Origin of the sequence: Nocardia sp. NPDC059195, from assembly GCF_042754695.1 — a bacterium.
GTDB lineage: Bacteria > Actinomycetota > Actinomycetes > Mycobacteriales > Mycobacteriaceae > Nocardia.
This window is the reverse complement of sequence record NZ_JBHZBG010000023.1, coordinates 1-57,012: the sequence shown is the minus strand read 5'-3', so window position 1 is coordinate 57,012 and position 57,012 is coordinate 1. Positions and strand designations below refer to the sequence as shown.

Here is a 57,012-nt window from a genome sequence, read left to right as displayed (position 1 = left end):
TGGCCGTGGCTGACATCGGTGAACCCGTTCTCGCGCGCCCAGCGACGATTGCCGTCGCACATCACGGCGACATGGCGAGGGTGCTGCTTGTCTGCCAGCTGCTGCGACAGCCTGGCTTCGTAGATGCGGTACGGCAATCCACGCACCCGACCAAGAAACGACTCCACAGCCGCACCCTACGCCTGGAACTGCCTCACTCCCCCGCCTCCCCGGTGTTGCCGTAACCTCGAGCCGGTAACCTACGGTACCGTAGGTTTTGGCTTGGGAGGTTTCGTGGAGGCGGTTCGGACTGAGGCCGATGGGCACTCGAAGCCGCGGTTTCGCGGATGGATTCACACCTGGGCAGTGGGCGTAGCCGCTGTCGCGGTGACAGTGCTCGCGGTCTTCGGGTTCCTGACGTCATTGACCGCGGGCTGGTCGACGCTGCTCTACGGGGTTTCGGTGTGCGCGCTGTTCGGGGTGAGCGCGGTGTATCACCGGATCACCTGGGCGAGCGTGCGGACCAGGGTGCGGATGAAGCGGGCCGATCATTCGATGATCTTCCTGTTCATCGCGGGCAGTTACACGCCGTTCGCGCTGCTCGGGTTGCCCGGGCGGACCGGGCAGATCCTGCTGGTCGTGGTGTGGGCGGGGGCCATCGCGGGGGTCGCGTTGAAGGTGTTGTGGCCGACCGCGCCCGCCTGGGTGGGGGTGCCGCTGTACCTGCTGCTCGGGTGGGCGATCGTGCCGGTGGTTCCCGAGCTACTGCACAACGTCGGAGTGGCGCCGCTGGTGCTGCTCGCGGTCGGTGGGGTGATCTACAGCGTGGGCGCTGTTCTCTACGCGACCAAGTGGCCCAATCCTTGGCCCGACTTCGGGCATCACGAGATCTTCCATGCGGCGACGGTGGTCGCGGCGCTGTGTCACTACGTCGCGATCTGGCTCGTCGTGCTCGGCTGAACGGCGCGTGCGCGTGGCGTGAACCCGCGTGCCTTCTATGCTCAATAGTTGTGTCACCGGTCAGCGCAGCTCGTGATGCCCGGGCGTCCTCGGGCGCCGGGGCCGGGCGTGCGCGGTGAACCGGCTGGTCCGGTGGGCGCTGCAGTCCTACTGGGGACTGGCGCTGGTGGTCACCTCCGCCAATGTGGTCGGGGCCGCGGCCATCTTCCTGGTCAGCTTGGCGGGCGGGGTGTTCAGCCGGGTCGGCACCGATTGGAGTGACGCGGCGGCGCTGATCCTGATCTATCCGGTTGTCGGCTTCCTCGCAGGCATCGGGATCTCGCTCTACGACCGGCGCCGGTACATGCGCTGGCTCGACGACAACCGCAAACCGACACCCGAGGAAGCGTTGGTCCTGATCCGGCTGCCCGCCGCGATCACCGCGCGCGTGATCGCGCTGTGGGCACCGGGTGTCGTGTTGACCGTGTGGCTGATCGACCGATTCACCGAATATCACAACGTCACCGTGCTGCTGGCGGCATTCGCCCTCGGCGGACTCGAAGCGGCGGGCGCGACCTATCTGATCCTGGACCGGCTGATCCGACCGGCCGTGCCCATTGTCGCCTCGGTGCTCGGGCCCACCGTGGATCCCAGCTCGACTGTGCTGGTCAAAGTGCTCGTCACCTGGGCGGTATCCAGTGCGCTGCCGGGACTGATCATCATCGTCGTGTTGAGCGATTCCACCACCTCCGCGTCGGACCGGGTGCGCGCCGCCTGGCTGTTCTCGATCGTCGCGCTCGGTGTCGGCACGTTCGCGACCGCGCTGCTCGCGCGCTCGGTGGCCACCCCGATGCGCACGATGTACCGGGCGCTGGACCGGATCACCCGCGGCGAACTCGATGTGCGGGTGCCGGTGGGCAGCGCGAGCGAGATCGGGCGGCTCGAACACTCCGTCAACGAACTCGCCGCCACACTGCGCGACCAGATGCGCACCGAGGACGTCTTCGGCAGGCACGTGGGCTCCACCGTGGCCGAACGCGCGCTGGCGGGCAGCACCGACCTCACCGGCGATGTGCGCATCGTCTCGGCGCTGTTCGTCGACGTCACCGGCTCGGTGCGGCTCTCCGCCGAAATGGCGCCGGAGGATTTCGTGCACAAGCTCAACCGGCTGCTCGCCACCGTCGTAGCGGCCACCGAGGACAACGGCGGCCTCGTGAACAAATTCGCGGGCGACGCCGCCCTGTGCATCTTCGGCGCCCCCTCCACCCTGGCCGACAACGCCACCCCCGCCCTCCGCGCGGCCCGGCGCATCCGCGACGAAGTAGTCGCCACCGGCGAACTCGACGTCGGCATCGGCGTGGCCCGCGGCCAGGTGTTCGCCGGCGACATCGGCGCCGACACCCGCCTCGAATTCACGGTCATCGGCGACGCGGTCAACGAGGCGTCCCGGCTCACCGACGTGGCGAAGGAAGTGCCGCGCCGCGTGCTGGTGAGCGATTCGATCTGGCAGGCCGCCACACCGGCCGAGCGGTCCAAGTGGAAGCGCCACAAGGACTTACGCCTGCGCGGAATCCCCGGCCGAACCCGGACCTGGACGGACATCTCGCCGGGTAAGTGAGTCCGAGGCGCACGCATCACATGGGCGTGCCCCACCCTGACGCCTCGGCATACACCGCGATCGGCGAAGCAGCGGAGTGTCGGCACGAAGACCCGTCACGATCACGGTCGGCGGTCACCGACGAATTCCGGCCCGGCACATACGCCGTGCCGGTCGGCCGATGGATCAGGCGTGGCGATGCACGGATCGGCTCACCGTCGAAGTGATGCGGTCAGGGCGGCCGGATCGGTGACCGGGAGGTCGCAGACCGCGCCTCGGCAGACGTAGGCGGCGGGGGCGCCGTCGACCAGGGGGCGGTCGGCGAGGAGGGGGGCGGCGTTCGGTGGGGCGGCGAGGATGATCGAGCCGCCGGGGGCCGCGGCGCGGGCCGCGGCGAGGAGTTCCATTGTGGTGGATGACTTTTCGGTGGCGGCGATGGCTATCTGGTAGGGGCCGCGGACCGACGCTTCGGCGACCGAGAGCCAGTTACCCGCGGTGCGGGGGGCACGGGCCAGCAGGAGCGCGCCGCGGGTGAGGGTGTGGTCGGCGAGTTCGCGGTAGCGGGTGGCGCGGTCGGGGTCGGCGACCGCGGAGGCGGTGAGGAGGGCTTCGGCCAGGGCGGAGGCGCCGGAGGGGGTGGCGCCGTCGACGGGGTCGCGTGGGCGGGCTACCAGGGTTTCGGCGTCGTCGGCGGTGTCGAACCAGTTACCGGGTCGTTCGGAGTCGGCGAAGTGGTCGATCGTGTTGTCCAGCAACAACTGTGCGGCGGCGAGCCAGTCCGGTTCGCCGGTGGCCTGGTAGAGGGCGAGCAGGCCGGTGACGAACCAGGCGTAGTCCTCCAGGACGCCGGGCGGGGTGCCCGCGACACCGTCGAGGGAGGCGCGGCGCAGTCTGCCGTCGACGAGGTGGACATCGAGCAGGTAGCGGGCGCAGCGCACGGCGGCGGCGATCCACGACGGTTCTTCCAGCGCCGCACCGGATTCCGCGAGCGCGGTGATGGCCATGCCGTTCCAGGCGGTGACCACCTTGTCGTCGCGGGCGGGCTGCGGGCGCAGCGTGCGGGCCTCGAACAGCCGCGCGCGCAGTCGATCGAAGCGCGACGCCTGTTCGGCGTCGACGGGGTCGCTGTGGCGGGTGAGCACCGAGGTGCCCTGTTCGAAATTGCCCCCGGTGGTGACGCCGAAAGCGTCTGCCGCCCAAATCCCTTCGAGCGGGCCGAGTTCGCCGATCAGCTCGGCGGGCGTCCACACATAGGTGGCGCCCTCGACACCGGGACCGCCCGGTTCGAGATGGGTGTCGGCATCGAGGGCCGACGCGAAACCACCGCCCGTGGTCCCGAGATCACCGAGCAGGAATTCGACTGTCTCGCGAGTCACCCTGTGCGGCAACGACTCCAGTGGGGTGACGGGCGCGCGGCGCGCGAGATGGGCGTAGGCGCGCAGCAGCAGGGCGTTGTCGTAGAGCATCTTCTCGAAGTGCGGTACGAGCCACCCGGCATCGACCGAATAGCGCGCGAACCCACCGCGCAACTGGTCGTAGATCCCGCCGCGCGCCATCGATTCCGCCGTGCGCTCGACCAGATCGAACACCGCCTGGTCGCCGGTCCGCTCCCAGTGCCGCAGCAGTCCTTCCAGCAGCGCCGACGGCGGAAACTTCGGTGCCCCACCGAATCCGCCGTGTGTCGAGTCTTCGTCGGCGGCGATCGCCAGCACAGCCTGGTCGAGAAGCTCAGGGACAACGGTGAATTCGGCGTCGGGAAGCCCCGATGCCTGCGCCTGGAGCGCATCGGTCACCTGCCGCGCGGCCTTGTCCACGTCATCGCGCCGGTTGAGCCAGGTCTCGGCCACCGCGGTGAGCAACTGTGTGAACGACGGCATCCCCCCGCGCGGCTGCTTCGGGTAGTAGGTGCCGCAGTAGAACGGCGCACCGTCGGGTGTGAGGAAGCACGTCATGGGCCAGCCGCCCTGCCCGGTCATGGCCACGGTGGCATTCATGTACACCGCGTCCAGATCGGGGCGCTCCTCCCGATCGACCTTCACACAGACGAAATCGGCGTTCATCTGTTCTGCGGTCGCCACATCCTCGAACGACTCGTGCGCCATCACATGACACCATGATTGGTAAGTAGCGCAGCTACCAGTGGCAAGACGCATACCCTACTGAAAGTAAAATGGGCACGTCTCGCCTGGTCGCTTCGCTACTTGCCTCCTCTCCCCACTCGTGCCAGTGCACGGGGTTAGCCGCGTGCTGGCGCAGGTAGGGCGATGTGGCTTCGCCTAACCGATTCATCTGTTCACCGTACCCCGGGTTCGACCCACAGTGCGGCAGCAGCAGCGCCAAGCCGCTCCTACACTACGATCCTGCATGTCCGGCCATTGTCGTGATCATGCGAATACTGCTGTGGGGACGCTTCTGAGTCCCCTTCCCCACTGGGTAGACCAGTACGGCGGAAACTTCCGCGAGGATGATCGATCGTTTCCGGTCCAGGTCGTAGCCGCCTGCACTGACCGGTTCAGACCAGCGCTCGCGGCAATCCGTCACAAAATCGACCGACAAAGCATGTGCGCGTTCGTACTCCGCCTTCGCCTTTCGCAAGGCGTCCACATTCTGATCGAGGAGGGGCGACAGTCGATAGAACCGATCGTCGGACTCCTCGCCACTGCTCCATCGCACTTCGAAGGCATCTCGCCGACGAATGGCATCAGAGAGTTCCGCCTCACCAGCCCATGTTTCCCGCTCAATAACCGGTCGGGATTCGAGCATCCCGAGAACTGCATCAGAGACTGCCTTATCGATCCATTCCCCGGCAACACTTACGCCGCCGCAACCTCCATCAGCAGAAGACCTGCACGAATATCGATATTTCGATTTACTACGACTGTCTTTCTCCGTAGAAAATCCAATCATGACCCCATTGCACAGTCTTCCGTCGACAGTCTTGCCGCACCGCAGCAGCCCCGAACAAAGGTACTTGCGAGCACTGCCCGCTTTAGCATCTGGCGGCGCGTCCGTACGCGCGCGTCGGTTCCGTGGCGGGTACCGTGCAGCAACCGATTCCCAGTCACCAGTGGAAATAATTGCCTCCCACTCACCAATTACCGGATGACCGTTGTCGTCACGAAGCAAGTCGAGCTCCTCGCCGAGAATCCGCAGTCCTGCGTTGCGAGGGCTGGATATGATCTGCTTGACAGTCTGGCGCCGCCACGGACCACCCTTCTCAGTCTTCAGACCGGACGCCTGGAATAGCCGGACGATACTTGCCAGGGATTGCCCTTCAACGCACGCACCTACGGCCAGGCGGATCACATCTGCTTCCCGTGGGACTACTTCAATCTTCCCGGGCTGCGCTATTACCGGACGATAGCCAAATACCCGACCACCGGTGTGAGCGATACCCCGGCGCGCCTGCTCTTCATGCCAGCGCCGAACTCGCGCTTTGCATTTCCGGTTCTCACCCATCGAAATTGCCACACTGCGCAATCCGACATCCTCAGCATCCTCCTCGTACAGATCTCGCATACCAGAGTAGTCAGCGAAAACCCGATCGGGAAACGAACGGAACGCCGCAATGAATCGATCCCATTGTTCCGGAGTTTTGTAAATTCGATCCTCGTCAACCGCAATAACACCATGAACTCGGTAGCCTTCGCGAGTGCATCCTCGATGTAGGTCCGTCAGCATGGATTCAAAATCTGGCCGGTAATCACCCTTACTGGCGGAGCGATCATTGTCGGTATACCGCTTGACAACCATCAGATTCTCCCGGCGGGCAATTCGACGCCCCGCGGCATGCTGGTTGGTGATGCCGTCGAGGCGCTTCTCAGGATCCCCCCGCTTTCCTGAAAGGTCACTGATCCGAGCATAGACAAGGACACACAACACCTCGTCCTCGATCAGGTTTGCCGGACTCGGAATTCCCGACGGTACGCCCCGCTCCGCTACGTCGATTCGGGCGACTGCACCCGAGTCCAGTGCATCCGAATCATCAAGTGCCACATCAACCCCCCAGGTGTCGGACATAACAGCACCGATCATACTTTCAACTCACGGCGTGTACCAGCGGGTATCCTTAGTTGCCGGTGTCCGATTCACTGCCGTCTACCGAGCCGAAGCGCCGCAACAGGAGTCGCCACTGCCAACCGACCCGTCGTCCGATTGGCCGCAGCCGACAGTGGCTGCTGATGCACCGCCTCGGTCCCCGGCTCCCTGCGGCCGCCGATCGCGGATGACTGTCACGGTTCGCGATCAGCGAACACGCATACCGAGTCCGGTGAGCATCGCGGCCATCTCGTCGGCGACTGGCAGATCTACCGGGCAACGGGCAAGTGAGGCCCGCAGCACCGCCGCCGCGAGATCCGGACGCGCGCCTACCTGATGAAGCTGGGCACAGAACAGTGTTGTCTCGCCGGCCTCCCGGTGGCAACCAGTAGCGATCAGCGCCTCCTGTACCGCGCCGTATCAGCCCCGGCCACTACCGGCCGGGTTGCTGTCCCGAGTTCGACGAATCCCTCGGGACAGCAACCACACTCATCAGAACGAACAGTCGCCGGGCCGACCTGCCCAGCCGCCCTTCAGGAAAATAATGACGGCACAGAACACATCCGCCGACGAGGAGCCCACCGGTGCGGGAGCCGAGGTCGGAGCGGCAGGTGCGGCGACAGATTCCGCGGCGGCCACACCGGCTGGTGCGACGAGCCCGGCGATCACAGCGGCGACAACGACAAGCTTCTTCATCACATGTCCTGTTCTGTAGTTGTGGATGGCGGGACGAAGTTTGGCATATTTGACCGATCGGTCGCAATAGACCTAGCATCGTGGAATATGGCACGCACCAAGGAATTCGACCCCGACGTCGTCCTCGATCGCGCATTGGACCTGTTCTGGCAGCGCGGCTACGAGACGACATCGATCGCGGATCTGGTCGAGCACCTCGGCATCGCCAGGGCGAGCCTGTTCGCGACCTTCGGCTGCAAACACGAGCTCTTCATGAAGGCGCTGCAACGTCACCTCGAGCTCGTCGACGCGCGGATCACCGCGGAATTGGCCCGCCCCGGCCCGGCGCTACCCGCGGTCAAGGGCCTGATCGATCGGTTCGTGAACGAGTCGTGCGCGGAGAACAGATTCCTCGGCTGCCTGGTCACCACCGCCGCGGTCGAACTGGCTGCCCGCGACCCCGATGTCGCCCGGCTGGTCGAATCCAACTGGGCGCGTACCGAAACCGCACTGGCCTCCGCCCTGTCGCGCGCCCACGCCCAGAACGAACTGGCCCCCGACGCCGACCCGCGCGCGCTTGCCCGCTTCCTCCTGGTCTTCTTCCAGGGAATCTGGGTCCTCGAACGCACCCCCAACGCCGCCACCCGCCTGCGCGACGCGGGCCGGGTAGCCGCGTCGATCCTGGGCTGAGAAACCCGGCAGCCTCACCGCGTTCATACAAGAACGAACGATCTAGTATTCGCGTCAGCGCGCATCGTGTTCTTGACTGCTCGCTGCTGCCCGACCTGCTCGCACTTCCCCTGCGATCAGAGCAGTTTCGCACTGGCCACGCTCGTATTTCTCCGCCTCCGGTTCGGGGGTGAGCTGGTTGTAGAACACGTCGTCATCACCCCACCGACAACGGTTCGCGTTGCTGTTGCGGCGGACCCGGCGACACGTCGATACCCTGGTGAGGGTGAGCATCGATACCCGTTCGGAGATCCGCAGATCGGTGCGGACGCCGACCGCGTGGGTCCGGCCGGGGCACATCGGGTACATCGGGCCGGATCTGCTGCCCGACACGCATTCGCCGCCGGTCGCGATGCTCACCGTAGGGCTGGACGGGCCGCTGATCGTGCACACCTCCCGCGGTCCGATTCGCACCGGCAGCTCCTTCGCGCCTGCCCGCACCGCGCACCGCGTCGTTGCCACGCAGGGGTGGATTCTGGTGCTGTTCATCGACCCGTCGAGTGCGCCCGCGACCATGATCGCCGACGAGATGACTGCCGCCGCAGGCACTTTCGGCCTGAGCCACCGCCGCGAGCGCGAACTCGTCGAGCTGTGCGGCGAACCCGTCGCCGACCCGGATCTCCTCTACAGCCGCGCCATCGCGGGCCCGAACCTCGGCACCGACGCACGGATCTCCAGGCTCGCCGCCGCGATCCGCGACCAGCCCGCCAACACCCTGCGCGCCGACCAGATCGCCGCGAACCTAGGCCTGTCCACGGGCCACTTCTTGCACCTGTTCACCCAGCACTGCGGCACCACCTTCCGCGGCTACCAACGCTGGAATCGCATGGTCTGCGCGGTGAGCAGCGCCGTCAACGGCCACGACCTCACCCGCTCCGCCATCGACGCGGGCTTCGCCACCCCCTCCCACTTCAGCGAATCCTTCCGCGCCATGATCGGCTTACCCGCCACTAAAATGCTCGGAGCCGGCATCCACTTCGACCTCGGAACCCGCATCATCCAGCCCGGCTGAGCGTCATAGCCGCGACGGCTTCAGCGGCTCGATAGAAGCTAAATTTGCCGTACCAGCCGATTTAGCAGATCGCGCATCGGTCCGTTGTCACCACGCAGCGATGCCATCGACATCTGCACGTTCTCCTCCGGCTCGAGGCCGGACCAGTCGATCACCCAGTCGGCCTCACGAGCGAGCTGATGAAAGAACGCCCGCTGAGTACGACCGTTCCCCTCACGGAACGGATGGATCGCGTTGACCTCGCCGAAGTAATGGGTCAGCTTCGCGATGAAGTCGGTTCGGCTCAACCCGCGCAAGTGCCCGTCTGCCGCGAGAGCGGCGAAAACCTCCGATGCGTAACCCGCGATGTGGCGCGGCAGACAGAACGGATCCGATTTGGCGATACCGACCGTTCGAACCTCCCCTGCCCATAGGTACACATCAGCGAAGATCTCACGGTGGAACGCGCACAGGTGCTGTAGGTCGTAGCGACCAGGCAGCGATCTGATACCTAGGTCGGCCAGCGCAGCCTGACTCAGATCGGCCTCCGCTTGGCGCAAGGAAGCGGCGTCAACGATCCCGAGCCGATTACGCCACACACCTGATTCGGGGTCTAGGTACGGATCCACCGTCACGCTGCGCCGTGCATGCCCCGGATCAGCTCACGCATCCGCGTGGTGCTGATCTCGCCACGCGCCCACTGCCCCATGATTCCCTCGGCCGCCGGACTCGCCGACTCACCCTCGGCCCTGACCGAAGCCGCAGCCTGCGCCAACGACCGTGATCGCTCCGCGGTCAACTCCTCGAACACCTCGACCGGCACCATCACCGCCTCGGTCTTGCGATGCGACCCGACCCCGACCGGTCGCCGATCACCTTTACGGAACCGCGCCAAAAGACCAGACAACTGCTCCCTCGCCTCACGAACCGATAGCGTCTCCATACAAAAAGTGTACACAATTGCATACACAATTGGCCCTTTTATCCTCCGAAACTACGCTCCGCCTGCTGACCGGCCGCGGCACGCCTGAGTATCGCTGTACGCGATCTGCCCAATCCGGGCAGGCCATGGATGCGGGCCGCTCCGAGGACATCATCAGGTATTCCGAAGAGGCGTACATGTACCTGATCATTGGTGCGGCACGTGCACGCAGACCAGGCGGAGATGACCGTGGACGCGCGATGGCCATCGGCGGCTTGGTAGTCGATGAGGCAAATCCGCCTCGCCGTTGCGGCGGTATGGGCTGGCGAAACCGCTGCTCAGCGGGCGGTGCTGAGGCATGATGAAATGTGGAATCCTTGCCCGGTTCGTCTAGTTAGGAAGACCCGAGATGGTGCAGCTCACGCTTTCCGCGCAGCGCGCTGCGCTGGAGCGGGAGTGGGCAATGTGGGTGCCGGGCGGGGTGGAGGTTTCGGGGGCTGGGGTGCGGACCGAGGTGGCGCAGTCTTGGTCTCGGTCGTTGCGGACGGTGGATCCGGGGCGGGATCACGCGCCGGTCAGTGAGACCGATATCGGGCCTCGGTGGGCGGAGTCGCCGTTGCGGGGGCCGGTTACCGAGTTGAAAGAGCAGTTGCACAGTGTCGCCGATGACGCGGGGTACGTCGCGGCAGTCACCGATGCTTCGGGGACGATTCTGTGGACCTATGGCGGGCCCGTTATGCGCAGGCGGGCCGAGCAGGTGAATTTCGCGCCCGGTGGGCGGTGGGACGAGGCGCACATGGGGACCAACGCGTTGTCCTTGGCGTTGCGTACCGACCAACCGCACACGGTGTTCTCGGCCGAACATCTGGTGGCGGCACTGCATGGTTGGGTCTGTTATTGCGCGCCGATCCGCGCCCCCGACGGGACCTTGCTCGGCGTGCTCGACCTGTCGACCACCTGGAAGCGCTCGCATCCGCTGGCCATGGCCACCGTGCGCACCATGACCAGTGCCATCGAGTCGAAATTGCACGCCGCCGTGCCCGCGTCCGCCGGGATGCGGCTCACCTGCCTGGGTTCCGGCAGGTTGATGCGCGACGGTCAGCAGATCCGGTTGCGGCCACGCCACCTCGAGATCCTGACCCTGCTCGCCCTCGACACCGACGGCTACAGCCACGAACGCCTGCACTACGCCGTCTACGGTGCCCGCGCGGTCGGCGCGAGCACGCTGAAATCGGAGATGTCGTACCTGCGCCGCGCCACCGGCGGCGACATCACCAGTCGCGTCTACCGCTTCACCACTGCCCTGTCCTGCGACGCCGTCGACGTGCTGCGTGCCATCGAGCGAGGCGATCTCGACACCGCTGTTCGCCTGTATCACGGTCCGCTGCTTCCTGATTCGGATACACCCGGCATCAGCGAGTGGCGCGACTACCTCGAAGTCGCCATGCGCAACGCGGTCCTGAACAGCCCCGACGCGAATCACGCACTGTCATACGGCGATTCCGCCCCCGACGACATCGCCGTCCACGAACACGCACTCGCACTGCTCCCCACCCGCGATGCACGTCGCGCGGTCGCCGCCGCACGCTTGCACAGCGCCCTTCGCGCCTGATCGGTCCGGCTTCAACGTTTCATCAACCCTCAGCAGGGATAGTGATGGGCGTCACGATTCATCGGAATCAGCGAGGAGCCACCGCACATGATCTACGCCAAGCCGGGCACCGAGGGCAGCATCGTCAGCTACGCGCCGCGATACGACAATTTCATCGACGGCAAGTGGATTCCGCCGGTAGAAGGCCGCTATTTCGAGAACACGTCCCCGGTGGACGGGCAGCCGTTCTGCGAGATCGCCCGCTCGAGCGCCGCCGATGTGGAACTGGCACTCGACGCCGCCCACCGCGCGGCGCCGGCCTGGGGTGAGACCTCAGCCGCCGAGCGCGCCAACATCCTCAACAAGATCGCCGACCGGATCGAGGCCAACCTCGAGGCCCTCGCCGTCGCGGAGACCTGGGACAACGGCAAACCGGTCCGCGAAACCCTGGCCGCCGATCTCCCCCTCGCGGTCGACCACTTCCGCTACTTCGCCGGGGTGCTGCGCGCGCAGGAAGGCGGCATCAGCGAGGTCGACAAGGACACCATCGCCTACCACTTCCACGAGCCGCTCGGCGTTGTCGCGCAGATCATTCCGTGGAACTTCCCGATCCTGATGGCCACCTGGAAGCTGGCTCCCGCCCTCGCCGCGGGCAACGCGGTGGTGCTCAAGCCCGCCGAGCAGACCCCGGCCTCGATCATGAAGGTCGTCGAACTCGTCGCGGATCTGCTGCCGCCGGGAGTTCTCAACGTGGTCAACGGTTTCGGTGTCGAAGCCGGTAAGCCGCTGGCCTCGAGCCCGCGCGTCGCGAAGGTCGCGTTCACCGGTGAGACCACCACCGGCAGGCTGATCATGCAGTACGCCAGCGAGAACATCATCCCGGTCACCCTGGAGCTGGGTGGCAAGAGCCCCAACATCTTCCTGGCCGATGTGATGGCCGCCGACGACGACTACCTGGACAAGGCGATCGAGGGGTTCGTCATGTTCGCCCTCAATCAGGGCGAAGTGTGCACCTGTCCGTCGCGCGCGCTGATCGCCTCGTCGATCTACGACGAGTTCATGGAGCGCTGTGTCGAGCGCACCAAGGCCATCATCAGCGGCAATCCCCTCGATGAGGCGACCATGATCGGAGCCCAGGCCAGCAACGATCAGTTCGAGAAGATCCTGTCCTACATCGACATCGGCAAGAAGGAAGGCGCCGAGGTACTCACCGGTGGCGCGGTCCGCAGCGTCGACGGGCTGGCCGAGGGCTACTACATCGAGCCGACGATCTTCAAGGGCAGCAACGACATGCGCGTGTTCCAGGAGGAGATCTTCGGCCCCGTCGTCGCGGTCACCACCTTCGACTCCACCGAGGAGGCACTGTCGATCGCCAACGACACCCTCTACGGCCTCGGCGCGGGCGTGTGGACCCGCGATATGAACACCGCCTACCGCCTCGGCCGCGGCATCAAGGCCGGTCGGGTGTGGACCAACTGCTATCACGCCTACCCCGCGCACGCGGCATTCGGCGGGTACAAGAAGTCCGGCATCGGGCGCGAGAACCACAAGATGATGCTCGATCACTACCAGCAGACCAAGAACATCCTGGTCAGCTACTCGGCGACGAAGCTCGGCTTCTTCTGATGGTGCAGCGCGTCGACCTCACCGACCAGGCGGCGGCGCTGCTGCGGGACTTGACCGGGCAGCACGGCCCGGTCATGTTCCACCAGTCCGGTGGTTGCTGCGATGGCAGCTCGCCGATGTGTTATCCGCGTGGGGAATTCCGTGTCGGCGGTTCGGACGTGCTGCTCGGGTACCTGCCCGGCGACACCCCGTTCTGGATGAGTGCCGACCAGTTCGAATACTGGAAACACACCCACCTCACCGTCGACGTCGTGCCGGGCCGCGGCGGCGGATTCTCCCTCGAAGCTCCCGAAGGCGTGCGGTTCCTGATCCGCTCACGCCTGTTCACCGACGAGGAAGCGGCCGCGCTGGAGTCGGCGCCGCCACTGATCACCGGGTGATCCGAAACACCCGTATACAGCTCGTTTCCGCAGGTCAGCGGTGCTCGATACGCACCGCTGACCTGACGGATCCACGGCCGTAACAGTCGTCAACCATTCTTCAACCCTCGACGAGCACCGTGGCCGGTCGAACGCGCATCTGTTTGTTGATGAGGAGCACCAGTGAGCACAGAAACCAGCCCCGCCACCGGCGAGGGCGCACCAGTCGACGAGTATCTCGCCAAACGCACCCTGCGCAAAGGCTCGGCGGGCTGGGTGCTGCTCGCCGGCCTCGGCGTGAGTTACGTGATCTCCGGTGACTTCTCCGGCTGGAACTTCGGTCTCGCCGAGGGCGGATTCGGTGGCCTGCTCATCGCCACCGTCGTCATCGCCGCGATGTATCTGGCCATGGTGCTCGGCATGGCCGAAATGTCCTCGGCGCTGCCCGCGGCGGGCGGCGGCTACACCTTCGCCCGGCGCGCGCTCGGACCATGGGGCGGATTCGCCACCGGCACAGCCATTCTCATCGAATACGCCATCGCACCCGCCGCGATCGCCACCTTTATCGGCGCCTATGTGGAATCGCTGAACCTGTTCGGGATCACCGACGGCTGGTGGGTGTATCTGGCGGTGTACGCGCTGTTCATCGGCATTCATCTGGCCGGTGCGGGCGAGGCGCTCAAGGCGATGTTCGTGATCACCGCGATCGCGCTGGTCGGTCTGGCGATCTTCGCGGTGGCGGCACTCGGCAGGTTCGACGTGGCCAACCTGACCAACATCGCGGCCGATCCTGCGGCGACCGGATCGTCGTCGTTCCTGCCGTTCGGCTACCTGGGTATCTGGGCCGCCATCCCGTTCGCGATCTGGTTCTTCCTCGCGGTGGAAGGCGTGCCGCTGGCCGCCGAGGAAGCCAGCGAGCCGGAGAAGAACGTGCCGAAGGGCATCATCGTCGCGATGCTGCTGCTGTGCGTCACCGGCGCGGTGGTGCTGTTCCTGGTGACAGGCGCGCTCGGCGCCCAGGACGCGTCCGCCTCGGGCAACCCCCTTGTCGAGGCGCTGGGTGACAGCTCGATGGCCAAGGTGGTCAACTACATCGGCCTGGCCGGTCTGGTCGCCAGCTTCTTCTCCATCGTCTACGCCTACTCCCGGCAGACCTTCGCCCTCTCGCGCGCCGGCTACCTCCCGACCAGCCTGTCGGTCACCAACTCCCGCAAGGCGCCGGTGCTGGCGCTGATCGTGCCCGGCATCATCGGCTTCGCTCTCTCGCTCACCGGTGAGGGCGCGATGCTGCTGAACATGGCCGTGTTCGGCGCGGCGCTGAGCTACGTGCTGATGATGGTGAGCCACATCGTGCTCCGCGTGCGCGAGCCGGCGATGCCGCGTCCGTATCGCACGCCCGGCGGCATTGTCACCACGGCGTTCGCGCTGGTCATCGCGGCCATCGCGGTGGCAGCCACGTTCCTCGTCGACCCGAAGGCCGCGCTGTGGACACTCGGCGTGTTCGTCGCCTTCATGGCCTACTTCGGGCTCTACAGTCGCAAACACCTGGTCGCCAAGTCGCCGGATGAGGAGTTCGCGGCGATCGCCAAGGCGGAATCCGAGCTCGAGTAAGCCGTCAGGAACCCGGCAGCGTCGCGCATGCTGCCGGGCGCCGGTAGCCGAGGAAATCTCTCGAAAGGGACCCGATGACCGTGTACCGCAGCACAATCGGCGTCACGACCCACACCTTCGACGGCTTGATCGACCTGATGGCGAAAGCCACGCCCCTGCGCAGCGGCGACGAGCTCGCCGGTTGCGCGGCAGCCACCGATGCCGAACGCGCCGCGGCGCAGTGGGCGTTGGCCGAAGTGCCGCTGACCACGTTCCTGAACGACGTACTGGTGCCGTACGAGACCGACGAGGTCACTCGGCTGATCATCGACAGTCACGACCGGTCGGCGTTCGCGCCGATCTCCCATCTGACCGTCGGCGGATTGCGCGACTGGCTGCTCGCTGTCGCCGCTGCCGACGATTCCGCGGTCACCCTCTCCGCGGTGTCGCCGGGGCTGACACCGGAGATGGTGGCCGCGGTCAGCAAGATCATGCGCAATCAGGACCTGATCGCGGTGGCCAAGGCGGCTCAGGTGACCGCGGGATTCCGCACCACCATCGGCCTGCCCGGCCGATTGAGCACGCGGTTGCAGCCCAATCATCCGACCGATGATCCGCGCGGGATCGCCGCCGCTACCTTGGACGGGCTGCTGCTCGGCTGTGGTGACGCGGTGATCGGGATCAACCCGGCCACCGATTCACCGCAGGCCACCTCGGATCTGCTGCAGCTGCTCGACGAGGTGCGCTTGCGCTTCGATATCCCGACCCAGTCGTGCGTGCTCTCCCACGTCACCACGACCATCGGTTTGATCGAGGCGGGTGCGCCGGTGGATCTGGTGTTCCAGTCGGTCGCGGGCACCGAGGGCGCGAATACCGGCTTCGGCGTGAATATTTCGCTGTTGCGGGAGGGAAACGAAGCGGGACGATCCCTGCGTCGCGGCACCGTCGGCGACAACGTGATGTACCTCGAGACCGGGCAGGGGTCAGCGCTGAGCGCGAATGCCCATCTGGGCGTTGGTGATCGGCCGGTGGACCAACAGACCCTGGAAGCGCGCGCCTACGCCGTAGCGCGGGATCTGCAACCGCTGCTGGTGAATACGGTCGTCGGCTTCATCGGACCCGAATACCTCTACGACGGCAAGCAGATCATCCGCGCCGGACTCGAGGACCACTTCTGTGGAAAGCTCCTCGGGCTGCCGATGGGCGTTGATGTCTGCTACACCAACCACGCCGAGGCCGACCAGGACGACATGGACACCCTGCTCACCCTTTTGGGCGCGGCCGGTTGCGCCTTCGTCATCGCGGTCCCCGGCGCCGACGACGTGATGCTCGGCTACCAGAGCCTGTCGTTCCACGACGCCCTGTACGCCCGCCAGGTCCTGAACCTGCGCCCCGCACCGGAATTCGAGGACTGGCTGTCGGGTCTCGGCATGCTCGACGCGAACGGCCGTGTGCGACAAGTAGAACCATTGTCATCACCCCTGCGCGCGCTGACGGCCACCCGATGATCGCGTACAACCCGGCGCAGGCCGCGCCCCAGCGCTTTCCCAGCGCCCTGAACGTCGATGGACGATGCCCTCACGATTTCGACCACCTGAGCCGGGAGCCGAAGATGCCGAGCATGGACGACTCAGCGATGCCGCACGATCCAGCTCGTTGCCCGCACGCCGAGGACCCGGTCGCATCGATCACCGATCACCAGCCGGAATCTGATGTCGCCCAAGACTTCTGGGAAGTTCTCCGGGGTAGCACACAGGCCCGGATCGGGCTGGGCCGCACCGGCGACGCGTTACCGACGACAGACGTCCTCGCACTTCGCGCCGCCCACGCGGCCGCCCGCGATGCCGTTCACCTTCCGCTCGACGTCGCGACCTTCACCGAGCAGATCGCGGCAGTCGGACTCGGCACTCCGGTGTCCGTCGCCAGCAGGGCGGCCGACCGCGCCGAGTACCTCCGGCGGCCCGATCTCGGCAGATTGCCCGCCGACCTCACCCCCGTCACCGACACCGGCGCGGATATCGGTTTCGTCCTCGCCGACGGGCTCTCCCCCGTGGCCCTGTCCGACCACGCCGTCGGGTTACTCGCCGCCCTGGCGACCGAACTCGGCGACCGCTACACCCTGGCCCCGCCGGTCATCGCGACACAGGCCAGGGTCGCACTGGGCGACCACATCGCCGAAGCCATGGGCGTGCGCACGGTACTGGTGCTGATCGGCGAACGTCCCGGCCTCTCGGTCGCCGACAGCCTCGGCATCTACCTCACCCACCTGCCCCGCCCCGGCCGTGCCGACGCCGAACGCAACTGCATCTCCAACATCCACCCTCCCGACGGCCTCACCTACGCCGAGGCCGCCCGGGTTGTGGCAGGTCTGGTCGCGGGGGCTCGCGCACTCGGCCGCTCGGGAGTCGACCTCAAGGACACCTCGCGCACCGATTCGCTGGCCGCCGCCGCAACCCTGACCGTCAAACCAGCACCTGGTTCGTGAGCTGACCCAGACACCAGGGTGACGCGGAGCACGTTTGGCGTGAGCCGGAGCCGATCGCTCCCTAGAGTGATCCCCATGATCCGCACCGCCGCCCTCGCCCATGTCCGCGACCGCAGGCTGATTCAGACGCGTCCCGAAGGCAAGGATGTCTTCTACATGGCGGGCGGCAAGATCGACCCCGGCGAGACCCCTTTACAGGCGCTACATCGCGAGATCGAGGAAGAACTCGGCGTCGGCCTGGCCGGTGTCGCCGAATTCGGCGTCTTCGAAGCCGAAGCCTTCGGACACCGCCGCAACACCGGCCTGCACATGACCTGTTTCCGTGCCGAACTCACCGGAGAACCCCACGCCACCGGCGAGATCGCCGAATTCCGCTACTTCACCGTGAGTGAATACGCCGCGATGGAGCACGTCGCACCCGGTTCGATGATGGTGTTCCGGCGCCTGCACGAACTCGACCTCATCGACTGGTAATTCGCGGACGGCGTCGATTGGATATCGGCCGAAACAAACCAACGACCGGCCACGATCCCATAGCTGTGAACATCCCGATATCCAGCGCGCCGATGACAGTGTCCGAACGCCGCGCCGCTCTACGCCGACTCGTCGCACTGTTCGGCCTGATGAACACGATGATCGAGCTGAACGCCAGTGGGGCGCCGCGGTCGGTGGCCGAGCACGCCGCCGCCGCGCGCGACCTGGTCGGCGAACTCGTCGCCGACCTGGCCGCGGCGCGCTAAGTACTCTGCTTCGGTTCCGAATCCTCGACCGTGATCACACCGGGCTCGGTGCCGTCGTCGGCCTTCTGATCCGGTTCCGGATGCTCGGGTTCGAACGTCTCGGGCAGGCCCTTGAGGTGCTTGTTCATCGAGCGAACCAGCAGCACTGTGCCTGCCAGCAGGATCAGGATGACCAGCAGGCCGAGGGGCGAGGCCTTGCCGAATTCGGGGCCCGTCGGTTGCTGCGCGAGGTAGACCAACATCACCGGTCGTTGTCCTCGATGCCGGCGAACAGGTCGGTCTCCGGGATTGCGGTGGACACGCGTGTCTTGGCCAATTCGAACTCCTCGGTCGGCCAGAGCCGCTGCTGCATCTCCAACGGGATCGCGAAGAACGCGCCGTTGGGATCGATCTGGGTGGCGTGGGCGCGCAGGGCGTCGTCACGCTGGGGGAAGTATTTCGAGCATTCGATCTGGGTGGTGACCCGGCCCATGATGTCGCCGCGCGCCGCCTGGTACTGCTTCATCCGGTCCAGCCACTCCTGGAGCGGGAACGGTTCACCGATGCGTTCGTACTCCTCGGCGAAGGCTTCCAGGCGCTTCATGCTGAAACCGTGGTCGTAGTACAGCTTGAGCGGCGTCCACGGCTCGCCCGCCGCGGGGAACTTCGTCGGGTCGCCCGCCGTCTCGTAGGCGGCCATCGACACCTCGTGGCAGCGGATGTGGTCCGGGTGCGGGTAGCCACCGTTCTCGTCGTAGGTGGTGATCACCTGCGGCTTGAACTCGCGGATCACGCGCACCAGCGCCTCGGTGGACTCCTCGAGGGGCACCAGCGCGAAGCAGCCCTCCGGCAGCGGCGGCAGCGGGTCGCCCTCGGGCAGGCCCGAGTCGACGAAGCCCAGCCAGTGCTGGCGCACGCCGAGCGCGTGGGCGGCCGCGGCCATCTCCTCGCGCCGAACTTCGTTGATCCGGTCGAGCACACCGGGGGTGTCCATGGCCGGGTTCAGGATGCTGCCGCGCTCGCCGCCGGTCAACGTCACGACGAGCACCTCGACGCCCTCCGCGGCGTACCTGGCGGTCGTCGCGGCGCCCTTGCTCGATTCGTCGTCGGGGTGGGCGTGCACTGCCATGAGGCGAAGGCCACTCACTTCTCGTTCACCGTCGCTCTCGCTCGCGGGTGTCAGATGTCGTTACCTATAGTTCCATCCGACCCCCCGTTTGTTCCGACCACCCCCGGGAGCGCGAAACCGATGACCGAGCCCGCACCCGACTCCGCCGCGACCTCGGCCGCCGCAGCAGCGCGACACGCCGACCGATATGGCACAAAACCACCTGCGCGTCGCCTGTGGCTGATGGTTTTGCTCGGTGTCGGCGTCGTTGTCGCCGGCTTCGCGGTGGCCTATCTCGGCTTCCAGAAATATGGTCCGAAGGCGGTCGAGACCGAGCAACTCGGCTACGTGGTCGTCGACGATGCCACCCTGCAGGTGCGGATCAAGGTCACCCGCGACAACCCACAGCAGGCCGTGGTCTGCTTCGTGCGGGCGATGGATCGCGACAGCGCCGAGGTGGGACGGCGCGAAGTGCTCGTCCCCGGCTCGGACTCGACCAGCGTGCAGGTGACCACTATCGTCAAGTCATCGGCACGGGCTTCGGCGGGCGACATTTATGGTTGCAGCGACCAGATTCCTGGGTATCTGCGCACCAGCGCCGAGTGAACCAGCACCAGCGCCCAGTGAACCAGCACCAGCGCCGAGTGAACTGGCGCACCGAATAGCCTGCCTGACTAGCCTGACCTGCATTTTTATGAGACATGCTAAAATGGGTTGATACACGGTTCCGGGGTTCGGAGCCGTGTTTGCTGCATTGGCGGCCAGCGGTGCTGTTTGCGGGTATCGGGTTCACCCCCAGGATCGCTCCAGCCGTCGGGCTGGTGCATGCCCTCTTTCGGGAGGAATCGCGCTGGTTTCAGGGAATCCCGGTCCGCCGGGAACAACTACTAGGGAGTGATCGAGATGACCGAGAATGTGACCTGGCTTACCCAGGAGTCGCACGACAGGCTCAAGGGCGAGTTGGACTCGCTCATTGCCAATCGTCCGGTCATTGCCGCCGAGATCAACGAGCGCCGCGAAGAGGGCGACCTCAAGGAGAACGGTGGCTACCACGCCGCGCGTGAAGAGCAGGGCCAGCAGGAGGCGCGTATCCGCCAGCTGCAGGAACTGCTCAACAACGCGAAGGTCGGCGTCGCCCCCACCAAATCCGGTGTGGCACTGCCGGGTTCGGTCGTCACGGTCTACTACGACGGCGACGAAGGCGATACCGAGACCTTCCTGATCGCGACCCGCGAAGAGGGACTCGGCGCCACCGGCCTCGAGGCCTACTCGCCGAACTCGCCGCTGGGCGGCGCGCTGATCGACGCCAAGGTGGGCGAGACCCGCGAGTACACACTCCCCAACGGCAACACCATGAAGGTAACGCTGGTCAGCGCGGAGCCGTACCACAGCTGAGCCTGCTGAACCCGTACGTCGAGAACCCGAACGCAAGCGGCCGCATCCGGAATCCGGATGCGGCCGCTTCGTCATGTGTTGGGTCCGCTGCTCAGCTCAAAGCCTGTTCGACGTCAGCCAGGAGATCGCTGATGTCTTCGATGCCGACCGAGAGCCGGACCAGGTCGGCGGGAACTTCCAGGGCCGAGCCCTCGGTGCTCGCGTGAGTCATCGCGCCCGGGTGTTCGATGAGCGATTCGACCCCGCCCAGCGATTCGGCCAGCGTGAAGATCTCGGTCCGCGAGCAGAACTTCAGTGCCGCTTCCCGGCCACCGGTCAGGCGCACCGAGATCATCCCGCCGCTGCGCCGCATCTGCTTCTGCGCGATCTCGTAGCCGGGGTGCGTGGGCAGGCCGGGGTAGATGACCTGCGAGATGGCCGGGTGGTTGGTCAGGAACTCCGCGATGACCTCGGCGTTGTCGCAGTGCTTTTCCATCCGCACGGCCAGGGTCTTGATGCCGCGCATCGTGAGGAAGGCGTCGAACGGGCCGGGCACCGCGCCCGCGCCGTTCTGCAGGAACGCGAAATCCTTGTCGAGCTCGGCGCTGTTGGTGATCAGCGCGCCACCGACGACATCGGAGTGACCGCCGAGGTATTTGGTGGTCGAGTGCAGGACCACATCGGCGCCGAGCAGCAGCGGCTGCTGCAGGTACGGGGTGGCGAACGTGTTGTCCACAACCAGCTTCGCGTCGGCCTCGTGGGCGATATCGGCCAGCGCGGGGATGTCACCGATGCTCAGCAGCGGGTTGGTCGGGGTCTCGATCCACACCAGCTTGGTGTTGGGGCGGATGGCCGCGCGCACCGCGTCGAGGTCGGCGATGTGGGCGGGCGAGTGCTCGATGCCCCACTGGCTGAAGACCTTGTCGATGAGCCGGAAGGTGCCGCCGTAGGCATCGTCGGGGATGACGATGTGGTCGCCCGGGCGCAGCATGGCGCGCAGCGCGCAGTCGGTGGCCGCCATACCCGAGGCGAAGGCGCGCCCATAGCTGCCCGATTCGAGGGCGGCGAGGTTGGCTTCCAGTGCCGTGCGGGTGGGGTTGCCGGTGCGCGCGTACTCGTAGCCACCGCGCATGCCGCCGACGCCGTCCTGGGCGAAGGTCGAGCTCGCGTAGATGGGCACGTTGACCGCACCGGTCTGAGGATCGGGTTCGTATCCGGCGTGCACGGCCCTGGTGGAGAATCCCAGCTCACTCATTGCCTCAGACTAGTTGGCCGGTTCGGGTCGGTGTCGCAGGGGTTCTCGACATGGTCGAAGTGTCGGATTCGGGTTCGGTACTGCGGTTAAGCTCACGCCATGGTCACCGTCGAAGAGTTGTTCGCCATCGATCCGTTGCTGTCGCAGGAGGAGCGCGAAATCCGCGACACGGTGGCGCGATTCGGGGAACGCAGGCTGCGGCCGCACCTTGCCGACTGGTTCGAGGAAGGCACGTTCCCGGCCCGCGAGATCGCGCCGGAACTGGGCAAGCTCGGACTGCTGGGCATGCACCTCGACGGCTACGGCTGCGCGGGCGCGTCGGCCACCGCGTACGGGCTCGCCTGCCAGGAGCTCGAAGCCGTCGACTCGGGTGTGCGCAGCATGGTGTCGGTGCAGGGCTCCCTCGCGATGTCGGCTATTCACTTCTTCGGGTCCGAGGAGCAGAAGCAGCAGTACCTGCCCGCGATGGCGGCCGGTGAGGTGATCGGGTGCTTCGGGCTCACCGAACCCGACTTCGGGTCCAACCCCGGTGGGATGCGCACGCGGGCGCGCCGCGACGGTGACGACTGGATTCTGAACGGGTCCAAGATGTGGATCACCAACGGGTCGGTGGCCGATATCGCCGTCGTCTGGGCCTACGCGGAGGAGCCCGGTACGGACAAGCCGCGGGTGCGTGGCTTCCTGGTGCCCGCGGGCACACCGGGTTTCACCACTCGCGAGATCCACCGCAAGCTGTCGCTGCGCGCATCGATCACCGCCGCACTGGATTTCGACGACGTACGCTTGCCCGCCGATGCGGTGCTGCCCGAATCACGCGGGCTCAGTTCGCCGCTGGCCTGTTTGAGCGAGGCGCGGTTCGGCATCATCTTCGGCGCGCTCGGCGCCGCACGCGACTGCCTGAGCGCGGCTATCGACTACTCCCGTACCCGCGAGGTGTTCGACAAGCCGCTGGCGGGCTACCAGCTCACCCAGGCCAAACTGGCCGATATGGCGCTCGAGCTCGGCAAGGGACAGTTGCTGGCGCTGCACCTGGGCCGGTTGAAGGACCGTCACGAGATCACCGGCGAGCAGATCAGCGTGGGCAAGCTGAACAGCACCCGTGAGGCGATAAAGATCGCGCGGGAATGCCGAACCATCATGGGCGCCAACGGAATCACCCTCGACTACCCGGTTCTGCGGCACGCCAACAACCTGGAGTCGGTGCTGACCTACGAGGGCACCGCCGAGGTGCACCAGCTGGTCATCGGCAAGGCGCTCACCGACGCCAACGCGTTCCGGTAGGTCGGCTAACGGCTCGGTCGCGGAGCGGGCCTGATCATGCCGCCCGCGAAGGCCGCGGCGAGCATCACGATCACCACCGTGAACACAGTCAGCGCGATGGGCACGGTGATCGCTGTGGGAATGCCGAGCACGGTCAGGCCGGCCACACTGCAGCAACCCCAGATGATCGCGGCGGCCAGACGGCCGAGCAACGGCGCGTAAGGCGACCGAGGCCAGGCACCGGCGATCCTCGTCTGCGCTGAATACCCTGCGCTAGCGGCGATTACGGTGCTCATGCCGAACAGGTGGACGGCTGGGTCGGTGACCTGCACTGCGGATCCTTTCGCTCGCCGAGCATGTTTGCCGAAAGTTGTCTCCGACCGGTAATAATTGATCTTGAAATTATCCAATTGCAACATTGATGGATAGATTGCTACCATATTGTTATGTTTGCGCCAGGTCCCGCGTTGCTCGAACTTTCGGCGCAACGACAATTACAGCAGTTGAACACCGAGTTCGGCGCCCCCGCGGCCGCCGTCGCCGCGGTGGTGCCCGCACTGTCTGCCCAGTTGGACCAGCACGCTGCCGCGGTGCGTGACATTCTCGCCCTCGGCGTCGAGGATTCCGCGCGGGTGCCCCTGATCATTCTGCTCGCCGGTTATGTCCGCGGACTCCTCGATCATTTCGCCGAGCGGGCCGACGGATTCTTCGCGGGCGCGCCGGACGACTGGCACGCCGCCGACTGGCTGCAATTACGCCTCGCCGCGGTGTGCGCGTACGCCGCCGACTGATCACCGCGCACAGACCGACGCCGACGCACCGCCACCCAGAGGTAACGGTGCGCCGGCGCCAGTTGGTTACCTGGCTGTCTCGCCACCCCAGCCCGGCTCGCGTTCCGGGTAGCTCGCTCCTGGCGTGACCCACGCCTCCCTGCCCTGGTCGGCCAAGGTCGGCGACACCTGCTCGCCCTGACGTGCGGCGTCCTCGCGTCCACGCTGGTAGGCCTGGGCATGCCCCTTCATCGCTGGCATCTCCGTTTCCAGATTGCCGAGCCAATTGTTCCAGCGCTGTTCCATGGGCCTGACCAGGCCGCCACCGACACCGACCACCATGATGCCGCCGATGGTGGCGAGCACGGCGATCAGGATCGGGGTGGTCACCGAGGTCGCGACGCCGATCTGGTTCAGCGCGGCGATGATGCCGATACCCCAGATGAACACCGCCGCGATCCGGCCGAGCATCTTCCCGTAGGACAGCCCGCCGAGCACATTGGAGATCAGATCACTCACCGCGTGGGCGATGGCCGCCGCGATCACGATGATCACGATCGCGACAACGGCCCTGGGCAGCCAGGCCACGATGCTGGTGAGCAGCGCACTGACCGGGTTCGGCCCGAACACCGCGAAACCGATCTGTAGGGCGATCAACAGAATCGCATAGTAGGCGATCTTGGCGATGATGTCGGAAGCGTCATACTTACTGCGGGACAACATTGTCCGCAGTCCGCCGCGTTCGACGAGTCTGTCGAATCCGACGCGCTCCAGCACCGCGTTCACGATCTTGGCGACCACCTTCGCGATGATCCAGCCGACGAGAAGAATGGCGATGAATGCCACCGCTTTGGGGACGAACTGCGCGACCGAACTCCACGCATCGGTCAAGCCCTGCTGGAAATCTATCGCAATGACGGAGGTATCCACGGCCTGTCCTTTCGCTTTCCGATCAGTGCGGCTGAATTGCCGATGCACCTGTTCGTGGTGTTTACCCAGGTAATTCTCATCGAATCGGTGAAGTAGCGATAAATTTGCTCACGGCCGGTCAGCGGCACAATATCGCACCGATCACCGTGGCGGTCTTGTGCTCGCCACGCGCTCGAGTCACAGTAAGTAAGCGGTTACTTACAGCGGAGGTGGCGAGTTGTGCACATCGCGGGAGCGGATCCTGACCGAGGCATTGCGTCTGTTCGGGGAACAGGGGTTCGCCAAGACCTCGGTCGCGCAGATCGAGCGGGCAGCCGGGCTCTCCGGCGGGTCCGGCGCGCTGTACCGCCATTTCAAATCCAAGGACGAGCTGCTGGTGCAGGCGGTGGACGCGCGGCTGACGGATCGGGGCGAGTGGGAGCAGTTCCTGGCGCCCACGTTCTCCGTCGTGGCGGCGCTCGCGGCGATCACGCCGTCCGAGGACACCGTCGACAAACTCGTCGCGCTGTGCCGGATCGGCCTGGCGCGACTCGACCACGATCGCGATGTGACCCGAATCCTGTTGCGTGACAATTCGATCCCCACTCCGCTGCTGGAGGTGTTCCGGCAGCAGGAATACGCGGTGGTGATGTCGATGGTCACCCACGGACTGGTCGAACTCGCCGGCGACCGGGCGGGTGAGCAGGACTGGGACGCCACCGCGGCGGTGCTGGTCGGCGCGCTCGCCCACTTCTGGATGATGCGCGACATCTTCGACGGCGACCACCCGGCCGACGTCGACACCGATCGCTATCTACGAGCCACCGCAGAGATGATCGCCGCCCGGCTCGACTGGGCGGCCGCAGGAGAGGACCGAGGATGAACACACCCATCACCGTGGTCGGGGGCGGACTTGCCGGGCTCACCGCCGCGATCGCCGCCGCCGAAACCGGCGTGCCGGTGCGGCTGTTCGAGGCGCATCAGACGCTCGGCGGACGGGGTCGCGCGACGCCGCCGCCGCACGTCGCGCACGAGGGCGCGCACGTGTTCTATGCCGACGGCCCGCATTACGCGTGGCTGAAGGAGCGTGGTTTCGTCGCAGGCCTCGGCTGGCCGGGGATCACCGACTTCGCGAAGATCGGCTTCCGCACCGGCGACCGGATCCGGCGGACACCACCTGTCGGCGTCCTGCGCGCCCAATCACGCAAATGGCTGCAAGCCCCCGTCGACGTCGACTTCCACAGTTGGGCGGCGGATCGCTGGGACGCGACCACTGCCACCCGGATCGCGAACATGATCAGCGTCGTCACCTACGACGCTGACACCGGCAGGTTGTCCGCCGCCTTCGTCTGGGATCTCTTCCAGCGCGCAGTCGGTCTGAACGTGCCCGGCGTGCGGTGGGTACGAGGCGGGTGGCAGCAGGTGATCGACCGGATGATCACACGCGCAATCGAACTCGGCGTCGTCATCGAGACCGGGTCGCGGATCGACGAACTTCCGAGCGGCGGACCAGTTATCGTCGCCACCGATCTGGATTCGGCACGCCGCCTGCTCGATGACGACACTCTGCACGGTACGAGCGGTTTCACCGCGCTGCTCGATCTCGGCGTCACGAAGAGTCGACGCGACCGCTTCGTCGTCTTCGACCTGGACGAAGGCGGCTTCCATGAGTGCTACACCGCTCAGGACGACACCATCGCCCCTGCGGGCCAATCCCTGTATCAACTCCAGATGCCGGTGCGCGACAACGAATCCCGCGATACGACCCACCAGCGGCTGGAACATTTCGCGGACTCGACCATCCCGGATTGGCGCTCGCGCACCACATTCCGCCGCACCTCCACCGCGAAGGGCCGCACCGGCGCGCTCGACCTGCCCGGAACCACGTGGCGGGACCGACATGCCATCGATCGCGGGGACGGCGTCTATCTGGTGGGTGACATGGTCGCCGCGCCCGGCATGCGCGGCGAAATCTCCATCAACAGTGCGATTTCCGCCGCCGCGTCGGCGGTAACCGCGGTGCGGACGGTATCGGGCAGCCACGCGAACACCGAATCCGCCTAGGCCGACACCCGACGATCCGATCGACGCTGGTCAGGTGCCGCGCCGATCGGATCAAGACCCGCCCTAAATTCAGTTGCCCGCCGCCCCGATGGTTCCTAGAGTTGGTCGCATGTCGTGCCACTACTTCACTCGCCTCCGCTACAGCCGGGCTCTGGCCCGCTAGCGGACGCGGATAACTTCATCGGCGTCCACCGGCGCGCCCAGGGCCCTTCGAGACCGTATTTCGACTCGAAGACCCGAAGGGGCACACTGCCGTGGCGCAGGATTTTGCACACCGAAACTACTCACATACTCAGCGCAAGGTCACCGGTAAGAGCGGCGGTCGGACCGCCCGTGACCATGCGAGAAGGACACTGTCCCAGAACTTTCTGGTGGATCGTGCCGCCGTCGACTCGATTCTGACGGTGGCCGATCCGGCCGGGACCGTTCTCGAACCCGGTGCGGGCGAGGGCATTCTCACGCACGCCTTGGCTCGCAGTGGCGCACAGGTCACCGCGTACGAGATCGATCCGCTGCTCGCGGCCAAGCTCTCGGCGCAAACGCGTTCCGAGGACGGAATCCGTGTTGTACGTGGCGATTTCACCAAGGCCAAGGCTCCTCGCGAGCCGTTCGCCGTGGTGGGGAACATCCCGTTCTCCGTAACCGCCGATATCGTCGACTGGTGCCTGACCGCACCGACCCTGTCCTCGGCAACGCTGCTCACCCAACGCGAATACGCCCGCAAACGCACCGGCGACTACGGCCGCTGGAGCCTGCTGACCGCGACAACCTGGCCATGGTTCAGCTGGGAACTGCGCGGGCAGATCCCACGCACCAGCTTCCGCCCGATCCCGTCGGTCGACTCCGCGATCCTGCGGATCACCCGACGAGCAGAACCCCTTGTCCCCCACCGGGATTCCTACACCGAGCTGGTACGAACCGGCTTCTCGGGAATCGGTGGCACAGTCCGCGCTTCCCTACACGCCCACTACCACGGCGTGGACGAAGCCCTGGCTACCGCGGGCATCCCACACGACACCGTGGTCGCCTACGTCCACCCAGATCAGTGGGTGGATTTGCACTCGATTCTCACTCGCTGACCGTGAGTCGGTGCTGCCTTCCATTGCGCGGGCAGCACCGACGTCACTGCGCGAATCAACTGCCGAACACCAGCCTCGATGCCGCTCAGCCGACCGCTTCTTGCTTGCCCCGCGATCAGGGAATGACGACAGGCCCGGTGAGCGGGGACGGGTCGCCGGCCCAGCGGTGGCCGATCTCGCGAGGGGTGACGCCTTCGTCGGTCCATGCTGTCAGCAGCTGTGCGACCTTGTCGTGCATCGTGGTGCGGAGCCGGTCGAACGAGGTTTCCGGGGTGTCGTCGACTTCGCCGAGCAGCAACCACCACGCCCAGGCCACCGCGCCCGCGTTGGCGACGAAGTCGGGCAGCACCGGGATGCCGCGGGCGGCGAGCATGGCTTCGGCTTCCGGTGTGGTGGCGGCGTTCGCGGCTTCGACGACGACGTGGGCCCGGATGTCGTACGAGTTGTCCGGCGTGATCGCATACGAGATCGCCGCCGGCACAAGGATATCCACGTCGGCGGCGACAATGGCGTTGCGCGGCAGCTGCTCGATGCCCGCGGGCAGCCGGGAGCGGTCGATCTCGCCGTAGCCGTCGCGCAGATCAAGCAGCGCCGGAATGTCGAGCCCCTCGGCGCAGTACAGGGTGCCTGCGGCGTCGGCCACCGTGGTGATCTTCATCCCGGCCTCGTGCAGGTAGTACGCCGCCGCCCCGCCCATGGTGCCCACGCCCTGGATCGCGGCCGTCGTGTCGGCAGGTGCCTTCCCCCACTGCACCGCCGTGGCGAGGCAGGCGTGCGCGACGCCGTAACCGCCGATGACGTCACCGAGCAGGAAGCCGCCGTCGACCGCCGCGTTGAGTCCGTTGCGAACCCGCTCCAGAGTCGCCGCCGGGTCGGCGGAGCGCCGGATCGCGGCGTGGTAGCTCTGGTCCAGGTCGAGCTTTTCGAAGACCTCGTCGATCAGATGCTGCGGAACACCGAGGTCCTCAGCAGTCACCCAGTGCGCGTCGAGCCACGGGCGCATCGCCTCGCAGAATCGCTGCAGCACGTCGACGGCGCGCGGGTCCTTGGGATCGAAGTCGATCCCGCCCTTGGCGCCGCCGATCGGCAGGTCGAACGTGGCGGTCTTGTTGGCCATGCCGCGCGCCAGATCCTCGACCTCGCTCAGGGTGCAACCGGCCCGCATCCGGGTGCCGCCGGTGGCCAGGCCGCCGCGCAGGGTGTGGACGACAAGGTAACCGACCGCGTCGGTGAGCGAATCCGTCCAGTGCAGACGCAGATACGGCTCGCGACGACGGATCGTGGGAGTGACGGCCGGGTCCGTGGGTGTGGTCGCATCGGTATGCGAAGTCACCTGCGGCGTCCCTGCGCCCGGGTTCAGCATCGTCATGGTGCTCACCTCCTCGTTCGTCGTGACGGACCTCGTCGTCCCGATAGCACCAAGCCTGCGGGCCCCCTGGCCGCGCGTCTATTTACGGTTCGTTCACGGCACCCTTCACAGTTCCTGCACAGTGCCTACGCTCGGTGTTATGGAGCTGTCTCTGGCCCGCCTGCGAATGCTGCGCGAACTACACCGGCGCGGCACCATCACGGCCGCCGCGGCCGCTCTGCACTACACCGCGTCGGCGGTTTCCCAACAGCTCGCGCAGCTCGAACGCGACGCGGGCACCCGGCTGTTCGAACGACGCGGGCGCCGAGTGCAGCTCACCGACCTCGGGATCGTGCTCGCCGAGCACGCCGAAGAGATCCTGGCCTCGGTCGAGCGCGCGACCCAGGCGCTAGAGGAAGCCGGCGGATCGGTGACTGCGAAGATCACCGCCGGGGTGTGGGCGTCAGTCGCCTCGGGCCTGCTCCCCGACGCGCTCACCACCCTTGCCGCCTCACACCCGGGCATTCTGGTGCGCACCACCGAACTCGCACCGGAGTCGACGGCCGCTGCCGTCCGTGACGGCACGCTCGACCTGTCGTTCGTGCTCGACTACTCGAACTATCCGATGACCTGGGACCGCGGCCTGGAGCGGGCGGTCATCGGTGTCGAACGCATCCACGCCGCCGTCCCCGCCGGCGCGGTGCCCGCGGCCAGCGTGACCCTCGCCGAGCTGTCCGAGCATCCGTGGATCATCGCGCCCGCCCGGTCGCACTTCGGGCACGCGGCACGGCTGGCGTTCCAGTCCGCCGGGCTACGGCCGCGCATCGACCACGAATTGGAGGAGCAGGCGACCGCGATGGCGATGGTCGCGGCCGGGCTCGGCGTCACGCTGGTATCGGATCTGGGTTTGGCGTTGCGCCCACCCGGCGTGGATATCGTCGCGCTAGGCGACGCCCTCACCCGGACGGTGTCGCTGGCCTACCGCACCAACTCGGCGGGCCGAGCCGCACTGCTGCTGGTGGTGGACGCGATCCGGACCGCCGCGGCGAACAAGGGACTCGGCCCCGACATCCGCACCTCGCCCACAGTGCATCGAGCCTCAGATGGTGCAGGCGCTCAGGAAGCTGAGTAGACAAGAGTCCGATCAAGCAACGGATCGATATCGATCGGCAACGCGACGGATCCGCACCATCATATTCAGGTTACGGAACTGGAGTGTCATCCTCACCTCCTGCGAGCGCTATCGCCACTTTCTGGCATCGATCCCGGACCCGGCTCCAATCGTGCCACTTGCGATCGAGATTGCGATACGCCGACAGCTGCTGGGTTACCGACGAATCAGCGGGTCGCGGATCAGCCAACTGACGCGCAACCTGCGAGGAAACCGGAACCCCGTCGATGCGCTGATCGGCGTAGTACTCATCGATGTCGGCGAGTACAGCGGCCGCCTCCATCGTCCCCATCATCTCGGTGAGTGCGGCAACGTCGAGGAAGTCACGTGTTTGATTACGCCGCACAATGAGGAAAGCCTTGATACGCAACGTCTCCGCGACTGTCGGCACGCACAACTCACGTCCCGACGGAAGCTCAACGATGGCCGTCTCCAGCGGGCGCGCGCGAATCAACTGCCGAACGCCTGCCTCGATATCGCCCAGCCGACCGAGTATCAGCTTCCCCAGACGCACACGATTGGTTACCCACTCCCCCTCGGACTCGATGGCATCGAGCACCATGTCGAAACGATCCCGCAGCGGCTGGACGGCGGGACTATCGAAGAAACCGACGCCTGAGCCGTTGTTCTCACCACACGGTATTTGCACCCGGTCCGCGCCACACACCACGCAGCGCAGGATGACGCCGCCCGCCACCATGACCCTGCCGCCCGGATTGTTTCTCACTTCGCCCACCGATGACACTGGGCAACAGCTACTTCAGTGTCAGATAGAACCCGTGCTGAGGAAGCCGAGTAGGTCGTGGCGGGTGATGACGCCGACGGGCTTGCCGTCTTCGACGACCATCAGGGCGTCGGAATCCGACAGGGCCTTGGTGGCGGTGGAGATGGGTTCGCCGGAGCCGATCAGCGGGAAAGACGGGCTCATGTGCTGGGCGACGGAGTCGGTGAGGTTGGCGCGGCCTTCGAAGACGGCCGAGAGCAGGTCGCGTTCGGTGACGCTGCCCGCGACCTCACCGGCCATGACCGGGGGCTCGGCGCCGACGACGGGCATCTGGGAGACGCCGTATTCGCGCAGGATCTCGATGGCGTCGCGCAGGGTTTCCGACGGGTGGGTGTGCACCAGGTCGGGCAGGCCGCCGGACTTGCCGCGCAGCACGTCACCGACCAGCGGTTCGGGGCCCGCCTCGAGGGGAGTCTGGAGGAAGCCGTAGGAGCTCATCCACTTGTCGTTGAAGATCTTCGACAGGTAGCCGCGGCCACCGTCGGGCAGCAGCACCACCACCACGGCGTCGGGATCGCGGCGGGCGACCTCGATCGCGGCGACCACGGCCATGCCGCAGGAACCACCGACCAGCAGGCCTTCCTCGCGAGCCAGGCGCCGGGTCATCTCGAAGGAATCCGCGTCGGAGACCGCGATGATCTCGTCGGGGATCGACGCGTCGTAGGCGGTCGGCCAGAAGTCCTCGCCGACACCCTCGACCAGATACGGGCGACCGGTGCCGCCGGAGTAGACCGAACCCTCCGGGTCGGCGCCGATGATCTTGACCGTGCCGCCGGAAACTTCCTTGAGGTAGCGGCCGGTGCCGGAGATGGTGCCGCCGGTGCCGACGCCCGCGACGAAGTGGGTGACCTTGCCCTCGGTGTCGGCCCAGATCTCGGGACCGGTGGTCTCGTAGTGGCTGTCGGGGCCGCCCGGGTTCGAGTACTGGTTGGGCTTCCAGGCGCCCTCGATCTCGCGGACCAGGCGATCGGAGACGTTGTAGTAGCTGTCGGGGTGCTCCGGCGGCACGGCGGTCGGGCAGACCACGACCTCGGCGCCGTAGGCACGCAACACGTTGCGCTTGTCCTCGCTGACCTTGTCCGGGCACACGAACACGCACTTGTACCCGCGCTGCTGGGCGACCAGCGCCAGGCCGACACCGGTATTACCCGAGGTGGGCTCGACGATCGTGCCGCCCGGCTTCAGCAGTCCGTCCTGCTCGGCGGCGTCGATCATCTTGACCGCGATCCGGTCCTTGGAGCTGCCGCCCGGGTTCAGGTATTCGACCTTCGCGGCCACCAGGCCGGCGTTGGGGCCGACCACCGAGTTCAGCCGAACAAGGGGGGTGTTGCCGATGAGGTCAACCACATGATCCGCGATGCGCATACTGGCCCGCCTCTCCGAGTATTTTGCCGGTCGTAGGTGCCGCCGGACATTGTGTTCGGGCCCGCGTCTATCGGTGGGCAAGTCCTGGGCGTCCCCGGCGAGTTACCCATGTACCTACGAAATCGATTCTTCCGGCACGAGAGTAGCCGAGCACTTGCGCTCGCGACCGGGCGGAGGCGCCCCGCACCGGAGTGTGTGGTCGGTATCTCTGCCCGGGCCGGTCCGCGACGTAGAATTTTCGAATGTGAGCGCACCTCGAATCAGCTGGCGTACCGCTGCCGTCACCGGGGCGACGACCGTGCTCGCCGGGTCCGGCGCAGGCACCGTCTCCTGGGCGACCTATCGATTGCTGATGACGCAGGCGGGTGCGGCGCGCGCGGTGATCGGCCGCGACACCTCCAAGCCGCCCGAGGCCGACGGCGTGTACGCGCCGGGCGCCACCCTTCCCGAACCGTGGCGCAAGAGCACGCCCTTCGACCTGCACCTGATGGTCTTCGGCGACTCCACCGCGGCCGGGCTCGGCTGTCTCGGTGCGAGCGATGTGCCGGGCGTGCGGTTGGCTCGCGGGCTGGCCGAGGCCACCGGCATGCGCATCCGGTTGAGCACCAAGGCCATCTCCGGCGCTACGTCGAAGGGCCTGGCCGGACAGGTCGACGCGATGTTCGTCGCGGGCCCGCCACCGGACGCGGCAGTGATCCTGGTCGGCGCCAACGACATCACCAAGAAGCACTCCATCCGGGCCTCGGCACGCAGGCTCGCGGCGGCGGTGTCACGGCTGCGGGAAGCCGATGCGCTGGTGGTGGTCGGCACCTGCCCGAACCTGGGCACCGTCACCGCGATCCAGCAACCGCTGCGCACGATCGTCGCGAACTGGAGTGTGCGGCTGGCCAAGGCCCAGACGGTCGCCACCACGATCGCGGGCGGCATCGCGGTGCCGATGGGTTCACCCCTGGTCGCCTCCGAGTTCCGGGCCGCACCCGAAATCCTGTTCGCCACCGACGGATTCCACCCTTCCGCGGCAGGCTACGAATTGGCCGCTGCGCAGCTGCTTCCCGTGCTGATCGCGCAGGTGCGCGACCGACCTGCCCTTCCCGTCGCGCAACTGGAGACGTAGATTCGAGAGTTGACCGGCAGGTAAACAGCCGTTCACGTCGAACAACGCGAAAAGGAGTCCTCATGCCCGAGGCCGTCATCGTCAGCACCGCCCGTTCCCCGATCGGCCGTGCCGTCAAGGGGTCATTGGCGGGAATGCGCCCGGACGACCTGACCACGCAGATGGTTCGTGCCGCGCTGGCCAAGGTGCCTTCGCTGGATCCGACGCAGATCGACGACATCATCCTGGGCACCGGCTCCCCCGCCGGCGAGGGTGGCTTCGGTATGGGCCGCATGATCGCCATCGAGCTCGGCCTCGATGTCGTCCCCGGCACCACCGTGCAGCGCTACTGTGCGTCGTCGGTGCAGACCACCCGGATGGCCTTCCACGCGATCAAGGCAGGCGAGGGTGACGTCTTCATCTCCGCCGGCGTGGAGACTGTCTCGCGCTATGCCCGTGGCTCGGCCGACAGCTCGCCCGACACCAGGAACACCATTTTCGACGACGCCGTTGCCCGTACTGCCAAGGCCGCCGAAGGTGGCGCCGGTGTGTGGCACGACCCGCGCCAGGACGGCCTGCTTCCCGATGCCTACATCGCGATGGGCCAGACCGCCGAGAACGTCGCGTCGCTGACCGGCATCTCGCGCGAGGACCAGGACCGCTGGGGCGTGCGCTCGCAGAACCGCGCCGAAGAGGCCATCAAGGCCGGCTTCTTCGAGCGGGAGATCACCCCGGTGACCCTGCCCGACGGCACGATCGTGAGCAAGGACGACGGCCCGCGCGCCGGTGTCACCTACGAGGCGGTCAGCGGGCTCAAGCCGGTGTTCCGTCCCGACGGCACCATCACCGCCGGTAACTGCTGCGCGCTCAACGACGGCGCCGCGGCGCTGGTGATCATGAGCGACACCAAGGCCAAGGAGCTGGGCCTGACCCCGCTGGCCCGCATCGTCTCCACCGGCGTCTCGGGCCTGTCGCCCGAGATCATGGGCCTCGGCCCGGTCGAGGCCGTCAAGCGCGCGCTGGCGCTGGCGGGCAAGTCGGTCTCCGACATCGACCTGTTCGAGATCAACGAGGCCTTCGCCGTGCAGGTGCTCGGCTCGGCGCGTGAGCTGAAGATCGACGAGGACAAGCTCAACGTCTCCGGCGGCGCGATCGCGCTCGGCCACCCGTTCGGCATGACCGGTGCCCGCATCACCACCACCCTGCTGAACAACCTGCAGACCTACGACAAGCAGTTCGGCGTGGAGACCATGTGCGTCGGCGGCGGCCAGGGCATGGCCCTGGTCATCGAGCGCCTCAGCTGAGATAGATAGACCGAAAAAAGCGGCCCACCTCGATGAGGTGGGCCGCTTTTGTGTCTTCTATCAGTCGCGCTGGAAGTAGCTCAGCAGGCGGAGGATCTCGATGTAGAGCCAGACCAGGGTGATGGTGAGGCCGAGGGCGACGCCCCAGGCTGCCTTTTCGGGGGCCTGGGCGCGGATCAGCTGGTCGGCGGCGTCGAAGTCGAGCAGGAAGCTGAACGCGGCGATGGCGATGCAGACCAGGCTGAACACGATCGCCAGCGGGCCGCCGTCGCGCAGGCCGAAGCCGCCGTCGGTGAAGAAGCTCGCGATCAGGTTGCCGACCATCAGCACCAGCACGCCGACCATCGCACCGATCAGCATGCGGGTGAAGCGAGGGGTCACGCGGATGGCGCCGGTCTTGTAGACGACCAGCATGCCGAAGAACACGCCGAACGTGCCGAGCACCGCCTGGCCGATCAGGGCGCTACCACCCACGCCGCCGAAGGTGACGTCGGTGAACATCAGCGACAGCGCGCCGAGGAACAGGCCCTCGAAGGCCGCGTAGGCCAGCACGATGGCCGGGTTGTCCATCTTGCGACCGAAGGTCGCGATCAGGACGAGCACCAGGCCGATGATGCCGCCACCGATAACGAACAGCGGCGCCAGCGACGGGTTCGCGCTGGACAGCGCGAAGGAGACGATCGCCGAGACGGTGAGCACCGCGAGGGTGATGCCGGTCTTGGTGACCACGTCGTCGATGGTCATCGCGCGGGTGGCGGGGGCCTGCTGGAATTGCTGGCCGTACTGCTGCCCGTATTCGCCGTACTGCTGGTTGCCGACCTGTCCTGCGCCTGCTACGCCCGAACCGAAGTTCGCGTAACCGCCGACACCTTCCTGGCGGGGAAGGTTCTTGAACACCGGATTCGATGAGGTACGCACCGTGCGCCTTTCTTGGAGATACGAGTCGCTGCAGAAGCTCCAACTGCCCTGTTCAACGCGCCACGATCGGACAAAGTTCCCAGCGATCCGGTCCGTGACCACACCGCTCGCCCGTTCGGACAAATCGGACTCTACCGCTTTCGGGTCGCCCTATCGTTGTACGTCGCGCAGACCACGAACGGACCGCGTGACCGTGAACTTCTGGTTCCGGCCGATCACATCGGTGCGGCCGACCATCCGCTCCACCACGCCGCGATAGTTCAAGTGCGAGTTGTACACCGTCCACAACTCACCGCCGGGCCGCAGCACCCGCCCGGTCTCGACGAACATCTTGATCGCCGAGCCGGTGTGCACGGCCGCGCCGACATGGAACGGTGGATTGCACAGCACCAGGTCGGCGCTGTTGTCGGCCGCCGAGGACATGGCGTCGTCGCGCACCACCGTCACCCGGTCCGCGACACCGTTGGCTTCGGCGGTTGCCCTGGCCGAGGCGACGGCGGCGGCGGACTGGTCAGTGCCGACCACCCGGATGTGCGGACGGGATTTCGCCAGCGCGACCGCGAGAATGCCGGTGCCGCAACCGAGATCGACGGCATCGCGCGCGTCGGGCTTCATCCGGTCCATGTGCTCGAGCAGGAAGCGGGTGCCGATATCGAGGCGCGATCCCGAGAACGCCGCACCGAACGCGACGACATCGCCGTCGATCTCGATGACATGCTCGCGCACGGGAAACCGGGATTCGCCCACCGGCAGCGGCTCGCCGACCACGAGCACGCGCGACTTCTGCCGACCCCGGCCCGCGCGGACCTGCGCGAAGGATTCGGCGAGCACCTCGTTCATGGCCGGGGTGAGGTATTTGTCGCGACCGCCCGCGAACACCACCACGTCGTCGGCGGCGTAGCGGGCGATGGCCTCGGCGATCTCGGCGACGCCCGAGAGCATCCGCGGCAACCGCATCAGGACCACGCGCGCGCCGGTGAGCAGGTCGGCGTCGAGGGCGTGGGCGGTGTAGCGGTCGGTGAGCCCGAGGGTCTTGGCATTGGCTGCCAGCGCCGATTCGCCGGTGATCAGGTCCTGGTGCACGCGAATGCCTGCGAGTCCGTGCTGGGCGGCGACCCCGAGGGTGAGCGCGCCGTAGGCGTCGCCGATCACCGCAACCTCGCCGCTACCCGCGGCCGCGAGGACGTCCGCGGCCGTGTCGAGGATCAGCCGGTCGGCGGCGTCGACGGCATAGAGGTTCGGCGCCTCCACATCCGGGTACCGGCGTAGTCGCTCGAATACGTCCTCAACACTGTCCACCCGGCAAGTGTGCTGGATCGTTGCCCCACTGTCACATCCGGGCCCGGTATCGGCTGTCGGGGTGGCCCACAAGGGGGCGTCGTAGGATGTATTTCGCTGAGCGATAACGGGTTCCATCGATTTGCGATGCCCTTGCAGACCGCCGGCGAATTCGCCGATCTCACGAATTCCATTGCTCCCCAATGCGTCGGCCACGATCGCCTGCCAACCCGCGCCGCAGGCCGATCACCGCAGGTGGCGCTAACTACCGAACTGGTACGCGTTCACCGGAAATCCCGGCTGCGACCTGCGTGCATCGGCCGGAACAGCTCCCATTTGGAAGTCACCAGCAAACTTTCCGTAGCCCGAACACACCCCGCGCTCCTTCGCCCACCTCGCCGAGGTCCCTGCGTACCATCAGCCCCATGCGCAACGCCCTCGTGTTCGTGCTGATCGCCGCGGCCGCGGTGTCGGTATCCGGTTGCGGTACCGATGACGCACCGGCCACGGCGCCACCGACGACAACGAGCACCACCAGCACCTTCGCCGATGCCACCGGTGAGGTACCCACCGACGCGGGCCCGAAGTCCGGCGCGGCCTCCGCGGGCGCGGCGCTCACCGTCAGCGATATCCGGATCGGCCAACAGCCCGGCTTCGACCGCGTGGTCTTCGCTCTCGGTGGCACCGGGACTCCCGGCTGGCAGGTGGCCTACACCGATCGCGCGGTGCAGGACGGCAGCGGCAAGACCGTCGACGTGGCCGGCCGCGCGATTCTCGAGGTGCGCATCCTCGGCTCCGCGTATCCGTTCGACTCGACCGTCCCCCTGTTCGCCGGGCCAGATCCGGTGACCGACCCGAGCACACCGACCATCACCGGGGTCTACAAGAAGCTGGTCTATGAGGGCGTCACCCAGTCGTTTGTCGGCATCGACGCCGATCAGCCGCCCTTCGCGGTCACCGCCCTTGCCGATCCCCCGCGCCTGGTCGTCGACATCGCCACTCGGTAACTCTTACCCCTACCCGGTATCACGATGACGATCGCTAGACTGGTCGCCGTGATGGACCAGCATCCGCCCGCGCGCGCACCCGGCATTGCCAGGGCGCTCGCCGTGCTGATGCTGCTGGCCGGAATCGTCGCCATGCACTCCGCGGTCTTCGGCACCGCCCACGCGACCGACAGTGCCCACGGCCCCGCGCCGGCAGCATCGAACGTCACCATCGCACCGTCCGACCACGAGGATCCGCGGCTATCCGCGGCTCCGACCGACGAGCATGCCGCGGTCCTCGCGCCCGACCACTCCACGCCGAGCACGGTTGTCCTCGCCGAAGCAGCCCCATTCGACTCGACACGCTCCATCGCGGCTCCGTCCGACCCGCACACGGGGTGCGGCGCGGCAGGCTGTGATGAGCACACCGCCGTCCACGCCTGCGTTTTCGTTCTGGCCGCACTCGCCATCGCTCTGACCCTGGTCCTGCTCTACCGCCTCGGCGACACCGTCGAGGCCGCACGCCGCACGCCTCGAATCTGGCGCGGTAGGCGGATGCGCCCTCCACCATGGACCGTCCTCACCCTTTCCCAACTGGCGATTCTGCGGATCTGACAGGCGCGGCACTTCTCGTGCCTCGCCAGTTTCGACACCTCACCCGAATCCCCAGGAGGATCACCATGTCCATCAGTCGTACCCACGTCCTCGTCGCCGCCGCCGCCACCGTCTTGTTCGCGGCCGGTTGCAGCGACGACAGCACCACAACCACGCACACCACCGAGCACTCCACCACCACCACCACGACCAGCGCTGCCGCCAGCACCGACTTCAACGATGCCGACGTCAGCTTCCTGCAGATGATGTACCCGCACCACGCGCAGGCCGTCGAGATGGCGAAGATGGTGCCGAGCCACACCCAGAATCAGCAGCTCATCGCGCTGGCCGCCCAGGTGGAGAAGGCGCAGGCGCCGGAAATGCAGCAGATCACCGACCTGCTGGCCGGTTTCGGCAAGCCGGCTCCGAGTGCGACCGAAGGGCACGGCGGGCACGACATGCCCGGCATGATGACCGACGCGCAGATGAGCAGCCTGCAAGCCGCCAACGGCGCCGATTTCGACCGGCAGTGGCTGGAGATGATGATCGCCCACCACGAGGGTGCCGTCGCGATGGCGCAGACCGAGCTGAGCGGCGGCGTGAATCCGCCATCGCGGCAGCTCGCGACGAAGATCATGGCCGACCAAGAGGCTGAGATCACCACCATGCGCGGCATGCTCGGCCAGAACTGATCAGAGGCGGCGCCGGGCACGACACCCCCGGCGCCGCGTCTGAAGTTCGTTATCGAAAATCACCACCGCGACCTGACGTCACCCGGAAGTTGCCAGTACGGTCGATATGTTCGGCTCCGGCCCAACCGGTGCCTGCAATCTCGAGGCAGGAGAGAGAAATGCGCGTACTGGAACGGCTGGGGCTCGGGACCGCGCTCGCGGCCACCGCGACCGGAGTGATCTTCATCGGCGCCTGCTCCAAGCAGGTACCGGGTACCGCCGAGGTCAACCAGGGCGAGCTCGCCTCGTATACCTCCGAGGTGGCAGCGTCATCGGCGGCGGCGGAGGCGTCGCGGGCGGCGAAGATCGAGGCGGCCAACGACACCGCGTGCGATGGCCTGCGTTCGGCCAACAAGACCTCGGTCACCTCGTTCAACGCCTACATCGCGGCGTCCAACGAGCAGGCCCCCGATGCCGATGCCAAGGCCACGGATGCGGTCACCACCCTGCGCAACAGCGCCAAGGACCTGGACCGCAGGATCACCGCCGATGTGATCCCCGATCTGTCGGTGCCGCTGCGCGACTACATCGAGAAGACCAACTCCCTCGCCGACACCCTCGAACGCAGGGCGCCCACCGACGAACTCAACGGTGTGATCGACATTTTCAACACGTCCAAGGACGAGGCGATCGGCGTGTGCACCCCCTACGGCAGCTGATTCCCCGCGTAACAAGAACGTGATCGTTCACGATTCCCCTCCGGACACACCACCTGGAGGGTTACGTGCAGGGCTATCTGAAACACGTTGTGGCAGCAACGATTACCGCACTGACCCTGATTTCGGGGGCATGGCTCCCGAGCCCGGCGAAGGCCGACCCGGTCACCGCGAAGCAGTGTGAGGTCACCACCGGTCGCACACCACAGTCCGCGACACCGGCCGAAGCCGCGCTCGACCCCGCCGTGCTGGCCACCGCCATGGCGCGGGCCAGCGACGTCACCCGGTTCAATATCCAGCTGTACCGCAACAACTGCCTGATCGCGACCGGCCCGCGCAACGCCGAATCCGGCGGGGTGGCGTGGAATCTGTGGAGCGGGACCAAGAGTGTCGTCGCGCTCGTCGCCGGGGCGGCCGTCGACGAGGGGCTGCTGCGGATCGACGAGCCGATCGGCAATTATCTGCCGCCGGGTCTCGGCGACGCCGCGCACCGGGAGATCACCGTGCGCAATCTGCTCACCGAGTCCTCCGGCATGGAGGTCGCCGTCGCCGCCGAGGGCGCGACGGGGCTGGCCCAACTCGATCCCAATGTCGTCGCCCAAGCACTCGCGATGCCGATCGAACGCCCGCAGGGCACGATGTTCCGCTACAGCCAGCGCGCGGTCGACCTGCTGGTCTATGTGGTCCAGCAGTCGGTCGGCGAGGACTTCCAGGCCTTCGCCCAGCGAAAGTTGTTCGACCCATTGGGCATTGCTCGCGGCGACTATTACTGGGCCCGCGACCGCGCCGGAAACACCTACGGCCACGCGCATTTGATCCTGCCGCCGGACGATTTCGCGAAACTCGGCCTGCTCGTGGGTAATCGGGGCCGTTGGAACTCCCAGCAGGTGATCTCCGAGGACTACATGCGCGCGGCGGTATCGCCCTCTCCGAGCATGCCCTGCTACGGCTTCCTGTTCGTGATCAACGGCGCACCGTGCCGCCTCGAGTTCCCCGGACTGCCCGACGACGCGGTGAAGATGTCGGGCATGCTGCGCAACGACAGCTTCATCGTGCCCAGCCTCGGCATGGTGCTGAATTGGACCGGCGTCGCGACGGTGGGCAGTTCGACCACCTACACCCACGACGTGATGCGCACGCTCGTCTCCGCGTTCCGCGACCAGCAGATCCCCGATCCTGGCCCCTATCGGGAGCGTCCCGATGTGAGCGTAACCGACCCGATGATCGCCCGCCCCGACCCCTTCTTCGGCACCCTCGGCGTCGGCCCGTACGCCTACCCCGGCTGCAACTTCCTCGACTGCCTCGGCGAGACCCCGAAGGCCCCGTTCGCGGATTCGCCACCCGGATGCGTCATCCTGGGATGCATCGGCACCGACCCACGCACACCGGGCATCCGCTGAGCCGGGCATAGATCTCTGGGTTCCCGGGCGCCGGTCGCGTATTCTCGAAACCACCGGATAGGACCAGTAGGGACCGGTCGGCCTACCAGGACAAAGGAGCCACTGGCGATGCCCGCACCGCTGCGCGACAGCGCAGTGCCCAAACACGAACAGCTGCGCGCGATTCTGCTGCAGAAGTGCACGCGCGAGCTACAGCCGGGCGACCTGCTGACCAGCGAGCGCAATCTGATGCAGGACTACGGTGTCAGCCGGATCACCGTGCGCGAGGCAGTCGGTCAACTGGTCAACGAAGGGTATTTGGTCCGGGTCCGCGGCAAGGGCACCTTCGTCGCGCACCGGCCCGTGCAATCGCGACTGCACCTGGCCTCGTTCACCGAGGAGATGCGCGCACTCGGCCACCATCCGACCACCCTGGTGCTCGTCGCCGAGGAAGCGATCGCGCCCGAGGCCACCGCCCGCGCACTGCGCCTGCCCCAGGGTGCGCTCGCCTACCACGCGCGCCGATTGCGGCTGGCCGACGAAGATCCGGTCAGCGTCGACGACGCCTGGTTCAACCCCGAACTGGTCCCCGGCCTGATCTCGCACGACCTCACCGGTTCGATCTACCGGACCACCGCCGATCGCTACGGCAGGCCGATCGAACGCGCCGTGCAGACGGTCGACGCCCAGGCGGCCGAGGCCGGTGTCGCGGCCCTGCTCGGCGTCAAGAAGGGCGCTCCCGTCCTGCATTTCGACCGGGTGTCGTTCAGCGCGGAGGTGCCGATCGAGCACACCCAGAGCTGGTACCGCGCCGACCGCTATCGGGTGCAGATGGAAGTGGGTCAGCGGCCGCAGTCGTAGCCGGACCACACCGATCCAGTGTGAAATCAGCGTATTTCAGTTACCGTCTGAGGGCTATCACAGCGAAGCGCTCGGAGGTAACACCCATGTCCATCCGTCATTCCACTGCCGCCAGGGCGGGCCTGCTGGCCGTGCTCGCCGCGGGAACCCTGCTCGGTGCCGGCGGCACCGCCAACGCGGTCGGCGGCGCCGATTGGGATCTACTCCCCTCCGGTTCGGTCGAGCTCGGCCCGCCCACCGGCAGTTCGATGGGCTCGGTCGACGTCGGCAGCGGCACCGGCTCGTTCGATGCCGACCTCGGCTCCAGTGCCCCGCCGCCATCGACGGGCTCGGCCGTGCTGCCGATCTTCGCACGCTGATTCACCCCCGAACTGCCGTGGCCGACAGGTTCGGCCACGGCGGCTCAGGCGGCCCGCCTCTTGCGGCACAGCCTGTTTCGGATCGGGAAAACCGGGCATGCGGCCTATGTGGGTGCCCACCGGTATTCCACAATCCCGACACCGAACAAGGTGATCTCTGATGATTATTCTCGGCGCAGTTCTTCTCATAGCCGGACTCGTTTTCGGCATCCCCCTCCTCAGCACGGTGGGAGTCATCCTCCTGGTGGTCGGCGTCGTACTGCTATTGGTCGGTAGCACAGGGCGTGCTATCGGTGGCCGTCGGCACTACTACTGATCATGCGCAGACTCCGTCGAAATAGAGGACCAGTCATGTCAGGCAGTAGATCTCGCATTCTTTCGATCGTCGTGCTGGTGTGGTTGCTGATCGGCATCCTGGCCGCGGGACAACGCGGCTATTACACCGAACGCGACCAGAACTGCGCGACTCTCGGCACCATCGCGGTGACGATCATCGCGGGCCCACTGAACTATGTGGGCGCCAATCCGAAGGTCGATGACTGCGCGCTACCCCAGCCGAGCTGACCGATGCCGCCGTGGCCGAATATCCGGCCACGGCGGTCAATCCGGCTGACGCGGCCAGTGCTTCCCGCTGGCGGACAGCGTGGCCGGATCGGTGCTGTGCATCCCGCCCGCGCTCGTTCGCACCGGCGCGGATTCCGCTCGATTCTCGCCGACTTCCAATTCGGCCAACCCGACCACGATCACCAATCCGGTGACCACCAAGGACACCGTCGCGATCAACGGCAGCAGCAATTGCACTGGCGTGACACCGTCCACCACGGTCGTCGATTCACCATGGTGCACGCGCATTGCCGCCATCGCGGTGTAGTGCATGCCGCATACCGCGGTTCCCATTACCAGCGCGGCGCCCGTCGTCATCAGCAGGCCGCGCACGTGCAGCATGAACCACAGTGCCGCCGTGGCCGCGACCACCGCGATCACCAGCGACAACGCCATCAGCACGGGCTCGTATTCGATAACAGCCGTGGTTCGCATCGCCCACATCCCCAGATAGTGCATGGCGGCCACACCGAGCCCGGTGGTCGCGCCGCCCATCGGCAGCGTCACCCACTCGTTGCCGCCGCCGGTGACGATGGTGAGCCCGATCAGCACCACCACGACCGCGATGACCGCGCTGAGCAACGTCAACGGCACGTTGTAGCGGATGGGCGCCCCGTCGATGCTGAAGCCGAGCATCGCCGTGAAGTGCATAACCCAGATCGCCGCTCCACCCAGTGCGACGGCCGCGGCGATGAGCCAACCGAGCGGTGCGGGCGACGCTTTGGCATGCACCGCGCACCGTAGCCCCAATACCGAACCGATGAACGACAGGCCGAAGGCCAGCACCGGATTCATCCAGCCATTGTTGAAGTGCTCGATATGAAGCACGCGCGTTCCCCTGATCTACGCATTTATATTGGCTAGAGACTAAACCAAATACGCAGACAGAACATCGGGTCAGTGAATTCGGCAGAACTCTGTCAGCGCGAAATCCTCACAATGGAGAAATACGGACCGGTCGGAATTCGTGCCGAATCATTCATTCTGCGAACGCGCATGGATCAAATCGGCCAGCCGATCCAGGGATTCCTGATTGCGTGCCGCGAAGAGCAGGTCCTGGGCCACCCCGGGGATCAACTGCGCGGGTCCACGGGCAGCGCGTTCGATCATCCGGATCGTGGTGCGCCCCGGCGCTTCCTCTACGAGGGTGAGCGTGATCCACGCCGACCCGACCGACCAGAGCCGCGCCTCCAACTCGAGCCGGTGCGGCGGATCGATCGCGCGCACCTGGGTCGTATCGCTGATCAGCACCGGCCACAGCCCGAATCGGTAGTGGATGCGGCTGCCGACCGCGGGCCAATCGGGGTCGACCTTGCCGATGTGGGAGGCTCCGACCACCCAGCTCGCGTAGAGCCAGCCGTCGGCCAGGGTCGCGAACGCCCTTTCCGGCCGCACCGGCACGATCACCTGGGCTGTCAGCACGTCTGATTTCCTCATCCGTCGCGGGAGTCCGGTCACCACAGCTTAATTCGTGTCGGCGCCTGCCGCCGGACGTGTTCGCGGCGGCCCGGCGGGCGCGGCACGCCGAACCCGCGATGATGCGGGAAAATTGCTGTCCGCCGTTTCGGCGTGGGATCGTTCCCTTATGTCCACGGAAGAAACACGGCTCGGCAACCCGCCGAACCCTGCCGACACGGCGGCCGAACGCACCCTGTTCGGTCACCCCATCGGTTTGACCAATCTGTTCGGCGTCGAGCTGTGGGAGCGTTTCTCCTTCTACGGCATGCTCACCATCCTGGGCTACTACCTCTACTACTCCACCACCGAGGGTGGCCTCGGTATCGCCCAGAGCACCGCGCTCGGCATCGTCGGCGCGTACGGCGGCCTGGTTTACCTGTCCACCGTGCTCGGCGGCTGGATTGCCGACCGGGTGCTGGGAATGGAGCGAACCGTCTTCTACGGCGGTGTCGTGGTGGTGGCCGGGCATCTCGCGTTGGCGGTGTTGCCCGGGCTGACCGGTGTCGGCGTCGGCCTGGTGCTCGTCGCGCTCGGCAGTGGCGGGTTGAAGGCGAACGCGTCGTCGTTGCTCGGCACCCTCTACGCGCCGACGGACGCGCGGGTCGACGGCGGGTTCACGCTGTTCTATCTCGGCATCAATATCGGCGCGTTCTGCGGCCCGCTGCTGACCGGCCTGTTGCAGCGCGAGTGGGGATTCCACGTCGCCTTCGGTGCCGCGGCGATCGGCATGGCGCTCGGACTGGCCCAGTATGTGACCTTCCGGCGCAATCTCGGCACCCACGGGCGCGAGGTGCCCAATCCCATCACCCGTCGCGAGCTGACCCCGGTGCTGATCGGTGTCGCCGTCGCGGCGGTCGCGGTGCTGGTGGCCGTGCTGACCGAGCTGATCACCCTCGAGAATCTGTCCGACGTCACCACCGGCGTCATCGTGGTCGCCTCGGTCGTGTATTTCGCGGTGATGCTGCGCAGCGCCAAGGTGACGCAGGTCGAGCGGACGAGGGTGGTCGCGTTCATCCCGCTGTTCATCGCCAACGCGGTGTTCTGGTCGCTGTTCCAGCAGATGTTCACCATGCTCGCGGTGTATTCCGACGAGCGTGTCGACTGGCGGATCTTCGGCTGGGAGGCGCCGGCGAGCTGGATCGGTTCGGTCGAACCGGTGTGGATCATCGCGCTGTCGCCGCTGTTCGCGCTGCTGTGGACCAAGCTCGGCAATCGCGCGCCGAGCACACCGATCAAGTTCGCGCTCGGTGTGATCGGCATGGGCATCGCGTTCTGGTTGTTCGCGCTGCTCAGCGGTTTCGACGGCAAGACCGTGCCGGTGCTCGCGGTGTTCGCGATCCTGGGCGGCTTCGCGATCTCGGAGCTGCTGCTCTCACCGATCGGTCTGGCGGTGACCACGCATCTCGCGCCCGCCGCGTTCCGCTCGCAGATGATGGCGCTGTACTTCTTCTCCGTCGGTATCGGCACCTCGATGGCGGGCACGCTCGCCCGCTTCTACAGCCCCGAGAGCGAGACCGCCTACTTCGGGTTCAGCGGTGCCGCGGCCATCGTGGCAGGTCTCGTCGTCGTCGCGTGTGCGCCCTGGATCAAGCGCCGGATGCAAGGCGTGCACTGACCGGATTTCCGGGTAATCCACGATTACGTTTTCGTAGCAGAAGGAGAAATACCGTGCCGACACCGCAGGACCCTCCAGGCCTGGGCCGATCGCCCGGCCGCGGGAGCGGGTTGTTCCGCACCAAATCCGTCGAGCAGTCGATTCTCGATACCGACGATCCCGATTCCAAACTCCGCAAAGATCTGACTGCCTGGGATCTCACGATCTTCGGTGTCGCCGTTGTCGTCGGCGCGGGCATCTTCACCCTCACCGCGCGCACCGCGGGCAATGTGGCCGGGCCCTCGGTCTCGCTGGCATTCGTTTTCGCGGCGATCGCCTGTGGTCTCACCGCGGTCTGTTACGCGGAATTCGCTTCGACCGTGCCCGTTGCCGGTAGTGCCTATACCTATTCCTATGCCACCTTCGGTGAATTGGTGGCGTGGATCATCGGCTGGGACCTGATCCTGGAATTCGCGCTCGCCGCGTCGGTGGTCGCGAAAGGCTGGTCCCAATACCTCGGCACAGTATTCGGATTCGATTCGGCCACTGTGGAATTGGGGTCCGTCACCTTCGACTGGGGCGCGGTGTTACTGCTCGCGGTGCTCGGTGTGCTGCTCGCCGTCGGCACCAAGGTGTCCTCGCGGGTGTCGGCGGTCGCGGTGGCGATCAAGCTCGCCGTCATCGCGCTGGTGCTCGTGCTCGGCATCACCTACTTCAAGGCGTCCAACCTGAGCCCCTACATCCCGCCGTCGCAGCCTGCCGAGGAAAGCGCCAGCGGACTGCACCAGACCCTGTTCCAATTCATCACCGGCGCGGGTGATACCAACTTCGGCTGGTACGGCCTGCTCGCCGCGGCCAGCATCGTATTCTTCGCGTTCATCGGTTTCGACGTCGTCGCAACCGCCGCCGAGGAGACCAAGAACCCGCAGAAGGCGGTGCCGCGCGGCATCCTCGGTTCGCTGCTGATCGTCACCGTGCTCTACGTGGCGGTGACGCTGGTGCTCACCGGCATGGTGCCCTACACCGAACTGGCCGGCGAGAATGCCACGCTGGCAACGGCATTCCAGATCCACGGCGTCGACTGGGCCAAGAACGTCATCTCCATCGGCGCCCTGGCCGGCCTCACCACCGTGGTGATGGTGCTGTTCCTCGGGCAGACCCGCGTGCTGTTCGCGATGTCGCGCGACGGACTGCTGCCCCGCGGGCTGGCCCACACCGGCAAGCGCGGCACGCCGGTGCGGCTCACCGTCATCGTCGGCGTGATCTGCTGTGTGCTGGCCGGTTTCGTCGACTTCGGCACGCTGGAGGAAATGGTGAACATCGGCACGCTGTTCGCCTTCGTCCTGGTTTCGGTCGGCGTCATCATCCTGCGCCGCACCCGCCCCGACCTGCCCCGCGGCTTCCGCGTCCCCCTGGTCCCCCTCGTCCCCATCCTGGCCGTCGCGGCCTGCCTGTGGCTGATGGTGAACCTCTCGGTGGAAACCTGGCTGCGCTTCGTGATCTGGATGGCCATCGGCTTCGCCGTCTACTTCGCCTATGGCCGCCGCCACTCCGTCCTGGGCAAAAAGGCCGCGATCACAGACTGACCAGCACCTTCGATGACATGATCGGTCCCGGCGTGGTCCGTTCCGACACGCCGGGCCGACCTTGTCGACCAACAGGATTCCGGTACACCCGTACGATTCGCTACGCTATCCGGGACGCCCCTATAGCCCAATTGGCAGAGGCAGCGGACTTAAAATCCGCACAGTCAGGGTTCGAGTCCCTGTGGGGGCACTTAACTACCAGGTCAAGCCCGGTTCCCTGGCCTGAGATCTCGCAAAATGCGGGCCGTCATCAAAAATACGCAAAGAATTCCGGGCCAACTTCCTGTCGCCGGTCGCGGATTCTATCGTCCGGTCTGCCGTCGACCGGTTGACCGCACTTTGATCAGGACGATGACCTGCGACCAGCGATGACGTGCAGTCGACCGCCGAAACCTGCCAGGGGTTCGTTGGCCCGGACATGATGTTCTGCCTCTGGATGGTCCCAACCCAGCGCGGGAAGCGGACACAATCTCGCGGTAGATGTGGCCGGATTCGTCCAGTGCCCTGCACTGCCCCGACACAGTCATGCGCATGAGCTACCAATACTCCAGCCTGGCCACCGCAGAGAGTCAGCTCCGATGCAGGACAGGCGGCCACACACTTGTAGCCGCAGGCGCTCCGATGGGAAGTTCCCAAGGCCGACGCGCCCTGGCGATCGCCAATGGACGTCGCGCGGCGGTCCCCCCTGACGATCTACGCCATCGAATTCCTTAGGAAGATGGAGGGTTCGGCGATTCACTGATTTCATGCGTGAGCCGCACGACTTGCCTCTCTGAGATTGTCGATGCTGCATGGGACAGCTACACGCCGACAAGGCCTACGACATTGCCGAGCTGCGCGGCTGGGTCGCCGACCGCGGCATCGGAGTCCGTATCGCCCGCAAGGGTGTCGAACGCAGTGACCGACTCGGGCGCCACCAGCCTTCCGCTTTCGAGTTCCTCGAACGGACACTGTCAACCCGGATCGGCGATGATTCGACCCGGTATGCGCTGAACGGTACCGAAAGTCGCACACCGGAACGGCCCGTGAAGCGCTCGCCGCTTCCTGGTCGCTGTGCAGGCTCGAGGACTACCCCTGGCGAAGTGCCCCGATTGCGACGAGCATTGACGGAGTCCTCGTGACGAGTTCGGTATTGAAAGGCTGAGATAGTTGAAAAGCGGAGCCGCGAGCACCGACGGGGTTTTCATCCTATATACGAGCGGACACGACCCGGACGGCGCCGAGGCCGAGCAGATCGTGCATTCGGCCGTTCGCGACACGGGCATGTGTTTCGCCGGTGCCGAGATAACCAGATGTCACGGATCGGGAGACCTCGGTGAAGCTTACGGACGGTTCCTCATCGAAACGTATGAGCAGAACAAGAGTCTGCCGCACGGTGCGGTCGATCGCGCGCTGATCCGCGATGTCACCGTGAATGGCGTTCGACGAATCGTGGTGGTGGTGTTGAAGGATGAGTTCCATGCATGGGTGCGCGAACTCATTCCCAGACATCTGGCACATCTCGAACGCGCCGATCACTCTCTTGCCGTGCGGCCCGGATTCACCAGCCTGGACGACGAAACCGCGTTGTCGTTCGTCGCGGGGGCTTGGAACGGTGATGTACGGCGGCGCGACGATGCGGAGATCATGGTGAGCCTGTTCGCCGACACGGACCCCGGACGGATCCGGAAAAGGATTCCCGGCGGTGATTACACGAACTGGGTAACGCCGTGGGTGGAGCAGGCCCGCGAGCGCGGGGCAGACGCCGCACATTGGTTGGTATGCGCGGACGGCCGCGTCGGCGTAGTGCACCTCGGATACTTCGCGGCAGATGGTTCCACAATCACTCTGCCGTGGGATCTGTTGTCGCCGATCGAGCAGCAGAGGGTCAAGCGTATTCCGCAACCGGCGGGCGAACCCCGACCTCGCGACGTACCTCGGGTCGCCGACATCGGAGTTGGATCAGGCAACCAGATACGCCGGGGTGAGACCGAGAGCCCGCGACGCGAAGGTCCGCGCGCACCCGATGCCGGCAACGAGCGCGCCCAGGGCGGCGACCGGGGGGACGAGATCCGCCAGGCTGGCCGAAAGAACCCGCGCGGACGGGGAATCGAGTCGCGGCACTTCGGCGATGTGATCGGCGACCTGTACGGTGGTCGCGCGGTCTTCTCGGGGGGAATCGAGCCGTGGCACGTCGGCGATGTGATCGACGACCTGTACGACGTTCGCGCGGTCGTCTCGGGTGGGATGGGGGTCGTTTATCGGGTATGGCATCGAGGCTGGCGGGCGGAACTGGCGGTCAAGACACCGCGCTTGGAGCTTCTGGGTTCACCGGTCCACGTGCGCAGATTCGAGGAAGAAGCCGAAGCGTGGGTGGGATTGCGTGTACATCCGAACACGGTGACCTGCGTGTACGTGCGGCAATGGCGCGGGACGCCAAGGGTTTTCGCCGAGTGGGTCGACGGCGGCAGCCTCGCCGAAGCGATGGCCACGCGAACCCTTTACGTCGGTGCGGAACCTGAGGTGCTGGATCGTCTGCTGGATGTGGCGATCCAGTTCGCGTGGGGCGTGACGCACGCACACGAGAACGGATTGGTCCATCAGGACATCAAGCCGGCGAACGTGATGCTGACACGTCAGGGAACCGTGAAAGTCACCGATTTCGGATTGGCGAGAGCCTATGTCCGCGATGACAAGGTATCGCAGCCGAGCCTGCGTGTTGGCTACAGCGGGGGCATGACCATCGCGTACTGCTCACCCGAGCAAGCTCAGGCCGCTGTCGACCCGGCAGTGCGGCTGTCGGGAGCGACGGATGTGTGGTCCTGGGCGATAAGCGTGTGGGAGCTGTTCGTCGGCGAACCACCGTGCCGATATGGTCAGACTGCGGCAAGGACATTCGAAACATTCCTGGCTGACAATCGTACGGTCGCGGGAATTCCCGCGCTGCCGACAGGATTGGCGAACGTCTTGTCGAAATGTTTTGCGATAAACCCGGATACGCGTCCGACTATGCACGTTCTCGCCGACGAGTTGATCGAACTCTACGCAGAGTTGACGGGTGTGTGCTATCGGCGGCCGCGGCCGGAGCGGCGGTCGCTGACCGCCGACTGGTTGTCCAATCACGCACTGTCCCTACTCGACGTCGGCAGTCCTGAACGCGCGGAGAAACTCTGGCAACAGGCGAGAGCAGCGGATCCTGATCACCCGCACACCGCGTACAACTACGGGTTGCGCCGCTGGCGACAAGGTCGGATCACCGATGCCGAATTGATCGCCGAATTGGAGGCGGCTCGTCGTCGCGGCCCCGGGGACCCGGCTCGCGACCATTTCCTCGGGCTGGTCCATCTGGAGCGCGGCGACATTCGCGCTGCCCGTGGGCATCTCGAGCTCGCCGCCCGGGCGGCACCCAACGAGGGAGAGATTGCCGAAGCCCTCGCTCATGCGCGCGAGCAGGACGTCGAGGCCGAGCCAATCGTGTTCTCCGGGCACGATGGCCCGGTGGGTGCAGTTTCGATCAGCGCCGACGCCCGCGTCGTCGCGTCTGCAGGCGCCGACGGGACTGTCAGGATATGGGACATCGAGACCCGCCGGTGCCGTCATGTCTTCGCGGTGGGCGACGCGGTCGAGACGATGGCGCTGAGCAGGGATGGTTCTCGCGTCATCGCACGCGATGCCGCAGACACTGTGACGGTCTGGGATGCGGTCACCGGTCGCCGTCTCCATCGTCTCGGCGAGATTCCCGCAGCGTGTATAGCGATCGGCGCGCACGGTTCGATCGCGGTGTCCGGCGGATCGGGGCCCGTGCGGGTGTGGGATCTCGACTGCGGCCGAGTGCTGCGCACCCTGCGGGAAGGGCGCCGCCATCGCCCCGAAAGCGATGCCGCGCAATCGGTGGCGCTCACTGCCGACGATCGCTTGGTGGTGGGCTTCTATCCACACGAAGAGGTGACGCGGGTCTGGGAGGTCGGCTCGGGACGTCTCGTGCGGGCGCTCGACGGATTCACGGACGTTATCCTCGATGCGGATAGTGAACGGGCGGTATCACCAAGTGTCACAACAGGAACGCACACGCTTACGGTGTGGACCGTCCGCAACGGCAGGACGGTCGATACGGCGCGCATTCCGCCCGGACGACTCGCTGGACCTGTGGCACTCAACGGCGAACGACTGGTGATCGGCGGAGATGCGATAACCGGGCGGCGGGTGGAAATCTGGGGATTCGGCGGAAGTGGGCGCTGCCTGCGGACGCTGGTCGGCCATACCGGGCGTATCACCGCCGTCGCGTCGACCGCCGGAGGCCGGATCGTCGTGTCCGGCAGCCGAGATGGCACGCTCCGCGTGTGGCACCTCGCGCCGCCGGGGCCGTCCGCGCCCTGGCAGCTGGCCCAGGCGACGATCACTGCTTGAACGTCGTCAGGCCGCGCGCTCAGTCACGCCATTGGCCGATGTTGTGCCAGAGATAACTCACCCGCACGTTTGCGAACAGCGGTCCTGTCGGCTCGAGGATGTCGAATGTGCGCCGCATGAGCGGTAGTCCGCCCACTCGGTCGAGTTGACGTCCGATAGCACGTATTTCGGCGTGCTCTGCGAGCCATGGTTCTATGGGCGCTGCGGTGGACAGCATGGCATCGAGATGGTGCCGGTCCGCCCAGAGTTGCATCTGGGCCACAGTGAGATCGCGTCTACGCGCTCGGGCGGCAGCGGTGAGTTCTACGAGCCGCTCGCTGGCCTGCCTCGGCTCTGCCAGTTGAGTCGGCGTCAGCGGAGCCCACTCGGTCGGCGGCGATGCCGACGAGCCCTCCTGAGCTTCGGGGCTGGTGTACGTCTCTACGGTGTAGTTGCGGCTGTCGACCCGATTCACCGTCCCGCAGCCGGGGCAGCGGACGGCGGTGAAGTCTCGGTATCGGATGCCATCCCACCAGCCGGACCCGCAGGATCCGCACCGCAGCTCGGCGACGAAGTTGTCCATTGTGCCTTTCGCCGCGGTAATCAGCCCACCGGACGGATCGCCGATGCCGGGGATCCGGACAATGTCGGCATCACAGGTCGCCCGGGCAATGTCGCGCTGCCAGGGCAGCAGGTTCTCCAGGTACAGGCCATCGATGTCCCTGCCCCAGTTGCCCTCCGGCGTCTCCACGACGAAGTAGATCAACCTCGCGTCGACTCTCAGGTCGTCGGCCAGAAATCGCTTCGGCTGGTCGGCAGAGTCGGCTCGGAAGACGGCGAAGCGTGCGGTCGCGGTGGTCTTGATGTGACTTGGGGCCAGTCCAGCGTCCGCTGCTTTTCGTGCCACCCGTTCGGGGTCGGCGATGCCGGCGGCGGCGAACTGACGCGTCAGTAGATCGACAATAGTCCCGGCATGGTCGGATTCGTGGCCCTTGCGTTTGAAAAGTGCCATCCCCTGCACTCTCCTCCCTGGTGTCTTCCGTCGCACCGATCGTCGCGCGGGCGCGTCGGGTCGAACACTCGCGCACCGCCGCTCGAGACGCAACCTGAAAGTTGTCAGGTTGCCATCACACAGCCCCGGACGGATCATGGTCTACGCAGCACCGAGGAGTTCTGTCCGGAGAGTCAAGGGCACGAAGTCGATTTCGTGCGGCCGGGGAGGATGAGCTGCAGCCGAGGGAGGGAGAGATCATGCGATTTCGTTTCGATCGCAAACGGACTGGCGATGACGCGGCCGAAGGCACCCGAGCCGCCGGTGTGGCCAACGCCGTACTGGCGGACAAAGTCATTGCTGCAGCACAGCAGCTACCGCCCGTCAGCATCGAGGAGATCGAACCAGGCTTCCAGTTGGTAGCCGATGTATGGGGCGCCAAGGAGATAGTTGTGATCAGCCCCGGGGAGCTCCGACGTCGGATCTCGAAACTACTCGCGGACAACGGATCCGACGGTTTCACCGACTCGAGCGTCAAAACGCCCGCAGGCGGAGGCCCTCCCCATGTTCAGCTCGACTCGATGTCGGACTCCACATGGCGGCCGTACCGGATCTTCAAGAACGATAGCGACACGTTCGCAGTCTACGGTCACGCCACCATGTATTGAAGACCTGTTTCAGGTGGGATCGATGCGCCACACTGGTGTGGTGATCTCGAACGACAGCTGCTCGGTCCTCGTTCATGTTCCGGCGCCGCTGGAGGGTCCGCGGCAGCCGGCGTTGAACCTGTGGCCGGGCGAGGCGAGTTCATTCGGCCGCGGCTCGGATACGTTCCGCGTCGATATCCGCATCGACCGACCTGGTATCTCGCGTGTGGCCGGGCGCATCGAGGTGGTCGATTCCTATTGGCTGCTCACGAATTTGAGCTCTCGGACGACGGCGACTTATGTCGTTCACAACGATGAGGGGCGCGGCGAGCATTTCACGATCCGCCCAGGTGAACGGCTCCCGGTACCCTTCGCCTCCTCGCGCGTGGAATTGTTGTCGGCGGAAGGGGAGGTGGTGGATTTCAAGGTGTTCGCGATGCGACGACCGCTGGCCACCATCCCAGAAGTCACCGTGACCGGACGCACCGCCGATCCGATCCGGCCGCTCGACCCGACCACCAAGCATTTTCTCGTCCTGGTCGCCCTGTGTGAACCGCGATTGGTGTACGGCTCGGCCGCCATCCCCACGATCCCCGGACTGCTACGCACCCTGCGCAGGACCGCAACGGGACAAGACCTCGCGACGACGGCGGCGGTGAATTATCACATCGAGTACCTGGTCGAGCGTCTGGGGCTGAAAGGCTATGGGGAGCTGGAGGATCGGCGGGCCGCGCTGATCGGCCGGGCGCTATGGTTCGGCATCGTGCGAGAGGAACACTTGGCGCTGCTGACTCCGGTCGACACCCTGTAGGGCGTCAGGTTGAGTGCCGACGCCATCGCGTTCACGCTGTTCGACAAATGTAGTGAGCTCGATCGGCGCGGTATGTTGCCGCTATGGGAAGGGAGGGGCACTGACCATGTCCGCCAAGGTGACATTGACGGTGGTTACAGGTCCGTCGACGGGGGTGCACTTCGCCGTGGACGAGAAGGCTCACTGCGTTGCCGGGCGTGCCGTCGATAGCACGTTGCGGGTCGTCGACGATCCTGAGCATCCATTGGTGTCTCGACATCACTGCCTGTTCGACATCAACCCTCCCGATATCCGGGTACGAGACTTCGGCAGTCTCAACGGGACTCACGTCAATGGTGCGGAGATCGGGCGCCGCCTACCGGGCCAGACCCCGGAGGAAGGCGCCCGGCTGGAGTTTCGCGAACGCGATCTGGCCGACGGCGATGAGGTGCGGCTCGGGAAATGCGTCATCCGGGTCGGTGTCGTCGTCTCGCCGACATGCGGCCGTTGTGGCCGGGATGTCACCGTAGGCCTTGCGCTATGCGACCGATGCCGAGTCACCGAGCACAACGATGCTCCCGGCGCACCGCGCTGCCAGTTGTGCGGTCGATCGACCCCGGGACGCCGTGCGGGCAAACAGCTCTGCGACGACTGCCGCAGGGACCCGCAGGCGTTGTTGGGTGCGCTGCTGCAATCCGTCCCCCGGCCGGGCGTGGGTGTGCCCGTGATCCGTGGCTACGAGCCGGTTCGTGAACTCGGACGAGGTGGACAGGGCGTGGTGCACCTGGTGCGCCACACCGAGTCCGGGGAAGCGCGAGCCCTGAAGGTGCTGCCGGCGCAGGTCGGTGTCGATCCGAAGGCGGAGCAGGGTTTCCTCCGCGAAATGGACTGCATCCGTGGCTTACACCACCCGAATATCGTCGGCTTCAGGGAGGGCGGCGCGGAGGGCGCGACGTTCTATTTCGTGTGCGAATACTGCGACCGAGGCAGCGTCGATCAACTGGTCAAAACCAAGGGGCCGCTGGGTGTCGGCGAATCTGTCGCCCTCATCACGCAGGTGCTCGAGGGACTCGACTACGCACACAACGTTCCGGTCGATTGGGCCACCATCGATACCGAGCCAACCGCAATCGGATTGGTGCATCGTGACGTCAAACCGGCCAACATCCTCCTCGCGGGTCCGGGTACGGCTCCGATCGTGAAGCTAGCCGACTTCGGTCTGGCGAAAGCCTTCGAACGGGCAGGGCTGTCCGGTCACACCCTGACTGGCTCGACAGCGGGAACGGTCGGTTTCATGTCCCGTCCGCAGCTGATCAACTACAAGTTCGCCCGGCCCGAGGTCGACGTCTGGGCTACCGCCGCCTCACTCTATTTCATGCTCACCTGCCATACCCCTCGCGAGTTCCCGCCCACCGCCGATCCCATCGCGATCGTGCTGCACGACAACGCCATTCCCATTCTGCAACGCAATCCCCACATCCCAAGCAAGCTCTCGAGGGTCATCGACGAGGCCCTGATCGACGAGCCCGCCATCCAAATCACAAGCGCGAAGGAACTACGGCAGGCACTGATCGATGCTCTGTAGCGGCAAGGGAGCACTGTTCTAAGACTTTGTCTCATGTCGCTGATCGGACCTTGGCCAGCTTCTTTGAAAAAGGTGAGCGCGGCAGCCAGGGTCCAGAACCCGAGGAAGTGTTCGGCCTTGCGGTCGTAGCGCAGGTGAGCCGGTGGTAGCCGGTCAGCCAGGAGAAGGTCCGTTCCACGACCCACCGGTGGCGCCCGAGTCGGTCACTGCGTTCGACACCCTTGCGGGCGATACGGACTCCGGTGCCGCGGTCGGCGACCCAGCCGCGCAGCTCGGCAATGTCGGTGATTGTCCATGGTCGTCCGAGACCGAACGTGCATCACACCTTGGAATCGTCGCAGGTAGATCGGCTACCGTGATCCACCGGGGTCGAGTGTGACCACCGAAAACCCCCGAAACCAACACGCACAGTCAGGGTTCGTGAGGTTCACCTCGAGTAGTGGACACCGACTTGGCAGGATCATCGATCCTGCCAAGTCGGCGGTGGCTTATAAAAAAAAACGAGCC

At 66.1% G+C, this 57,012-nt stretch carries 55 protein-coding genes, 1 tRNA gene and 2 pseudogenes (1 of these 58 only partly in view); 38 read left to right on the top strand and 20 right to left on the bottom strand.

Features of this window, described 5'->3' with window-relative positions:
- Positions 1-167, bottom strand: the start of a protein-coding gene (locus tag ACFXKN_RS25000; RefSeq protein WP_378940631.1) for an isoprenyl transferase. The gene continues 616 nt to the left of window position 1, outside the view; the window shows 167 of its 783 coding nt (coding positions 1-167); it begins with the start codon at positions 165-167; the stop codon falls past the left edge of the window.
- A gap of 106 nt (positions 168-273) precedes the next feature.
- On the opposite strand from ACFXKN_RS25000, the gene ACFXKN_RS24995 reads away from it, so the two are divergent.
- Together ACFXKN_RS24995 and ACFXKN_RS24990 are read left to right on the top strand one after the other, a co-directional pair.
- Complete coding sequence (locus ACFXKN_RS24995; protein WP_379433948.1) at positions 274-939, top strand: hemolysin III family protein; 666 nt, start codon at positions 274-276, stop codon at positions 937-939.
- A gap of 115 nt (positions 940-1,054) precedes the next feature.
- Positions 1,055-2,536: an adenylate/guanylate cyclase domain-containing protein gene (locus ACFXKN_RS24990; RefSeq protein ID WP_379433947.1), complete on the top strand. Its 1,482-nt coding sequence runs from the start codon at positions 1,055-1,057 to the stop codon at positions 2,534-2,536.
- Between the two features lie 191 nt (positions 2,537-2,727).
- Here the strand turns inward: ACFXKN_RS24990 and ACFXKN_RS24985 are convergent.
- The 3 genes and pseudogenes from ACFXKN_RS24985 to ACFXKN_RS24975 form a co-directional block, all read right to left on the bottom strand.
- A pseudogene (locus ACFXKN_RS24985) lies at positions 2,728-4,804 on the bottom strand (thioredoxin domain-containing protein).
- 63 nt (positions 4,805-4,867) lie between these two features.
- Positions 4,868-6,535 carry a recombinase family protein gene (locus ACFXKN_RS24980; protein WP_378940634.1) on the bottom strand — a complete coding sequence of 556 codons (1,668 nt, stop codon included), beginning with the start codon at positions 6,533-6,535 and terminating at the stop codon, positions 4,868-4,870.
- 510 nt (positions 6,536-7,045) lie between these two features.
- Positions 7,046-7,249: a hypothetical protein gene (locus tag ACFXKN_RS24975; protein WP_378940635.1), complete on the bottom strand. Its 204-nt coding sequence runs from the start codon at positions 7,247-7,249 to the stop codon at positions 7,046-7,048.
- 87 nt (positions 7,250-7,336) lie between these two features.
- Between ACFXKN_RS24975 and ACFXKN_RS24970 the strand changes: the two genes are divergently transcribed.
- Together ACFXKN_RS24970 and ACFXKN_RS24965 are read left to right on the top strand one after the other, a co-directional pair.
- Positions 7,337-7,918 carry a TetR/AcrR family transcriptional regulator gene (locus ACFXKN_RS24970; RefSeq protein ID WP_379433946.1) on the top strand — a complete coding sequence of 194 codons (582 nt, stop codon included), beginning with the start codon at positions 7,337-7,339 and terminating at the stop codon, positions 7,916-7,918.
- A 265-nt stretch (positions 7,919-8,183) separates the two neighbouring features.
- Complete coding sequence (locus ACFXKN_RS24965; RefSeq protein WP_379433945.1) at positions 8,184-8,969, top strand: helix-turn-helix domain-containing protein; 786 nt, start codon at positions 8,184-8,186, stop codon at positions 8,967-8,969.
- A gap of 38 nt (positions 8,970-9,007) precedes the next feature.
- On the opposite strand, the gene ACFXKN_RS24960 is transcribed toward ACFXKN_RS24965, so the two are convergent.
- A complete protein-coding gene (locus tag ACFXKN_RS24960) occupies positions 9,008-9,583 on the bottom strand; it encodes a Fic/DOC family protein (protein ID WP_379433944.1) in 576 nt (191 codons plus the stop codon).
- A complete protein-coding gene (locus tag ACFXKN_RS24955) occupies positions 9,580-9,891 on the bottom strand; it encodes a hypothetical protein (protein ID WP_379433943.1) in 312 nt (103 codons plus the stop codon). Before ACFXKN_RS24955 ends, ACFXKN_RS24960 begins: the two co-directional genes overlap by 4 nt.
- 388 nt (positions 9,892-10,279) lie before the next feature.
- Between ACFXKN_RS24955 and ACFXKN_RS24950 the strand changes: the two genes are divergently transcribed.
- The 8 genes from ACFXKN_RS24950 to ACFXKN_RS24915 all read left to right on the top strand — a co-directional run bounded on the left by ACFXKN_RS24950 (position 10,280) and on the right by ACFXKN_RS24915 (position 18,261).
- Positions 10,280-11,482, top strand: a complete 1,203-nt coding sequence (locus tag ACFXKN_RS24950; RefSeq protein ID WP_379433942.1) for a transcriptional regulator — start codon at positions 10,280-10,282, stop codon at positions 11,480-11,482.
- A gap of 87 nt (positions 11,483-11,569) precedes the next feature.
- On the top strand, positions 11,570-13,087 hold the full coding sequence (gene adh / locus ACFXKN_RS24945) for an aldehyde dehydrogenase (protein ID WP_378940641.1): 1,518 nt from the start codon (positions 11,570-11,572) through the stop codon (positions 13,085-13,087).
- Entirely contained in the window at positions 13,087-13,467 is a 381-nt protein-coding gene (locus tag ACFXKN_RS24940; protein ID WP_379433941.1) for a DUF779 domain-containing protein, read from the top strand. Before adh ends, ACFXKN_RS24940 begins: the two co-directional genes overlap by 1 nt.
- 162 nt (positions 13,468-13,629) lie before the next feature.
- Positions 13,630-15,057 carry an ethanolamine permease gene (eat, locus tag ACFXKN_RS24935; protein ID WP_379433940.1) on the top strand — a complete coding sequence of 476 codons (1,428 nt, stop codon included), beginning with the start codon at positions 13,630-13,632 and terminating at the stop codon, positions 15,055-15,057.
- Positions 15,058-15,131: 74 nt separating this feature from the next.
- Positions 15,132-16,544, top strand: coding sequence for an ethanolamine ammonia-lyase subunit EutB (locus ACFXKN_RS24930; protein WP_379433939.1), 1,413 nt, complete (start codon positions 15,132-15,134; stop codon positions 16,542-16,544).
- A gap of 113 nt (positions 16,545-16,657) precedes the next feature.
- Positions 16,658-17,521, top strand: a complete 864-nt coding sequence (gene eutC / locus ACFXKN_RS24925; protein WP_379433938.1) for an ethanolamine ammonia-lyase subunit EutC — start codon at positions 16,658-16,660, stop codon at positions 17,519-17,521.
- A 75-nt stretch (positions 17,522-17,596) separates the two neighbouring features.
- Positions 17,597-17,995, top strand: a complete 399-nt coding sequence (locus ACFXKN_RS24920) for an NUDIX domain-containing protein (RefSeq protein ID WP_378636247.1) — start codon at positions 17,597-17,599, stop codon at positions 17,993-17,995.
- A 92-nt stretch (positions 17,996-18,087) separates the two neighbouring features.
- Positions 18,088-18,261, top strand: a complete 174-nt coding sequence (locus tag ACFXKN_RS24915) for a hypothetical protein (RefSeq protein ID WP_378940646.1) — start codon at positions 18,088-18,090, stop codon at positions 18,259-18,261.
- On the opposite strand, the gene ACFXKN_RS24910 is transcribed toward ACFXKN_RS24915, so the two are convergent.
- Together ACFXKN_RS24910 and mca are read right to left on the bottom strand one after the other, a co-directional pair.
- On the bottom strand, positions 18,258-18,503 hold the full coding sequence (locus ACFXKN_RS24910) for a hypothetical protein (protein WP_378943069.1): 246 nt from the start codon (positions 18,501-18,503) through the stop codon (positions 18,258-18,260). The two genes, ACFXKN_RS24915 and ACFXKN_RS24910, sit on opposite strands and share 4 nt — an antisense overlap.
- Positions 18,503-19,369, bottom strand: a complete 867-nt coding sequence (mca, locus tag ACFXKN_RS24905; protein WP_378940647.1) for a mycothiol conjugate amidase Mca — start codon at positions 19,367-19,369, stop codon at positions 18,503-18,505. The genes ACFXKN_RS24910 and mca overlap by 1 nt, the downstream gene beginning before the upstream one ends.
- A gap of 120 nt (positions 19,370-19,489) precedes the next feature.
- Here mca and ACFXKN_RS24900 point away from each other — a divergent pair, with 120 nt between their 5' ends.
- Both ACFXKN_RS24900 and greA read left to right on the top strand, forming a co-directional pair.
- A complete protein-coding gene (locus ACFXKN_RS24900) occupies positions 19,490-19,954 on the top strand; it encodes a DUF4307 domain-containing protein (RefSeq protein ID WP_378940648.1) in 465 nt (154 codons plus the stop codon).
- Positions 19,955-20,251: 297 nt separating this feature from the next.
- Positions 20,252-20,743: a transcription elongation factor GreA gene (gene greA, locus ACFXKN_RS24895; protein WP_056813695.1), complete on the top strand. Its 492-nt coding sequence runs from the start codon at positions 20,252-20,254 to the stop codon at positions 20,741-20,743.
- A 91-nt stretch (positions 20,744-20,834) separates the two neighbouring features.
- Here greA and ACFXKN_RS24890 read toward each other — a convergent pair whose 3' ends face one another.
- The gene (locus tag ACFXKN_RS24890; RefSeq protein WP_378940649.1) at positions 20,835-21,977 is read right to left on the bottom strand and encodes a cystathionine gamma-synthase; all 1,143 of its coding nucleotides are present in this window, start codon (positions 21,975-21,977) and stop codon (positions 20,835-20,837) included.
- Positions 21,978-22,076: 99 nt separating this feature from the next.
- Between ACFXKN_RS24890 and ACFXKN_RS24885 the strand changes: the two genes are divergently transcribed.
- Positions 22,077-23,258, top strand: a complete 1,182-nt coding sequence (locus ACFXKN_RS24885; protein WP_379433937.1) for an acyl-CoA dehydrogenase family protein — start codon at positions 22,077-22,079, stop codon at positions 23,256-23,258.
- A 5-nt stretch (positions 23,259-23,263) separates the two neighbouring features.
- Here the strand turns inward: ACFXKN_RS24885 and ACFXKN_RS24880 are convergent, their stop codons facing one another.
- Positions 23,264-23,569 (bottom strand): hypothetical protein, encoded by a 306-nt coding sequence (locus ACFXKN_RS24880; protein ID WP_379433936.1) that lies wholly within the window; start codon positions 23,567-23,569, stop codon positions 23,264-23,266.
- A 114-nt stretch (positions 23,570-23,683) separates the two neighbouring features.
- Between ACFXKN_RS24880 and ACFXKN_RS24875 the strand changes: the two genes are divergently transcribed.
- Positions 23,684-24,028, top strand: coding sequence for a DUF6401 family natural product biosynthesis protein (locus tag ACFXKN_RS24875; protein WP_379433935.1), 345 nt, complete (start codon positions 23,684-23,686; stop codon positions 24,026-24,028).
- 66 nt (positions 24,029-24,094) lie between these two features.
- Here the strand turns inward: ACFXKN_RS24875 and ACFXKN_RS24870 are convergent, their stop codons facing one another.
- Complete coding sequence (locus ACFXKN_RS24870) at positions 24,095-24,937, bottom strand: hypothetical protein (RefSeq protein ID WP_379433934.1); 843 nt, start codon at positions 24,935-24,937, stop codon at positions 24,095-24,097.
- 217 nt (positions 24,938-25,154) lie between these two features.
- On the opposite strand from ACFXKN_RS24870, the gene ACFXKN_RS24865 reads away from it, so the two are divergent.
- From ACFXKN_RS24865 to erm, 3 genes are all read left to right on the top strand, one after another.
- Positions 25,155-25,799: a TetR/AcrR family transcriptional regulator gene (locus ACFXKN_RS24865; protein ID WP_378940654.1), complete on the top strand. Its 645-nt coding sequence runs from the start codon at positions 25,155-25,157 to the stop codon at positions 25,797-25,799.
- Positions 25,796-26,980 (top strand): NAD(P)-binding protein, encoded by a 1,185-nt coding sequence (locus ACFXKN_RS24860; RefSeq protein ID WP_378940655.1) that lies wholly within the window; start codon positions 25,796-25,798, stop codon positions 26,978-26,980. Before ACFXKN_RS24865 ends, ACFXKN_RS24860 begins: the two co-directional genes overlap by 4 nt.
- Before the next feature lie 254 nt (positions 26,981-27,234).
- Positions 27,235-28,059, top strand: coding sequence for an ErmE/ErmH/ErmO/ErmR family 23S rRNA (adenine(2058)-N(6))-methyltransferase (gene erm, locus ACFXKN_RS24855; RefSeq protein ID WP_378940656.1), 825 nt, complete (start codon positions 27,235-27,237; stop codon positions 28,057-28,059).
- A 115-nt stretch (positions 28,060-28,174) separates the two neighbouring features.
- On the opposite strand, the gene ACFXKN_RS24850 is transcribed toward erm, so the two are convergent.
- Positions 28,175-29,422 (bottom strand): Glu/Leu/Phe/Val dehydrogenase dimerization domain-containing protein, encoded by a 1,248-nt coding sequence (locus ACFXKN_RS24850; RefSeq protein WP_378943072.1) that lies wholly within the window; start codon positions 29,420-29,422, stop codon positions 28,175-28,177.
- A gap of 145 nt (positions 29,423-29,567) precedes the next feature.
- Between ACFXKN_RS24850 and ACFXKN_RS24845 the strand changes: the two genes are divergently transcribed.
- Positions 29,568-30,539 (top strand): LysR substrate-binding domain-containing protein, encoded by a 972-nt coding sequence (locus ACFXKN_RS24845; protein ID WP_378940657.1) that lies wholly within the window; start codon positions 29,568-29,570, stop codon positions 30,537-30,539.
- 70 nt (positions 30,540-30,609) lie between these two features.
- Here ACFXKN_RS24845 and ACFXKN_RS24840 read toward each other — a convergent pair whose 3' ends face one another.
- Positions 30,610-31,323 (bottom strand): hypothetical protein, encoded by a 714-nt coding sequence (locus ACFXKN_RS24840; RefSeq protein ID WP_378940658.1) that lies wholly within the window; start codon positions 31,321-31,323, stop codon positions 30,610-30,612.
- Between the two features lie 21 nt (positions 31,324-31,344).
- A complete protein-coding gene (locus tag ACFXKN_RS24835) occupies positions 31,345-32,727 on the bottom strand; it encodes a cystathionine beta-synthase (RefSeq protein WP_378940659.1) in 1,383 nt (460 codons plus the stop codon).
- A 244-nt stretch (positions 32,728-32,971) separates the two neighbouring features.
- On the opposite strand from ACFXKN_RS24835, the gene ACFXKN_RS24830 reads away from it, so the two are divergent.
- The gene (locus tag ACFXKN_RS24830; RefSeq protein ID WP_378940660.1) at positions 32,972-33,841 is read left to right on the top strand and encodes an SGNH/GDSL hydrolase family protein; all 870 of its coding nucleotides are present in this window, start codon (positions 32,972-32,974) and stop codon (positions 33,839-33,841) included.
- A gap of 62 nt (positions 33,842-33,903) precedes the next feature.
- The gene (locus ACFXKN_RS24825) at positions 33,904-35,124 is read left to right on the top strand and encodes an acetyl-CoA C-acetyltransferase (RefSeq protein ID WP_378940661.1); all 1,221 of its coding nucleotides are present in this window, start codon (positions 33,904-33,906) and stop codon (positions 35,122-35,124) included.
- A gap of 60 nt (positions 35,125-35,184) precedes the next feature.
- Here ACFXKN_RS24825 and ACFXKN_RS24820 read toward each other — a convergent pair whose 3' ends face one another.
- Entirely contained in the window at positions 35,185-36,042 is an 858-nt protein-coding gene (locus ACFXKN_RS24820; protein ID WP_378919449.1) for a Bax inhibitor-1/YccA family protein, read from the bottom strand.
- Positions 36,043-36,192: 150 nt separating this feature from the next.
- Entirely contained in the window at positions 36,193-37,341 is a 1,149-nt protein-coding gene (locus ACFXKN_RS24815; protein ID WP_378940662.1) for a class I SAM-dependent methyltransferase, read from the bottom strand.
- A gap of 404 nt (positions 37,342-37,745) precedes the next feature.
- On the opposite strand from ACFXKN_RS24815, the gene ACFXKN_RS24810 reads away from it, so the two are divergent.
- From ACFXKN_RS24810 to ACFXKN_RS24770, 9 genes are all read left to right on the top strand, one after another.
- Positions 37,746-38,327 (top strand): hypothetical protein, encoded by a 582-nt coding sequence (locus tag ACFXKN_RS24810; protein ID WP_378940663.1) that lies wholly within the window; start codon positions 37,746-37,748, stop codon positions 38,325-38,327.
- 24 nt (positions 38,328-38,351) lie between these two features.
- Positions 38,352-38,921 (top strand): hypothetical protein, encoded by a 570-nt coding sequence (locus ACFXKN_RS24805; RefSeq protein ID WP_378940664.1) that lies wholly within the window; start codon positions 38,352-38,354, stop codon positions 38,919-38,921.
- Positions 38,922-38,986: 65 nt separating this feature from the next.
- Positions 38,987-39,592 carry a DUF305 domain-containing protein gene (locus ACFXKN_RS24800; protein ID WP_378940665.1) on the top strand — a complete coding sequence of 202 codons (606 nt, stop codon included), beginning with the start codon at positions 38,987-38,989 and terminating at the stop codon, positions 39,590-39,592.
- 158 nt (positions 39,593-39,750) lie between these two features.
- The gene (locus tag ACFXKN_RS24795) at positions 39,751-40,290 is read left to right on the top strand and encodes a hypothetical protein (protein WP_378940666.1); all 540 of its coding nucleotides are present in this window, start codon (positions 39,751-39,753) and stop codon (positions 40,288-40,290) included.
- 89 nt (positions 40,291-40,379) lie between these two features.
- Positions 40,380-41,687 (top strand): serine hydrolase domain-containing protein, encoded by a 1,308-nt coding sequence (locus tag ACFXKN_RS24790; RefSeq protein ID WP_378940667.1) that lies wholly within the window; start codon positions 40,380-40,382, stop codon positions 41,685-41,687.
- A gap of 108 nt (positions 41,688-41,795) precedes the next feature.
- On the top strand, positions 41,796-42,527 hold the full coding sequence (locus ACFXKN_RS24785) for a GntR family transcriptional regulator (protein WP_378940668.1): 732 nt from the start codon (positions 41,796-41,798) through the stop codon (positions 42,525-42,527).
- A gap of 86 nt (positions 42,528-42,613) precedes the next feature.
- A complete protein-coding gene (locus ACFXKN_RS24780; RefSeq protein ID WP_378940669.1) occupies positions 42,614-42,886 on the top strand; it encodes a hypothetical protein in 273 nt (90 codons plus the stop codon).
- A 160-nt stretch (positions 42,887-43,046) separates the two neighbouring features.
- Positions 43,047-43,202: a DUF6131 family protein gene (locus tag ACFXKN_RS24775; RefSeq protein ID WP_378940670.1), complete on the top strand. Its 156-nt coding sequence runs from the start codon at positions 43,047-43,049 to the stop codon at positions 43,200-43,202.
- A 35-nt stretch (positions 43,203-43,237) separates the two neighbouring features.
- The gene (locus ACFXKN_RS24770; protein ID WP_378940671.1) at positions 43,238-43,450 is read left to right on the top strand and encodes a hypothetical protein; all 213 of its coding nucleotides are present in this window, start codon (positions 43,238-43,240) and stop codon (positions 43,448-43,450) included.
- 36 nt (positions 43,451-43,486) lie between these two features.
- Here ACFXKN_RS24770 and ACFXKN_RS24765 read toward each other — a convergent pair whose 3' ends face one another.
- Both ACFXKN_RS24765 and ACFXKN_RS24760 read right to left on the bottom strand, forming a co-directional pair.
- The gene (locus ACFXKN_RS24765; RefSeq protein WP_378940672.1) at positions 43,487-44,317 is read right to left on the bottom strand and encodes an MHYT domain-containing protein; all 831 of its coding nucleotides are present in this window, start codon (positions 44,315-44,317) and stop codon (positions 43,487-43,489) included.
- A 147-nt stretch (positions 44,318-44,464) separates the two neighbouring features.
- Positions 44,465-44,911, bottom strand: a complete 447-nt coding sequence (locus tag ACFXKN_RS24760) for an SRPBCC family protein (RefSeq protein WP_378940673.1) — start codon at positions 44,909-44,911, stop codon at positions 44,465-44,467.
- Between the two features lie 163 nt (positions 44,912-45,074).
- Between ACFXKN_RS24760 and ACFXKN_RS24755 the strand changes: the two genes are divergently transcribed.
- The 4 genes from ACFXKN_RS24755 (at position 45,075) to ACFXKN_RS24740 (ending at position 52,513) form a co-directional block, all read left to right on the top strand.
- Positions 45,075-46,562, top strand: a complete 1,488-nt coding sequence (locus ACFXKN_RS24755; RefSeq protein ID WP_378940674.1) for a peptide MFS transporter — start codon at positions 45,075-45,077, stop codon at positions 46,560-46,562.
- A gap of 53 nt (positions 46,563-46,615) precedes the next feature.
- Positions 46,616-48,127, top strand: coding sequence for an APC family permease (locus ACFXKN_RS24750; protein ID WP_378940675.1), 1,512 nt, complete (start codon positions 46,616-46,618; stop codon positions 48,125-48,127).
- A gap of 116 nt (positions 48,128-48,243) precedes the next feature.
- A tRNA-Leu gene (locus ACFXKN_RS24745) sits at positions 48,244-48,317 on the top strand.
- Between the two features lie 959 nt (positions 48,318-49,276).
- A complete protein-coding gene (locus ACFXKN_RS24740; RefSeq protein ID WP_378940676.1) occupies positions 49,277-52,513 on the top strand; it encodes a WD40 repeat domain-containing serine/threonine protein kinase in 3,237 nt (1,078 codons plus the stop codon).
- 19 nt (positions 52,514-52,532) lie between these two features.
- On the opposite strand, the gene ACFXKN_RS24735 is transcribed toward ACFXKN_RS24740, so the two are convergent.
- Positions 52,533-53,504 carry a hypothetical protein gene (locus ACFXKN_RS24735; protein WP_378940677.1) on the bottom strand — a complete coding sequence of 324 codons (972 nt, stop codon included), beginning with the start codon at positions 53,502-53,504 and terminating at the stop codon, positions 52,533-52,535.
- A 239-nt stretch (positions 53,505-53,743) separates the two neighbouring features.
- Between ACFXKN_RS24735 and ACFXKN_RS24730 the strand changes: the two genes are divergently transcribed.
- Genes ACFXKN_RS24730 through ACFXKN_RS24720 form a run of 3 tightly spaced genes read left to right on the top strand, consistent with a single transcriptional unit; the run spans position 53,744 to position 56,505 of the window.
- The gene (locus tag ACFXKN_RS24730) at positions 53,744-54,151 is read left to right on the top strand and encodes a hypothetical protein (RefSeq protein ID WP_378940678.1); all 408 of its coding nucleotides are present in this window, start codon (positions 53,744-53,746) and stop codon (positions 54,149-54,151) included.
- Positions 54,152-54,191: 40 nt separating this feature from the next.
- Positions 54,192-54,941: a hypothetical protein gene (locus ACFXKN_RS24725; RefSeq protein WP_378940679.1), complete on the top strand. Its 750-nt coding sequence runs from the start codon at positions 54,192-54,194 to the stop codon at positions 54,939-54,941.
- A gap of 52 nt (positions 54,942-54,993) precedes the next feature.
- A complete protein-coding gene (locus tag ACFXKN_RS24720) occupies positions 54,994-56,505 on the top strand; it encodes a protein kinase (protein ID WP_378940680.1) in 1,512 nt (503 codons plus the stop codon).
- A 74-nt stretch (positions 56,506-56,579) separates the two neighbouring features.
- Here ACFXKN_RS24720 and ACFXKN_RS24715 read toward each other — a convergent pair.
- Positions 56,580-56,788: pseudogene (locus ACFXKN_RS24715) on the bottom strand (transposase); the annotation flags it as partial.
- Positions 56,789-57,012 lie beyond the last annotated feature (224 nt).

Excerpts from the sequence above, each read along its gene's own strand:
- ACFXKN_RS24980 (WP_378940634.1), bottom strand. The coding sequence starts at position 6,535 with ATGTCCGACACCTGGGGGGTTGATGTGGCACTTGATGATTCGGATGCA.
- ACFXKN_RS24975 (WP_378940635.1), bottom strand. The coding sequence starts at position 7,249 with ATGAAGAAGCTTGTCGTTGTCGCCGCTGTGATCGCCGGGCTCGTCGCA.
- ACFXKN_RS24970 (WP_379433946.1), top strand. The coding sequence starts at position 7,337 with ATGGCACGCACCAAGGAATTCGACCCCGACGTCGTCCTCGATCGCGCA.
- ACFXKN_RS24955 (WP_379433943.1), bottom strand. The coding sequence starts at position 9,891 with ATGGAGACGCTATCGGTTCGTGAGGCGAGGGAGCAGTTGTCTGGTCTT.
- ACFXKN_RS24950 (WP_379433942.1), top strand. The coding sequence starts at position 10,280 with ATGGTGCAGCTCACGCTTTCCGCGCAGCGCGCTGCGCTGGAGCGGGAG.
- adh (WP_378940641.1), top strand. The coding sequence starts at position 11,570 with ATGATCTACGCCAAGCCGGGCACCGAGGGCAGCATCGTCAGCTACGCG.
- ACFXKN_RS24940 (WP_379433941.1), top strand. The coding sequence starts at position 13,087 with ATGGTGCAGCGCGTCGACCTCACCGACCAGGCGGCGGCGCTGCTGCGG.
- ACFXKN_RS24930 (WP_379433939.1), top strand. The coding sequence starts at position 15,132 with ATGACCGTGTACCGCAGCACAATCGGCGTCACGACCCACACCTTCGAC.
- eutC (WP_379433938.1), top strand. The coding sequence starts at position 16,658 with ATGGACGACTCAGCGATGCCGCACGATCCAGCTCGTTGCCCGCACGCC.
- ACFXKN_RS24920 (WP_378636247.1), top strand. The coding sequence starts at position 17,597 with ATGATCCGCACCGCCGCCCTCGCCCATGTCCGCGACCGCAGGCTGATT.
- ACFXKN_RS24915 (WP_378940646.1), top strand. The coding sequence starts at position 18,088 with ATGACAGTGTCCGAACGCCGCGCCGCTCTACGCCGACTCGTCGCACTG.
- ACFXKN_RS24910 (WP_378943069.1), bottom strand. The coding sequence starts at position 18,503 with ATGTTGGTCTACCTCGCGCAGCAACCGACGGGCCCCGAATTCGGCAAG.
- mca (WP_378940647.1), bottom strand. The coding sequence starts at position 19,369 with ATGGCAGTGCACGCCCACCCCGACGACGAATCGAGCAAGGGCGCCGCG.
- ACFXKN_RS24900 (WP_378940648.1), top strand. The coding sequence starts at position 19,490 with ATGACCGAGCCCGCACCCGACTCCGCCGCGACCTCGGCCGCCGCAGCA.
- greA (WP_056813695.1), top strand. The coding sequence starts at position 20,252 with ATGACCGAGAATGTGACCTGGCTTACCCAGGAGTCGCACGACAGGCTC.
- ACFXKN_RS24890 (WP_378940649.1), bottom strand. The coding sequence starts at position 21,977 with ATGAGTGAGCTGGGATTCTCCACCAGGGCCGTGCACGCCGGATACGAA.
- ACFXKN_RS24885 (WP_379433937.1), top strand. The coding sequence starts at position 22,077 with ATGGTCACCGTCGAAGAGTTGTTCGCCATCGATCCGTTGCTGTCGCAG.
- ACFXKN_RS24875 (WP_379433935.1), top strand. The coding sequence starts at position 23,684 with ATGTTTGCGCCAGGTCCCGCGTTGCTCGAACTTTCGGCGCAACGACAA.
- ACFXKN_RS24860 (WP_378940655.1), top strand. The coding sequence starts at position 25,796 with ATGAACACACCCATCACCGTGGTCGGGGGCGGACTTGCCGGGCTCACC.
- ACFXKN_RS24850 (WP_378943072.1), bottom strand. The coding sequence starts at position 29,422 with ATGCTGAACCCGGGCGCAGGGACGCCGCAGGTGACTTCGCATACCGAT.
- ACFXKN_RS24845 (WP_378940657.1), top strand. The coding sequence starts at position 29,568 with ATGGAGCTGTCTCTGGCCCGCCTGCGAATGCTGCGCGAACTACACCGG.
- ACFXKN_RS24835 (WP_378940659.1), bottom strand. The coding sequence starts at position 32,727 with ATGCGCATCGCGGATCATGTGGTTGACCTCATCGGCAACACCCCCCTT.
- ACFXKN_RS24825 (WP_378940661.1), top strand. The coding sequence starts at position 33,904 with ATGCCCGAGGCCGTCATCGTCAGCACCGCCCGTTCCCCGATCGGCCGT.
- ACFXKN_RS24810 (WP_378940663.1), top strand. The coding sequence starts at position 37,746 with ATGCGCAACGCCCTCGTGTTCGTGCTGATCGCCGCGGCCGCGGTGTCG.
- ACFXKN_RS24805 (WP_378940664.1), top strand. The coding sequence starts at position 38,352 with ATGACGATCGCTAGACTGGTCGCCGTGATGGACCAGCATCCGCCCGCG.
- ACFXKN_RS24800 (WP_378940665.1), top strand. The coding sequence starts at position 38,987 with ATGTCCATCAGTCGTACCCACGTCCTCGTCGCCGCCGCCGCCACCGTC.
- ACFXKN_RS24795 (WP_378940666.1), top strand. The coding sequence starts at position 39,751 with ATGCGCGTACTGGAACGGCTGGGGCTCGGGACCGCGCTCGCGGCCACC.
- ACFXKN_RS24785 (WP_378940668.1), top strand. The coding sequence starts at position 41,796 with ATGCCCGCACCGCTGCGCGACAGCGCAGTGCCCAAACACGAACAGCTG.
- ACFXKN_RS24780 (WP_378940669.1), top strand. The coding sequence starts at position 42,614 with ATGTCCATCCGTCATTCCACTGCCGCCAGGGCGGGCCTGCTGGCCGTG.
- ACFXKN_RS24775 (WP_378940670.1), top strand. The coding sequence starts at position 43,047 with ATGATTATTCTCGGCGCAGTTCTTCTCATAGCCGGACTCGTTTTCGGC.
- ACFXKN_RS24770 (WP_378940671.1), top strand. The coding sequence starts at position 43,238 with ATGTCAGGCAGTAGATCTCGCATTCTTTCGATCGTCGTGCTGGTGTGG.
- ACFXKN_RS24755 (WP_378940674.1), top strand. The coding sequence starts at position 45,075 with ATGTCCACGGAAGAAACACGGCTCGGCAACCCGCCGAACCCTGCCGAC.
- ACFXKN_RS24735 (WP_378940677.1), bottom strand. The coding sequence starts at position 53,504 with ATGGCACTTTTCAAACGCAAGGGCCACGAATCCGACCATGCCGGGACT.
- ACFXKN_RS24730 (WP_378940678.1), top strand. The coding sequence starts at position 53,744 with ATGCGATTTCGTTTCGATCGCAAACGGACTGGCGATGACGCGGCCGAA.